Annotated in this window: 48 protein-coding genes, 2 pseudogenes and 1 other annotated feature (2 of these 51 only partly in view); of the genes and pseudogenes, 42 read left to right on the top strand and 8 right to left on the bottom strand. The window is 51.0% G+C overall.

Annotated features, from left to right (window positions below; all coding sequences use genetic code 11):
* Positions 1-5248, top strand: partial view of a S8 family serine peptidase gene (locus ACY1JZ_RS11380; RefSeq protein ID WP_462629241.1) — the 3' portion only. 3443 nt of this gene lie to the left of the window's left edge; only the last 5248 of its 8691 coding nucleotides appear in the window; the start codon falls outside the window, past its left edge; it ends in the stop codon at positions 5246-5248.
* Between the two features lie 30 nt (positions 5249-5278).
* Complete coding sequence (locus ACY1JZ_RS11375) at positions 5279-6136, top strand: hypothetical protein (protein WP_462629239.1); 858 nt, start codon at positions 5279-5281, stop codon at positions 6134-6136.
* A gap of 983 nt (positions 6137-7119) precedes the next feature.
* Here the strand turns inward: ACY1JZ_RS11375 and ACY1JZ_RS11370 are convergent.
* Positions 7120-7531: pseudogene (locus ACY1JZ_RS11370) on the bottom strand (IS30 family transposase); the annotation flags it as partial.
* 314 nt (positions 7532-7845) lie between these two features.
* Here ACY1JZ_RS11370 and ACY1JZ_RS11365 point away from each other — a divergent pair.
* The 6 genes and pseudogenes from ACY1JZ_RS11365 (at position 7846) to ACY1JZ_RS11340 (ending at position 11683) form a co-directional block, all read left to right on the top strand.
* Positions 7846-8019 (top strand): hypothetical protein, encoded by a 174-nt coding sequence (locus ACY1JZ_RS11365; protein ID WP_462629238.1) that lies wholly within the window; start codon positions 7846-7848, stop codon positions 8017-8019.
* A gap of 204 nt (positions 8020-8223) precedes the next feature.
* Positions 8224-8380, top strand: a pseudogene (locus tag ACY1JZ_RS11360) (transposase); the annotation flags it as partial.
* Between the two features lie 231 nt (positions 8381-8611).
* Positions 8612-8977, top strand: a complete 366-nt coding sequence (locus ACY1JZ_RS11355; RefSeq protein WP_462629236.1) for an Imm8 family immunity protein — start codon at positions 8612-8614, stop codon at positions 8975-8977.
* 430 nt (positions 8978-9407) lie between these two features.
* Positions 9408-10541 carry a peptidoglycan-binding domain-containing protein gene (locus tag ACY1JZ_RS11350; RefSeq protein ID WP_462629235.1) on the top strand — a complete coding sequence of 378 codons (1134 nt, stop codon included), beginning with the start codon at positions 9408-9410 and terminating at the stop codon, positions 10539-10541.
* A 135-nt stretch (positions 10542-10676) separates the two neighbouring features.
* Positions 10677-11114, top strand: a complete 438-nt coding sequence (locus tag ACY1JZ_RS11345) for a hypothetical protein (RefSeq protein ID WP_462629234.1) — start codon at positions 10677-10679, stop codon at positions 11112-11114.
* 212 nt (positions 11115-11326) lie between these two features.
* Positions 11327-11683 carry a PIM8 family immunity protein gene (locus ACY1JZ_RS11340; RefSeq protein ID WP_462629233.1) on the top strand — a complete coding sequence of 119 codons (357 nt, stop codon included), beginning with the start codon at positions 11327-11329 and terminating at the stop codon, positions 11681-11683.
* A 40-nt stretch (positions 11684-11723) separates the two neighbouring features.
* On the opposite strand, the gene ACY1JZ_RS11335 is transcribed toward ACY1JZ_RS11340, so the two are convergent.
* Complete coding sequence (locus tag ACY1JZ_RS11335; RefSeq protein ID WP_270164501.1) at positions 11724-11963, bottom strand: helix-turn-helix domain-containing protein; 240 nt, start codon at positions 11961-11963, stop codon at positions 11724-11726.
* Between the two features lie 162 nt (positions 11964-12125).
* Between ACY1JZ_RS11335 and ACY1JZ_RS11330 the strand changes: the two genes are divergently transcribed.
* From ACY1JZ_RS11330 to ACY1JZ_RS11320, 3 genes are all read left to right on the top strand, one after another.
* Positions 12126-12383 (top strand): hypothetical protein, encoded by a 258-nt coding sequence (locus ACY1JZ_RS11330; RefSeq protein ID WP_270164500.1) that lies wholly within the window; start codon positions 12126-12128, stop codon positions 12381-12383.
* A gap of 69 nt (positions 12384-12452) precedes the next feature.
* Positions 12453-12611, top strand: a complete 159-nt coding sequence (locus ACY1JZ_RS11325; protein ID WP_462629232.1) for a hypothetical protein — start codon at positions 12453-12455, stop codon at positions 12609-12611.
* Positions 12612-12840: 229 nt separating this feature from the next.
* Entirely contained in the window at positions 12841-13179 is a 339-nt protein-coding gene (locus tag ACY1JZ_RS11320; protein ID WP_462629231.1) for a hypothetical protein, read from the top strand.
* A 601-nt stretch (positions 13180-13780) separates the two neighbouring features.
* On the opposite strand, the gene ACY1JZ_RS11315 is transcribed toward ACY1JZ_RS11320, so the two are convergent.
* The gene (locus ACY1JZ_RS11315) at positions 13781-14587 is read right to left on the bottom strand and encodes a class I SAM-dependent methyltransferase (RefSeq protein WP_462629230.1); all 807 of its coding nucleotides are present in this window, start codon (positions 14585-14587) and stop codon (positions 13781-13783) included.
* A 65-nt stretch (positions 14588-14652) separates the two neighbouring features.
* Positions 14653-14878, bottom strand: a binding site (T-box leader).
* Positions 14879-15270: 392 nt separating this feature from the next.
* Here ACY1JZ_RS11315 and ACY1JZ_RS11310 point away from each other — a divergent pair.
* The 14 genes from ACY1JZ_RS11310 (at position 15271) to ACY1JZ_RS11245 (ending at position 30279) form a co-directional block, all read left to right on the top strand.
* Entirely contained in the window at positions 15271-15816 is a 546-nt protein-coding gene (locus ACY1JZ_RS11310; RefSeq protein WP_462629229.1) for a TetR/AcrR family transcriptional regulator, read from the top strand.
* 7 nt (positions 15817-15823) lie between these two features.
* Entirely contained in the window at positions 15824-16570 is a 747-nt protein-coding gene (gene map / locus ACY1JZ_RS11305) for a type I methionyl aminopeptidase (RefSeq protein ID WP_462629228.1), read from the top strand.
* Positions 16571-16899: 329 nt separating this feature from the next.
* Positions 16900-17799 (top strand): alpha/beta fold hydrolase, encoded by a 900-nt coding sequence (locus tag ACY1JZ_RS11300; protein WP_462629227.1) that lies wholly within the window; start codon positions 16900-16902, stop codon positions 17797-17799.
* 182 nt (positions 17800-17981) lie between these two features.
* Positions 17982-18845 carry a MurR/RpiR family transcriptional regulator gene (locus ACY1JZ_RS11295; RefSeq protein WP_270164486.1) on the top strand — a complete coding sequence of 288 codons (864 nt, stop codon included), beginning with the start codon at positions 17982-17984 and terminating at the stop codon, positions 18843-18845.
* 495 nt (positions 18846-19340) lie between these two features.
* Positions 19341-20246: an N-acetylmuramic acid 6-phosphate etherase gene (gene murQ / locus ACY1JZ_RS11290; protein ID WP_462629225.1), complete on the top strand. Its 906-nt coding sequence runs from the start codon at positions 19341-19343 to the stop codon at positions 20244-20246.
* Between the two features lie 36 nt (positions 20247-20282).
* A complete protein-coding gene (locus ACY1JZ_RS11285) occupies positions 20283-21737 on the top strand; it encodes an ABC transporter substrate-binding protein (protein ID WP_462629224.1) in 1455 nt (484 codons plus the stop codon).
* A 136-nt stretch (positions 21738-21873) separates the two neighbouring features.
* Complete coding sequence (locus ACY1JZ_RS11280) at positions 21874-22776, top strand: carbohydrate ABC transporter permease (protein ID WP_270164483.1); 903 nt, start codon at positions 21874-21876, stop codon at positions 22774-22776.
* 17 nt (positions 22777-22793) lie between these two features.
* Entirely contained in the window at positions 22794-23654 is an 861-nt protein-coding gene (locus ACY1JZ_RS11275) for a carbohydrate ABC transporter permease (protein WP_270164482.1), read from the top strand.
* The gene (locus ACY1JZ_RS11270; RefSeq protein ID WP_462629222.1) at positions 23651-24862 is read left to right on the top strand and encodes an anhydro-N-acetylmuramic acid kinase; all 1212 of its coding nucleotides are present in this window, start codon (positions 23651-23653) and stop codon (positions 24860-24862) included. Before ACY1JZ_RS11275 ends, ACY1JZ_RS11270 begins: the two co-directional genes overlap by 4 nt.
* Before the next feature lie 12 nt (positions 24863-24874).
* The gene (locus tag ACY1JZ_RS11265) at positions 24875-25843 is read left to right on the top strand and encodes a GNAT family N-acetyltransferase (RefSeq protein WP_462629221.1); all 969 of its coding nucleotides are present in this window, start codon (positions 24875-24877) and stop codon (positions 25841-25843) included.
* A gap of 2 nt (positions 25844-25845) precedes the next feature.
* Entirely contained in the window at positions 25846-26550 is a 705-nt protein-coding gene (locus tag ACY1JZ_RS11260; protein ID WP_270164479.1) for a PIG-L deacetylase family protein, read from the top strand.
* Positions 26551-26609: 59 nt separating this feature from the next.
* Positions 26610-27752, top strand: a complete 1143-nt coding sequence (locus ACY1JZ_RS11255; RefSeq protein ID WP_462629220.1) for an exo-beta-N-acetylmuramidase NamZ family protein — start codon at positions 26610-26612, stop codon at positions 27750-27752.
* 21 nt (positions 27753-27773) lie between these two features.
* Positions 27774-29336, top strand: coding sequence for a glycoside hydrolase family 3 protein (locus ACY1JZ_RS11250; protein ID WP_462629399.1), 1563 nt, complete (start codon positions 27774-27776; stop codon positions 29334-29336).
* Between the two features lie 13 nt (positions 29337-29349).
* Complete coding sequence (locus tag ACY1JZ_RS11245; RefSeq protein WP_462629218.1) at positions 29350-30279, top strand: N-acetylglucosamine kinase; 930 nt, start codon at positions 29350-29352, stop codon at positions 30277-30279.
* 219 nt (positions 30280-30498) lie between these two features.
* Here the strand turns inward: ACY1JZ_RS11245 and ACY1JZ_RS11240 are convergent, their stop codons facing one another.
* From ACY1JZ_RS11240 to ACY1JZ_RS11230, 3 genes are all read right to left on the bottom strand, one after another.
* Entirely contained in the window at positions 30499-31722 is a 1224-nt protein-coding gene (locus tag ACY1JZ_RS11240; RefSeq protein WP_462629217.1) for a GNAT family N-acetyltransferase, read from the bottom strand.
* A gap of 131 nt (positions 31723-31853) precedes the next feature.
* Complete coding sequence (locus ACY1JZ_RS11235; RefSeq protein ID WP_270164475.1) at positions 31854-33641, bottom strand: sensor histidine kinase; 1788 nt, start codon at positions 33639-33641, stop codon at positions 31854-31856.
* 13 nt (positions 33642-33654) lie between these two features.
* The gene (locus ACY1JZ_RS11230) at positions 33655-35220 is read right to left on the bottom strand and encodes a response regulator (RefSeq protein ID WP_462629216.1); all 1566 of its coding nucleotides are present in this window, start codon (positions 35218-35220) and stop codon (positions 33655-33657) included.
* 329 nt (positions 35221-35549) lie between these two features.
* On the opposite strand from ACY1JZ_RS11230, the gene ACY1JZ_RS11225 reads away from it, so the two are divergent.
* From ACY1JZ_RS11225 to ACY1JZ_RS11200, 6 genes are all read left to right on the top strand, one after another.
* Positions 35550-36851: an ABC transporter substrate-binding protein gene (locus ACY1JZ_RS11225; RefSeq protein ID WP_462629215.1), complete on the top strand. Its 1302-nt coding sequence runs from the start codon at positions 35550-35552 to the stop codon at positions 36849-36851.
* Positions 36852-36876: 25 nt separating this feature from the next.
* Positions 36877-37749 (top strand): carbohydrate ABC transporter permease, encoded by an 873-nt coding sequence (locus ACY1JZ_RS11220; protein ID WP_462629213.1) that lies wholly within the window; start codon positions 36877-36879, stop codon positions 37747-37749.
* A complete protein-coding gene (locus tag ACY1JZ_RS11215) occupies positions 37746-38552 on the top strand; it encodes a carbohydrate ABC transporter permease (RefSeq protein WP_270164470.1) in 807 nt (268 codons plus the stop codon). Before ACY1JZ_RS11220 ends, ACY1JZ_RS11215 begins: the two co-directional genes overlap by 4 nt.
* A 402-nt stretch (positions 38553-38954) precedes the next feature.
* Complete coding sequence (locus ACY1JZ_RS11210; RefSeq protein ID WP_462629212.1) at positions 38955-40166, top strand: MFS transporter; 1212 nt, start codon at positions 38955-38957, stop codon at positions 40164-40166.
* A gap of 29 nt (positions 40167-40195) precedes the next feature.
* Positions 40196-40576 carry a GIY-YIG nuclease family protein gene (locus ACY1JZ_RS11205; RefSeq protein WP_462629211.1) on the top strand — a complete coding sequence of 127 codons (381 nt, stop codon included), beginning with the start codon at positions 40196-40198 and terminating at the stop codon, positions 40574-40576.
* 114 nt (positions 40577-40690) lie between these two features.
* Positions 40691-41170: a DUF6530 family protein gene (locus tag ACY1JZ_RS11200; protein ID WP_270164467.1), complete on the top strand. Its 480-nt coding sequence runs from the start codon at positions 40691-40693 to the stop codon at positions 41168-41170.
* A 113-nt stretch (positions 41171-41283) separates the two neighbouring features.
* On the opposite strand, the gene ACY1JZ_RS11195 is transcribed toward ACY1JZ_RS11200, so the two are convergent.
* Positions 41284-42495: an MFS transporter gene (locus tag ACY1JZ_RS11195; protein WP_462629210.1), complete on the bottom strand. Its 1212-nt coding sequence runs from the start codon at positions 42493-42495 to the stop codon at positions 41284-41286.
* Positions 42496-42620: 125 nt separating this feature from the next.
* Complete coding sequence (locus tag ACY1JZ_RS11190) at positions 42621-43232, bottom strand: TetR/AcrR family transcriptional regulator (protein ID WP_270172552.1); 612 nt, start codon at positions 43230-43232, stop codon at positions 42621-42623.
* A 213-nt stretch (positions 43233-43445) separates the two neighbouring features.
* On the opposite strand from ACY1JZ_RS11190, the gene thpR reads away from it, so the two are divergent.
* The 11 genes from thpR to ACY1JZ_RS11135 all read left to right on the top strand — a co-directional run.
* A complete protein-coding gene (gene thpR, locus ACY1JZ_RS11185) occupies positions 43446-43982 on the top strand; it encodes an RNA 2',3'-cyclic phosphodiesterase (RefSeq protein WP_462629209.1) in 537 nt (178 codons plus the stop codon).
* Positions 43983-44705: 723 nt separating this feature from the next.
* Positions 44706-44903: a helix-turn-helix transcriptional regulator gene (locus ACY1JZ_RS11180; protein ID WP_270164464.1), complete on the top strand. Its 198-nt coding sequence runs from the start codon at positions 44706-44708 to the stop codon at positions 44901-44903.
* Between the two features lie 5 nt (positions 44904-44908).
* Positions 44909-45214, top strand: coding sequence for a DUF2178 domain-containing protein (locus tag ACY1JZ_RS11175; protein ID WP_462629207.1), 306 nt, complete (start codon positions 44909-44911; stop codon positions 45212-45214).
* A gap of 180 nt (positions 45215-45394) precedes the next feature.
* Positions 45395-46834, top strand: a complete 1440-nt coding sequence (locus tag ACY1JZ_RS11170; RefSeq protein ID WP_462629206.1) for a hypothetical protein — start codon at positions 45395-45397, stop codon at positions 46832-46834.
* A 148-nt stretch (positions 46835-46982) separates the two neighbouring features.
* Positions 46983-48743 carry a sensor histidine kinase gene (locus tag ACY1JZ_RS11165; RefSeq protein WP_462629205.1) on the top strand — a complete coding sequence of 587 codons (1761 nt, stop codon included), beginning with the start codon at positions 46983-46985 and terminating at the stop codon, positions 48741-48743.
* A gap of 177 nt (positions 48744-48920) precedes the next feature.
* Positions 48921-50480: a response regulator gene (locus ACY1JZ_RS11160; protein WP_462629204.1), complete on the top strand. Its 1560-nt coding sequence runs from the start codon at positions 48921-48923 to the stop codon at positions 50478-50480.
* A gap of 194 nt (positions 50481-50674) precedes the next feature.
* Complete coding sequence (locus tag ACY1JZ_RS11155) at positions 50675-51595, top strand: ABC transporter permease (RefSeq protein ID WP_270164459.1); 921 nt, start codon at positions 50675-50677, stop codon at positions 51593-51595.
* A gap of 21 nt (positions 51596-51616) precedes the next feature.
* The gene (locus ACY1JZ_RS11150; RefSeq protein ID WP_270164458.1) at positions 51617-52552 is read left to right on the top strand and encodes a carbohydrate ABC transporter permease; all 936 of its coding nucleotides are present in this window, start codon (positions 51617-51619) and stop codon (positions 52550-52552) included.
* 74 nt (positions 52553-52626) lie between these two features.
* Positions 52627-54165 carry an ABC transporter substrate-binding protein gene (locus ACY1JZ_RS11145; protein ID WP_462629202.1) on the top strand — a complete coding sequence of 513 codons (1539 nt, stop codon included), beginning with the start codon at positions 52627-52629 and terminating at the stop codon, positions 54163-54165.
* Between the two features lie 80 nt (positions 54166-54245).
* Entirely contained in the window at positions 54246-57047 is a 2802-nt protein-coding gene (gene galA / locus ACY1JZ_RS11140; RefSeq protein WP_462629200.1) for a beta-galactosidase GalA, read from the top strand.
* A 3-nt stretch (positions 57048-57050) separates the two neighbouring features.
* Positions 57051-57671 carry the 5' portion of a beta-galactosidase gene (locus tag ACY1JZ_RS11135; RefSeq protein WP_462629199.1) on the top strand. Its footprint extends 1713 nt past the window's final position, so only the first 621 of its 2334 coding nucleotides appear in the window; it begins with the start codon at positions 57051-57053; its stop codon lies off the right edge, out of view.

The following is a 57671-nucleotide window of genomic DNA, read 5'->3' as shown; positions in this document are numbered from 1 at the left end:
CAGCTATGATGGCCTCAATCGGCTCTCGGAGCAGTGGGCGCCGCTGGATGCGGGCAAATACAGCTACAAGCGCTTCGAATACGATCTGAACAACCGCAAGGTGAAGGAATGGGCAGGCATCGACCCGATCAAGCTGTTCGGCAGACCGTCCGAGGATCGGTTATCCAGCGTGACGTATGTATATAACACGATGGGGCAGGTTGAGCAACAGACCAGCCCAATCGGGGGCACAACCGTATTCCAGTATGATGGAGACGGGCGGATGATTCGGCAGGAGCAGCAGGTGAGTGCGAAGGAGTCGTATGCGACCTCCTATGCCTATAATCACAACAATCAGGTGATCTCGGAGATCCGCTATGTACAGGGAAGCGATCTGGCTGACTATAAAGCTGCGGGTGAATCGCTGGTCAAGCTGGAGACCGCCTATACCTATGATGCGAATGGGAACAAGACGAGTGCAACGACACCGGACGGAAATCAGACGACCTATACGTATGATCTGCTTAACCGACTGCTTTCGACGAAGACGAGCGGAGTGAATGAGCAGGGACAGCCGACCGCGGAGACTGTAAGCCAGACCTATGACTGGGCAGGTCAGGTGCTGACGGCTACCGATGCGCTCCAGAATGTGACGACCTACCGCTATGATGAGCGCAGCTTGCTGCTGCAGAAGCAGAATGCGGCAGGCGGCATTACGGCCTATGCGTATGACCGTGCCGGGCGGAAGATCGCGGAGGTTTCGCCTAACAACTACGATGCTTCCAAGCCGCTCTCGGAGCTGGTGCGAACCGAGTACGCCTATGATACGATGAACCGCGTACAGGCCGTTACCGAAATCTATGAAGAGAAGGTTGTATCCGGCAGCGGCAGTTGGACGACACGCTGGACAGAGGCGGTGTCGAAGGCCTATCAGTATGATGAGAACGGCAATGTCACGAAGGAGCTTGACGCCATGGGCTTCGCCGCAGGTGTCGGCAAGACGATGCAGGAGCGCATTCAATCCGGCTATGGCACCACCATCCGGTATAATGCGGCCAATCTGCCTGTGCTGATGCTGGACCCGGCTTCCAGGGAGCAAGGCCTGAAGCATACGAAGCTGTTCGGCTACGATGGCCTGGGGCGCAAGGTGGGAGAGACGGATGCGACAGGTGCGGTCACTCAAACCTACTATGATGCGGCGGGCAATATCGTGTCCACCTCGATACGCAAGACGGCAACCAGCCCGGAGCAGGTGCTGAGGACATTAACCTATAACAGCAGCGGGCAGCTATTGACCGAGACGGACCCTTACGGGCATCAGACAGTCAACACATATAATGCATGGGGACAGATTCGCAAGAAGACGGATTCCGGCTCCGAAGCAGTGGCGGCGTACTCGCTGGCGCGGCAGTATGATGTGATGGGGCGGCTCGTCCGGGAGACAGACAACCAGGGCAAGGTAACGCATTGGTCATATGATCTGGATGGACGGACAACCATGGTTGCGGTGGAGGACAGCAAGGGCAAGAACCGGGTCACGAAGCGCTCCGCTTACGATCTGAATGGCAATCTGCGGTACGAGACAGACGGCAATGGCAATGTGACCGAGATGCAATATAACACACTGAACCAGTTGGTACGCAAGACGGTGCAAGTCACAGACACCACGCTGGGCAAGCGCGCGTTGTCGACTACCTATGCGTATGACCGCAACGGCAATCTGCTGCTGGAGACCGATCCCTTCGGGCGTGAGCAGGGCTACCGTTATGACAGCCTGAATCGGCTGATCGAGAAGATCGACGGGACAGGCACCGTAATCTCCAAGCTGGAGTACAATGCGAGCAATGTGCAGATTCGGGCGTGGGATGCGCTGAACCGTCTGACACAATACCGCTATGACCGGAACAATCGTCAGGTGATGACGATCGATCCGCTTGGCTATCGGACAACGACGGCCTACCATGCGAATGGGGAAATCGAGAGCACGACAGATGGCAAAGGCAATGTGACCAGCTATGCCTACGACTATATGAAGCGGCTGACCGAAGTCACCAATGCGCTGGACGAGAGAACGACCTACACCTATGATCTGAACGGGAATAAGCTCTCACAGACAGATGGCAACGGACATTCCACGCTGTTCGAGTATACCGCCGGCAACCTGCTCACCCGCCGAATCGATCATGGGGGTAAGCTGGTGCAACTGACAGGTGTCACGTATGACCCGGCCAAGGTTGAGAGCTACACCTACTACCCGAATGGTCAGATGAAGAGCAAGCTCGATCGTAATGGCCATACGACCAGCTACACGTATGATGTCCATGGCCGATTGTTGGATGAGACGGTCGAAGGAGCAGCATTGCAGCAGACACCGCTGGCTGAGCGGCGGATCACCTATACCTATGATGCCAATGGCAATCAACTTACCATCACAGACAGCACGGGCACGACGAGCCGCAGCTACGATGAGCTGAACCGAACGGTGACCAAGACGGTGCCCCAGCTAGGCACCAGCGTGTTCCACTATGATATTGTAGGGGATATGCCAGGCGGCTATACGATGGAGATCAGTCAGGATGTAAAGGGCAATCAGACGAACAAGATGTATGATCAAGCCAAGCGTCTCATGGCTGTATGGAGCAATGACGACGAACCGACGATATATAGCTACTATGCGGATGGAAGCCGCCAGAGGGTGGAGTATCCTGGTGGTGTGAAGGAAGAATACAGCTATACCGCGAATAATCAACTGAGCGAGCTGAAGAACTGGAAAGGGACGACACTGCTGGATACGTATAGCTATACGTATGATGCAGCCGGCAACCAGACATCCAAGTATGAGATGGTGAATGGTACAAGCAAGGGCACCACACTGTACACTTACGATGAGTTAAATCGACTTAAGCAGGTGCAGGAGCCGTCCTCGAACGGCAAGACGATGAGCTACCGCTATGACGCGGCGGGGAATCGTACTGAGGAGAAGACGACACAGGGTTCAAGCGTTACGATAGTGACATACAGCTACAATGAGCAAAATCGACTGCAGTCTACGGTGAGTCAGACGGCGAGCGAGACACAGACTGATCGGTATCGCTATGACGGCAATGGGAATATGATTCATAAGAGCCGGGAAGTGACCAAGGCGCTGAATCTAGCCTCCCCGCCGATCACGACGTTCGGCATGTTCATCGAGGGCCAGACAAACGAAAATGCGCGGATCAGCGACATCGTGTCGGGTACAGAGAGCTACACGTATAATGTGTGGAACCAGATGGTGAAGAGTAGCTCGGGAAGCGGAACGGTCAACTACGCTTACAACGGGGAAGGGTATCGGACGAAGAAGATCACAGGCAACCAGACGACGCACTATCTGTATGAGTCGGACAAGGTCGTGCTGGAGACCGACGGCAGCGGGAAGGTGCTAGCGCGGAATGTATATGGCTTGAACCTGCTGGTGCGCGAGATGGGGACGGAGAAATATGCGTACCTGTACAACGGGCATGGCGATGTGACGGCGCTGGTGGATGCTTCGGGTACTGTGCAGGCGACCTACGCGTATGATGCCTTCGGAAATCTGACAGAGTCGACGGGCACGGTGAACAACCCGATTCGGTATGCTGGTTATCAGTATGATGAGGAGAGCAAGCTGTACTATCTGAACGCACGGTACTACGATCCGAAGATCGCGCGTTTCTTGAGCGAGGATACGTACCGCGGCTCAGCAATGGACCCGCTAAGCTTGAATTATTATACGTATGTGCATAATGAGCCGTTGATGTATGTGGACCCGAGCGGGCACGAGAAGGTGCAACTGCGGCAGTTGGCGGAGGCTTCGGGAGCCACCATATCCTATAACAATAAAACAAAAGTAGCGACCGTGACCTTAGTTGAGGGGTACTCTGTTGATTTTAAAGTGGACAATAACACCGTGACCCTCAAAGATGGTCGAATGATTATTGATAATGAGTTGTATGACAAAAAAATGAGTGGGAGTAGCGCGAATCGAGTAGTGTCCCAAAACTCATCCACCGTCACCCAAGAGAAGATAACAGCCATAGTGGATACGGCAGTAGCAGGCGCAAAAGTTGCAGTCGTTACGAATGCCAATCGTACATCAACGGTAACAAGTAAAACGACGGGACAACTCTTAGCGACCCAGACGAGCACATTGAGGAATAGTACGGTCGTATTTAACAAAAATACGGATGTGATATTAAATAGACTATCAGTAAGTGATTATCCTAAATTTATACACGGTTCCGATTATAGAGATTTTACGTTGGCTGAGAAGGCATTAATTTGGGAAGCTTTGACGAACAACAACAGTGAAGGGATAACAAACACAGAGGTTCAAGAGTTCGTTGATAGTAAAATTTTTGATAGTAAATCCGAGGCCCAGCTTGTTATAGATCTAACCACAATGCGCTATAATGCGTTTATGATTAATATTGATCCAAATGAATTATTTGGAATTCAATATTTAATGCAAGGTGAAAAAATTTCACAAGCCGAATTCTTACCCGTTCTTAAGGTCGGTACCAAGCTTCCAGGCGTCTCGGCACGTGCTTCCAGTGGTGGCTGCAATTGCTTCACCGCTGGGACGAAGGTATTGACAGACGAAGGGGAGAAGAATATTGAAGACATTGAGGTCGGAGATAGGGTTCTTTCTAAGAATGATGAGACTGGCGAGGTAGCATACAAAGAGGTAACGGCGACGTTCAACCATGAGACGGATGCGATTTATCAAATCCATGTAGGTGACCAAGTAATTGAATCGACATTTAACCATCCATTCTATGTGGAAGGTAAAGGTTGGACGTTCGTCAAAGACCTTAAAGTCGGTGATTTGCTTGTTCAGAGTGATGGGAATACACTCAAGATAGAGAACATCGAACTGTTGCACAAGCACATTACTGTATACAACATGACAGTTGATGAGTTCCATACGTACTTTGTTAGCGACCTTGGGATTTGGGTGCATAATACAGGAAAGTGTCCTGCTTTCATAATGGAAAATCGTGTGCCTATCGATAAGGAAACGGTTTTGGGTGATGGAACGTTCACCAAAACGAAGATTCCCCCAGTAAAGGGGGCACAAGTATATAAGAAAGGTGATTACTACTATCACAGAGATACTTTCCACAAGGGTGAAGGCTCACATATAGAAGTCTACGATAAACGAGGCAACCATGTTGGCGAGGCTGACCCTGTAACAGGAGAACTTATACCAGGAACTCGTGACTCAGATAAGAGCATAAATGTGAAGTGATGAATGTTTGTTGTACAGGATGTGAGAATCATGTTCTTGCGTCCAGTACATCCAACTTTTCTAAGGGGGATTAAATTGAGGATAAATAAATTATTTGAAAAATTTGTTGATAATAATGATATATATATTCTTGAGTACCATGAAGGAACGGTTATTGTTAATAACAACTATTCTGGAATCAAGTTATATAACGAAAAGTTAGAGTTGATGAAAACGATTCATATATTCGAGGGTATAATAATCCACACCATCTTTAAGAATCCTCTAAAAAATGAAATCATTTTGTATTGCCCCGATAATCAAGTGTTTGTGTACTTAAATTTGGATACATCTTTTCAAAAAATTATAAACTTCATTGGGGACATTGATGAGATTGGGTTATCTGACATTTACTACTGGTCTGGGCAAGAAGTTCTCTTTAAATGTGGCAACAAGAGATATTATAAAATTGAATCTGTACTATTGGTACTAAAAGAACTCAATTCAGCAGTAGTCGAAAAGGAATATCCAATATTTTACTCAATGCTGAATGAATCGAGCCGATATTTACTTCTTGAAGGTGGGGCTCAAAAACTGACTTTTAAGGACACAATTAATAAAGAAATATTGAATATCGATTATAAAAATAATATCAAAGTAGTATCAAGTATTCCAGATAAGTTAGGACACGAAGTGATTTTTATAGATGGAGTTTTTCTATCTGTACATGAGGAATTTATTCAAGTGATTAAAGAAGGAAAGGAAGCAGCGAAAATTGATACAGTAACACCGTACACATTTCTTAGAGCTAGAAAGCTGACCGAACAAAATGCGATCTTTATAGCTCTAAGAGGGAACAAATCCAACCCACAACAATGCGTTTTGTCATGTTATCACATAACCAAATAGCTATATAGCCTTGAAGTATAATATGGATAATATTCTCCTTCAAGGCTTTTTCTTTCACTCCCACCCAGTGTGCTACCCTACCATTGAAATGATTGCACGTGATGTCGAATGTAGTTCAGAGTAAGCAAGAGCATCTTACGTTTGGTAACAAAGTCAAGTGGTTTAGCTATAAGCTGGATCTGGCCGTCTATACGAAAAGTAAGCTTCCGATTGGCCTAAACCTTTGCTTGCCATGCCTGCAGGGGGTTCCTTTTCATTCCACGGATTAACGGAATAATCGTCGTCACTTTTTGAATACCCCAGACATGGAACTGGTCTGCGGTTAAGAGAGTTACAGCGCTCATCTCCGAAACTAAACGTCATCGCGATGTTCAATGCTTCCCCTCGAACAGCCAATTGCTGCATGAATTCCTTCGCCGTCATTTCGGGGTGTTCTTCCTTCATGATCTTGGTCGTGATGGAGACCGATGTTGCAATTTAACCTGCCAAGACCAGTCCCTGCGCTTGTTGGAAAAAGCAAGTTTACAGTTTACTCTTATCCTCCGTCAGCAAATGGAGGAAACTATATTCCAAAAAATTAAGAAAGGATGATTCGTTTGTAGAATTCACAGAGTATTCGGGGGGCACTGTCTACATTAGAAAGAATACTGATACTTCAATTGAGTATGAAATGATTACTTTTAACGCCAATAAAAAAGGATTTTATTGTAAGTTTTGTTTTAAAAGTCGTTGATTTGTTTTGTTAACCTTGATTGGCTGATGCCTTTCACCATTACCCGAAATGCCTCCTGCAACAAACATCAAAATAGTAGGTGAAAAGTAATGCTAGATAGTTTTCTAATTTGGATTGATGAAGTCAAGGGACAGTTACGAACGAAAGGAGTTGAGACGGAAGGAATAAATATGAGTCTGTAAAATAGTTTGTGTAAACTCCAAAACCGATTAAAATAGAAGCAACAGAAAGGTTGGGAAAACACATGGGACTATGGACGAAAGAGCAATTGAGAGCTTTTATTAAAGACGGATTGCCAAGCTAAGTGCGACAGCTCATCCATGAAGGCTCCGTAAGCTGATTTCCAATTCAGGCATTTACGGGGGCGGTGGTTGATGAGACTTACAGCCTCAGCTAGCTCCTCGTCTGTGAGCATAGCGAAACGTGTTTCCTGTAAGAGCCCACTTGTGTTCTCATTAGAACCGCGTTGCCAAGAAGAATAGGGATCAGCAAAGAAGACGCTGACGTTGTGAAAGTGCTCTAGCTCAGTGTAGCATGCAAACTCTTTGCCGCGGTCTGTCGTAGCGGTTCTAAAGGCACCTTGCGGGTACTGACTAGCGGCTACACCAAAGGCGATCTCCTTTGCGGTCAGGCATCATAACAGCGAAGTACAGGTCGATTTTGTGTTGCAGCGCAGAACGGGCAGACCCTACCTAGCTGAACGCGAAGGACGACGTACAGCTAGGCTAGGAAAGCTTGTACCACAGGCAGGCTCCCTGCATTTGAAAACCTTTGAGGGCTACCTACGTGGGCCTATTTCGTTTCACGCCGGTTGTTCGCTCGAATCGTTGCTCGATATGAGTTGGCTGACGCGGCGCGAGAATTTGCTGCTCATGGGGGTTGTTTGGTACAGGTGAAACGCATATGGCGATTGCGCTAGGCGTGGAGGAGAGGACATGCTGCTCAGTTCTTTCGGACTTCCGATTTAGTAGCCCTGTTGCAGGAAAAGTTTGCGGCAGGCTCGCTCAGTCGCTTTCGTGAGAAGTTGAAGAAAATGGATCTCCTTATATTGGATGAGGTGGCTATGTGCCGTTTAACCAAATGGGCTCCGAATTGTTGTTTAATGTCATTGCTGTTGTTACAAACAGCAAAGTGTGATCGTCACCTCTAATCTGTAATTTGGTCAATGGATCTCCATTTTCGGGGTTACGAAGCTGACGTCAGCCTAGGTGAATCGCCTTGTGCACCACGCGCATATTCTTTCCTTCACGGGCGAGAGTTTCTGACTCAAGCAAGCGATGGAACGTATTCCACAGTAAACGCACACTGGCAGGTGGCCTGGGCATTTTTCGCTTGCAAAAAACATTCGGAGACCATTTTTACGACAAACATCATCGATAGCTACCACCGCCAGCTTCGCAAAGTGACGAAGGGTAAGAGCGTTTTCCCTTCCGATGAGGCCTTAACTCAAAATGCTCTATCTCTCGACGATGGATGTTGTTCGCATGTGGACAGACCGGGTACAGAATTAGGGACAAATGCTCCTTCAGCTCTCCGTCTTCTTCCACGAACGGGTCGGTCAGCATTTAAGCTAAGGGGAACCCGCCACTTCAGGCACATTTTCATCCCTTCGTTTACACAAAACTCTTGACGTGAAACTTTTAATGATCCATTTAATTTTAGTCGTGACAATCAACGTACAAATTACCACGTGACTGTACAACCTTAACCAAATCAAATAGGATGAAGGATGTGTCAGGCTTTTGATCAAACCTGAATTGAAAGACATTATTATAACGGCTAATCCATATATTGTTGGGAAACTAGAGGTTGATGAGTTCATTGAGTTGGGTGATGAGTTTTTACTATCATGTACAGCTTGTATCGGTACGAAAGAGTCTAATGGATGTGACTATTTTGATTTTACAATCATCTCTCCAAAAGCTTTGGAAAAAGAATTGAGGGTAACAAATTTAATTCTAGGGAGAGCGTACTTTATTGTAGACCATCTTGATATGAGTTTATTGAAACAAAGAATAGAGGACATTCTTTCTAATTGCCAAGGTGAAACATGGGAGGACGTTGCACTGAAATTGAGTCCTTACTTTTACTGGGAGTATGAGAAATGAGTTTTAAAAGCTGTTGTCTTTAGACAGATGGCGATAATTGAAGGAGACTCGTAGATTTTTCCATAGCGTAGCCGAGTAAAACGGATTAACAGTCTCCCATGTGAAATGTACTTATTGGGAAACTTGAGAGAATACAAAAGCAAAAACCTTGATTGGCTCAAAGGCCTTTCAAGGTTTTTTGTTAGGATGAACATGAGGTTCTAAGCCTCTACAGAAACGATGAGTTGATCAACATTAATTTCCAGATCTTTGCAAACCTACTCGAGTGTACGGATGTAGACTCTATCAACCGAATTATAGATGGTTATTTGTGCCGGGCCTTACATTCATTTAGCGGTTCAATTTTCGTTGGGACATTCCGAGTTCTTCCAAAATGTCTGGAAGGCATAATAATTCGATGAGGTATGTAGACCCAAGCGGACATAACGTAATGAAGGTGGGAACCAAGGGGGATGAGGTCAAGCGAGTACAGGAGCATCTCAACAGATTAGGATACAATGTGGCGCAAGACGGGTCGTATGGTCCGAAAACAGCAGCGGCAGTGAAGGAATTCCAGAAGGATTATGGAATAAAGGTAGATGGAATAGTAGGGAATCAGACGTATACGTTGCTAAGTAATGTGAGCTCGACGCTGAATGCACCCGACGCGGCGAAGCAACAGGCACTAAACAGTGGTAAAAATGCTAAAGTGGGCGCCTTACCACCGGGTGTAATGATCGCTTCCGAGGACAAAGTCAATCAAACCGTGAATGAAGCGAAAAGACAGTTGAAAGAAGTAGGCCCCAATAAGCAAGTTGACATCAAGATCGTCAATAACCAGCCGCAAATCACGGGAACGTCACCCAGGAAGGATGCGGTAAACAGTACACCAGCGCCGAAGCCAAGCACGCCAGCGCCGATCCAACCGACGAAATCGACGAATACATTAGCACCTCCGATTGTAGCACCGTCGTCGAAGTCGAATAGTGGATTCGGTACCACGCTCTGGAATGCGGTACTGGGAGGCTGGGCAGGCATAGATAACAATTTGGCATTTGGCGCTTTTCAAAATACATTCTCAGCGCCGACTAAGGAACAACAAGCAACCAAGGCGTACCAGTTTGGCAAGCTGGCTGGTGATGTGGTCAGTATAGTCGTTGGTGGAATAGAACTGGTAGTAGGAGGAGCAGGCACAGCCACAGGAATACCTATGACGGGTTCAGTAGTACTCTCAGGGCCTGGGGTTTTAACAACAGCAGCTTCTTTAGCCGTAGCGGATCACGGCATGAATGGAATGATTAACGGAGCCAGAGGGATCGGGGATAGTGCGGCTCGATTGTTTTCTTCTGGGGGGACGGGGAAACTTAGTCCCAAGCTTTCTGAGCTTCATACGAAATTAGATGAACTTGCCGAAAAACATTTACTACCACAATTTAGAGAAATTGACCCTAACCTTAGGGCAGGTTACACTGGTTCATTCAAGACCGGCACTGTTGGGAATCCCAATAAGTCGACATTCGGCCAACCTATTGATTTGAATAAGTATGATATTGATTATTATATTGAGAGTGATATTTTATACTAGAAGTTTGGTAATAGTCTAAAAGCCAATCCTGAATTTAGAAAAATACTCTCAGAGACACCGGGATTTGAAGGACTTAAGCCGAATAAAGAGGGCTTCTCAATTAAATTTAAGCCATCAAGTAAATAGGAGGTTAACATGCAGATTGAAGACAAAGTACATGGTGCATATTCAAAGGTATTTATTCAATACGAAGGCTCTTTACAAGACTTAGGCTCTAAAATAGAAAATGGACTAAATGTACCTAAAATAAGATATGAAAATATGGAAGATGAACCTTATGATTTAGTGGGTTACTCTGAGGTTTTAGGCTTTGAGGTTGAATTAAGAAGCATACAGGATAGTGAAAAATGGCCTGATTATCAATATTTCCTTGGAGCAACTACTACTGATTCATTCCAAGAAGTATTTAATGACCGAATGTTCGACATTTCACTTTGGATGGCGCGGTACATTTCACTTATTTGTGAGGTAACCACCATGGCAGAAAATTTAGATAGACAAACAGGTCAATCATTCTATTTTAATAAAACTACATCAAAAAGAGAAAGTAGTATCATTGAAGCAAGGAAATAAATTGGAAAGCCATAAGGGGGTCTATTCTCTCTATGGCTTTTCTTTTTGGGAGGGTTACCCAGTGCCGAATGAATCCATTATTCAACCAATAACACATATAACCCTTAAAATACCCGTATGAAACCAGATACTCATTACCATTTGTATGAATGGGGACCTGGGAAAACGCCAAAGGAAATCGCAGGCCATATAGAAGGAGAGTATAGACCAAAGTGAGTACACCAAATGAGTTCATATCTGATTTTTACCTCAAACAAAAAGAATATGGATATTTAAAAGGAATGGATTTAAATAGGGTTTTTGATGGAGAAGATTACGAAGGATACAATTTAACAATTACTTTGTGCGACTACCCGTATTACGAGGGCAATAAAATGTTAATGTTAAACTTTCTTGGAGTAAGAGATTTTAAAATTGGAAATTTAGAGGGTCTGTTTCAACTTGAATTAAGAATAAATGATATTTCAGACAGTCAAATGGAAGGAATCAAATACAGAGTAATAGAGAATGAAAATTTATTATTCTCTTTTTACTGTAAAGAATTTGAATTCAAAATATTAGAATGCTGAATATTTGTTTGCGACAAAACCTTGATTGGCTTCGTGCCTTTCAAGGTTTTTTGTTAGGATGGTCATGAGGTTCTGAAGTCTCTACAGAAACGATGAGTTCATCAACGGTAATTCCCAGAGCTCTGCAAACCTGCTCAAGTGTACGGATGTAGACTCTATCAACCGAATCGGAGCATAGATGGTTAATCGTGCTAGGTCTTACATTCATTTGGCGGGCCAATTTTCGTTGGGACATTCCGCGTTCTTCTAAAATGTCTCGAAGCCGGATTTTGATTTTCATGTATATTCTCCTCCACATTGTGACCTTTAAGAGTAACTAAGCCTACTACTAAATATATCACGAAGTATTTAAAAAAACATTGAACGTCACTCTTAAACGTTATATAATTTAAATGTGGAACTTTTAAGAGTTACATTTTATGAAGTAGGGGATGATAAATATATGAAGAGAATGGAAACCTATGTTAGCTATGTGGAACAGGAGGAAGGGTATTACAAGCAACTAGAGACATTAGAGCAATGTCAACATGCTGTTATAGATTCAATCTATCGATATGGACATCTATTCGATGAACAAATGACAGAGGAAGTGCTGCTTAGTATTCACCGGCTGGAAGATTCCATTCGCCTGGATTTATTACATGTGAGACTGACCAAGGCATTTCAAGCCTATCATATGGATAAAACTACTGGGGAGTAAAGGAATTGCTGGTGACAAAAAAGGAACATAGCCAAGCGCCTAATCGCTGTAAGGAGTAATAACGCTTAGTTGATGCCGGTTAACTACACGTACAATAGGAAAGGGCATCGGACGAAGAAGATCACAGGCAAACAGGCGACACATTATCTATATGAGTCGGACAAGGTCGTGCTGGAGACCGACGGCAACGAGAAGGTGTTGGTGCTTTCGCGGGAACGGGCACAGTGAACAACCCGATCCGGTATGCGGGGTATCGGTATGATGAGGAGAGCAAGCTGAATAGTAGGGTAAAGGAGATAGACCCTGATGATGGTTCGGTTACTTGGAGATACCAAGATAAGAGAGGTAATACTGTAATTACTAATGAATGGGGCGACAAAGTGGTTACAGTTTACTCTTATCCTCCGTCAGCAAATGGAGGAAACTATATTCCAAAAAATTAAGAAAGGATGTATATATGGATAAATTAGTATTTAGTGATATGGTAAATGATATACAATACCAAATTGATGTGGAATTAAAGATTGAATTTAGGGATTGTCTTAAAGGAATCGACAATGTTTCAGATTTCTCCATTAGTACGGAGGAAGATGTGTATCGTATTATGGTTAGGCTCAGAAATTATAGCTTAGGGGAAGTAAAGAGAGTATTCCATTCGTTTGTAGAATTCACAGAGTATTCGGGGGGCACTGTCTACAATAGAAAGAATACTGATACTTCAATTGAGTATGAAATGATTACTTTTAACGCTAATAAAAAAGGATTTTATTGTAAGTTTTGTTTTAAAGGTCGTTGATTTGTTTTGTTAACCTTGATGGGCTTATGCCTTTCAAGGTTTTTTCTTTGAGGGGGAGAGTGACGAATGAACCCATCATTCAACTAATGAGAGCGGGCATAAGTAGACAATAAAACCGTGACCCTCAAAGATGGTCGAATGATTATAGATAATGAGTTCGACAGTATGATGGGCGGTAAAAAGCAAGTCCTTTCAACCGAATCGCCAAATTTCGTCGGGACATTCCGCGCTCTCCCAAAATGTCTCGAAGCCGGATTTTGATTATCATTTTCCGTAAGCTGACGCTGTTCATGCTTCCCGACGTGGACGACCGCGGCTGACAAATTGTCGAACCGAATACGCCGAGGAATGCCGCCCACAATTGCTTTACCGCTGGGACGAAGGTATTGACAGGCGAATTAGCTTTTAATTATAATCACCGTCATCCTGTACAAAGGAGAAATACTTCGCCGAAGCTGAAAACGATAGACTTCTAGGTATCGACTCGAAATATCCCTATTACGCACTCCACATGTGACGAGTAAACAGTGACAACAAAACTTGTATGTATCCGCAGGATTGGTGTTTGCGCAATGTTAAACTGATTCTATTTGGGGCTCGATTATTTCCTTCTGCCGATATACAACAAATGAGACGATATTCCCAAGACGGAGGGGTCCTTAGCGAGTTCAATAAGTAAGTTCATCAGACTCTGCGACTCACCTTTTTCTTCCCAAGACTGCCTTTGTTCATTACTTATCAATCCACCAATACTAGAAGAACCAATCAAATCAACTGTTTCAAATCCTTGGCTTTCCATAAAGGGCTTAATATCATTGATGTTGAAGTAATATGCTCCTGTAAATCGTCCCTTATCTACGTGATTAAAAATCCCAGTATCGCGGAACTCTTTTATTGAATCCATTGTGTCATTGGGCTTCCAGTGCTGTGGATATTGCAAGGAAGTTGTTGTCATTCTGATCCTACTTTGAAAAGCAACAAAAATGACGCCTCCCTTTTTTGTAACGCGGAATAACTCTCTTACAGCATTTATCCGTTCTTCTTCCCTTTGCAAATGGTAAAGGGGTCCTAACATCAAGGAAGCATCAAACACCTCATTGGGTAATCCGTCCAAATTTATAGCATTTAATACATGAAAGCCGTTGAAGTGTTCCGTTAAGCCCAATTCGCTTGCCTTCTCCTTAGCCAATTCAACGAGTCTAGGTGTTAAGTCAGAAAGAGTTACATTAAATCCTAGCTTCGCTAACTCCATTGAATATTTCCCGGGTCCTGCCCCATTGTCAAATACATTGCCATTGGGAGGTAAATATTCTTTAATGTAATGCCAGTTAATGATAAACTCTAGCGGTTCCCTGTCCAACCTGCCCCACTCGTCAAAACGGGAATAATAATCAATAACGTTTTCCATCTGATAACACCTGCCTTAATAAATATTGTTTTGTTCAAAAATAAAATAAAAAAACCTATTGCCTACAAAGAGGCGATAGGTTTTCCTTCGCGGTACCACTCTTTTTGATCCGTTTGCTTCCGTAAATAAACGAATCATCTTAAAACCTAATGACGGAGGTTAACCGTTAAGACCTACTGAATTCAGCCTTACCGCTCATGGGTGAGTTGGGGAAGCTATTGACTGTCTCGCACCGAAACGACAGCTCTCTGAACAATAGTAATCCTTAATACTCCCAATCCTTGCGTTTAACTTGTATTGAATTTAACTCAGTATACCTTTTCCAAATAATACCTGTCAATAGGGGCTTAATGTTCAATAAATCTCTGCACGTACAAAACAATGTAACTTTTCTTAATTTTGTTTTAGAAATGATTTCATTTGAACTTGGATTTGAGAAATATACTATTGTAGAACTGAATAACGGTATGTGAAAAATCTAAACCCTGATTGGCTTTGGGGACTGGACTGCCCCCAACTTGAGGCAAATCAAAACACCTTTAAGGCTAACGTACCCAACAAATCTTTTGCATTTCTCCGCCCCATGCGTTACTATCTTTATATCGACAAATTTGCAGGTCTATAATAAGGAGGTTTTAATGCCCATGTGCCCCCGCACCAAAGAACAAAATGAGCTCATACGTATGCAGCGCAGAGAACAGATCCTGGATGTTGCTGCTCGCTCCTACTTTCGCACGGGCGGCAGCTTTGATATTCGCGACGTCGCCCGCGAGGCAGGGCTTGGTTACGGCACAGTATACCATTATTACCCCAACCGGCATTTATTAATAGAAGATGTGTTAGGAAGCGGCTTCGAGCGATGCGAGCAAGTGATCGCAAAATGGACGAACAACAGCGGCAGCTCCCCAGATGACTGGCAGTTGTTGACGTATTGTAAAGAGCTGCTCCGGCTGTGGCAGTCGGACGCCCGCGCATATCTCGTCTACAAAATGGCGGCGGAACATTATGCAGGCTTGCCTGAGAGGGATCGACACCACGCCAAAAGAAAATTTATGGAACGGCTGTATGTTCCATTCCAATTGATCGCTCAGCGCGAAGACGACAGCGTCGACCATATGCTTGCCGTGCTGGTCGGTTGCTGTGGGCTGCACTACTATGCGGGCAATTCCGACCTGGACGTCGATCGCATCGCCCGACTCGCTATGCAAGCTATTACGAAGGAGTCCTGATACGAACATGGTCATCTTAAAAAGCAAGCATGATATTGAATCCATCCGCAAGGCATGCCAAGTGGTGGCTGAATGCCATCGTACAATTGCCCCGCTCATCCAACCGGGCATCACAACGAACGAGATTGAGCGCATATTCGAGGACATTATTTTGAAGCACGGCGCCAAGCCATACCAGAAGGGCTACAAGGGCTATCCTTATGCGACCTGTGCCTCCGTCAACGACGTGATCGCGCATGGCTTCCCTAGCAATAAGCCACTTGAGGAAGGCGATATCGTGACGATCGACACGGTCGCGGAGCTCGACGGCTGGCTCGGCGATTCGGCTTGGAGCTATGCAGTCGGGCAGATCTCGCCGACGGCCGAGAAGTTGATGCGCGTCACGAAGGAATGTCTTGACCTGGGCATCGAGCAGGCGCAGCCCGGCAATCGGCTCGGCGACGTGACGAGCGCGATTCAGCGGCATGCGGAATCACACGGCTTCGGCGTCGTGCGTGACCTTCTCGCCCATGGCATCGGCCGCGACCTGCACGAGGAGCCGACCTATGTGCATGTCGGCAAGCCCGGAAAAGGCCTCCGTATCAAGGAAGGTATGGTGTTCACGATTGAGCCCATGATCACCGAGGGCAGCTACTTCATGACAATCGATGCGGACGGCTGGACCGCAAGGACGATGGACAACAAGCTTGCCGCCCAATACGAGCATACGATCGCCATCACGGCTGAAGGTCCACAAATTCTGACCGCTCAATAGAATAAATAGAGGTCGATCAACGAAATGGTCGACTTCTATTTTGCATCTAGCCTCTTTCTTTAATTCATTACAGGTGATCGTGTAAACGAGATTCAATTCCCATCTTCAAATCGAAGCAGGTTCGGGAACAGCAAGCCCCAAGGTCTTTTATGTGCTTCCTATAACAGATCGCTGAGCGAACTGATATAATGATAGTAACTGGGAACCAGCAACTGGAAAATCATTTAATCCCAAATTAGCCAATTTCCTGAGTTGTGGCCGCGCCTTCTATGCCTCCTTTCACGAACAATATGCTGGCATATTATTATATAATGAACGGAGCTGTTCACATGCCTATCAGTCCTTATAAAAGCGAAGCTGGCAAAGACCTGATCGTTCAGTCCTATCAGAACTTACTGGGGCAATGGCAAGTGCCTGTGCAGGAGGTGGACATTCCATCCCGGTTCGGTGTCACGCATGTCGTGGTTGCCGGAGCAGCGGAGCGCCCGCCGCTCTTGCTATTTCACGGAGTCGGGGACAACTCGGCGTTGATGTGGGTCTATAACATTCAAGCGCTAGCCAGACATTTTTACGTGATTGCGATCGATACGATGGGAGGCCCCGGCAAGAGTGTGCCTAATGAGACGTATAAGAAGAGCTTTGATGCAGCCGTGTGGATTGATGAGATTATGGCATGGTTTAAGCTGGAGGCCGTTCACGTCGCAGGTGTCTCCAATGGCGCCTATCTGGCCTCGTATTATACGATAACGAATCCCGCTAGAGTGAGGAAGATGGTCGGTATGGCAGGAGGGATCAAAACGAATATGCTGCGCATGGCGATGGTGTTTCTGCCCGAAGCGCTGCTGCCCGCATCCGAGAAAACAACGAGAAAGCTGCTAAGAAAGCTCTGTGCGCCGAACACCTCCGCGGTATTTGAAGACAATCCCGAGATCATGACGCATTGGACGTACTTGCTCAAGTATTTTAATAACCGAACGATGATGTACCACAAGTATCGGAGATTTACGAAGGAGGAGCTGTCGATATTGAAGGAAAAAGCTGTATTCCTGATAGGCGAATACGACAAGCTAAGTTACTACCCTTCCGCCATCCAATCCTTGCAGCTTCACCAGATTCCGTATATGATTGTTCCTGATGCAGGTCATGGAATCAATCATGAGCAGTCTGACCGTGTGAATGAACTCATCACTGACTTTCTGGTTCGAGATGTAATCCATTCTGCCAAGTAATCCAAGGCCGCGATCGTGTCCTGGCCTCCATCGCACCCAAGGCTCCGTCGTGCCCAAGGCTCCGCCGCGCTGTGCATGGTTAATGCTGGCACGATGTAATTTGCTATTGAATTCGATATTCTAGATTGTATATGATAATATTGAAGATCCAAGGTGTTAATTAAATCTAGAGTAGGTAGATTATGAGCTTAAATGACAATGTATTTATTAAAATCCGTGAGATGAGAGATAGCTTTACGCCAGTGGAACGCTTGGTCGGGGATTACATCTTAGAAAACACGGAGGAAATTCCGCATCTATCGATTAAGGAGCTGGCTCAGGCAAGTAAGACTAGCGATGCATCGGTCCTTCGGTTCTGCAAGACGATGGGCTACAGCGGCTATCGCAATTTCATTGTGAGTATATCGGCTTCTCTCGGCTCGCGGGATGAGGATGCGAAGGCGCAGTATACGGATATTCAACCAGGCGATGACCTGTCAACCATCATTTCCAATATTTCTCTGAATAATTGCAAGTCTATCGAGGATACGCTCAGTGTCATTGATCGCAAGGAGATCGCACGGGCTGTAGAGCTGCTATGCCATAGCAAGCGAATTGTGTTCTTCGGCATCGGCGCCTCCGGCTTAATCTGTATGGATGGGCAGCAGAAGTTCTCGCGAATTAATAAGATGTGTCATGCCTATACGGATGGACATAGCCAGCTTACAGCAGCCACGTTACTTGCACAAGACGATGTCGCGATCTTCATCTCCAACTCGGGCGCAACGAGCGATATACTGGATGCGCTCGACATTGCCCAGAAGAACAAGGTGAAGTGTATCGCCATTACGAAGTATAACAAGAGCGAGCTTGCAGAGCGGGCAGACATCGTGCTGAGCATCTCCACGCCGGAGATTACCATTCGCAGTGGCGCCATGGGCTCGCGTATTGCAATGCTAACGATCATCGACATCTTGTTTGCCGGCGTTGCCAGCGCGGAATATGACCAAGTCAAAACATACCTCACCAAGACGCACAATATATTGAAGAGGAAGCTGCGCAATTAAGCTTATCACGACGCGCGTTACCCAGGGAGAGCTCTCTTGAGCCTCCCTTATTTTTATATATCCCGCCATTGCAGTGGAGCATTCATCGAGGATCAATGCTTTTTTTGCTGTGTCATCCGATCGAAAATTCGGTAAGGGGAGGCACCGAGCATCTAACCTATTGACTGGCTGGGCACCATAGCAGCATGTAAGCGATTGATGAAATTGCGGGTCATGTCTTGTAAGCGGTTTAAAAATGTGATATAACAGGATGTATAAGAAACTGAAATAAATAATCAGATTTTTAATTTTAATTGAAATTATATTTCAAAAAATATTGACGAATCATGATGGTTGTATTAGTATAAGATTATGAGTTTTGTTAAGTAATCTAACACATAAGATTAACTATGTGTCAGTTTATTACTCTCCACGATACAGCAGTGGAGGATGACCCTATCGCGAGTTAGCAGACACGCCTGGGGAAGAAGGAGGTTAACTAGAAGGAGGATGGCAATGAATGATTACCTGGCGGGATTAACAACAGAGGCTGTGAATCCGGATACGTTAATGATTGATGAATGCACAACGGAGCAGATGGTTCAGCTTATGAATCAACAGGATGCCCTCGTTCCCGCAGCGATCGCGAAGGAAATTCCACAGATTGCAAGGGCGGTGGATATTCTTCACCAGAGGTTGTCTAATGGTGGGAGAATGTTCTATGTAGGAGCGGGGACATCAGGCAGGCTAGGCGTGCTCGATGCGTCCGAGTGTCCTCCGACCTTCGGCACGGACCCCTCCCTGGTGCAAGGCTTCATCGCTGGCGGCGACATCGCGTTGCGCAATGCGGTGGAGGGCTGTGAAGACGATGCGGATGAAGGGATTGCATTAATCGAGAGCATCGGCGTGACGAACCAGGATGTCGTGATCGGAATTTCGGCAAGCGGCAGTGCCAGCTACGTGATTGCAGCTCTGGCGAAGGCCAAGGAGCGGGGGGCGGCTACGATCGGCGTCTGCAATAACAAGGGCTCGAAGTTCGAGCCAATTGTAGATGTATGTATTTCCCCCGTTGTCGGGGCAGAGGTCATCAGCGGCTCGACGCGCCTGAAGGCGGGAACCGCTCAGAAGCTGGTGCTGAATATGCTGACGACCTGCACGATGGTGAAGCTGGGCAAGACGTACAACAACTTGATGGTCGATCTGAAGGCAAGCAATGTGAAGCTGATCGATCGCTCCATCCGTATCATCATGAGCACGACCGATGTAGACGCATCGACCGCTGCGGCTACCCTGGAGAGAGCATCGATGAACTGCAAGTTGGCTATAATGATGCTAAAAACAGGACTGGATGCAAGGGAAGCTGAACAAGCGCTTCACGTAAATAGCGGGCGGTTGAAGCAGGCGATCGCGTCATTGGCTTAGGTAAGAACATACAGACCAAAGGGAGGCTATTATCTTATGAAGAACAAATTCCGTGCAGTCACACTGTTGGTATCCGTCATCATGCTGTTATCTGTATTAACGGCTTGTGGAGGAAATGGAAATGGCGGCTCGACCGATCCGAGTACAGGCGGCTCTGGCAGCAGCAATGGCGGCTCCGAGTTGCAATCGGATACGATCACCGCGCTATTGCCCCCGGTATCGGCCAATTATCAAGCGCGGTTTAAGGACATGGAGAAGGAATTCAATGAAAAGTATCCTCATCTGACGTTGAAGATCGAACCGGCGAGCTGGGAGGATATGACGCAGAAGCTGGATACGCAGGTCAATGCAGGCTCCCCTCCAGACATCGCTTGGGTAGGCTCGACAGCCATCTCCAAATATGCGGCTCTGGATGTGCTGCTGGATCTGAATAAGGTGCTTGCAGACGATGTGAAAGCTGATTATGATGAGGTTGCCATGAAATACTTCCAATTGGGCGACGCTCAATATGGGCTGCCGGCTTACCTGGCGATTCACTCGATCGGCGGCAACAAGCAGTTCCTGGAGGAAGCAGGGATTGACTGGAAGAACGTACAGCAAAATGGTTGGACCTATGATCAATTCCGTGAGGCCATCCAAAAAGGTGTGGTGAAGAACGATAAAGGCGAAACGACTCGTTATGGCTTCGTCTTCGCAACCTCTGGCGTGACATCGAAGGACTATCTTGGTATTATGGCCAAATCTGCCGGCCTGCCAGACTATTTTGACACGAACCTGAAGTTCTCTTACACGAGCAAAAACTTCCTGGGTCTGCTGGAAGCGATCCGTCAAATGATCGATGACGGCTCGATGCCGAAGGAGCTCAGCTCGATCGATGCAGGCAAGCGCTGGAACATGTTCCTGACAGGTCAGACGATGATTACAGGCAAAGGGCTGGCAAGCTTCGAGAACTCGGCGCGTCTGAACAATGAGAAGCTGAAGGCCAATGACGGCTCTGCTGTAGCAGATTCCATCGAAGCGGAGTATATCGCGCTTCCGGTTCCTAGCTTCAACGGCGCCGATTATATCCCGACCTCCGTTGTGGATGGGTATATCGCGCTGCGCGGCAAGAAGGCTCCGTCTGAAGAGCACATTAAAAATATCGGTCTGGCGATCCACTTCCTGTCTTCCGGTTCGATTGCGGCCAACTATAGCAATGAGCTGTTCTTGACGCCAATTACAGAATCCGCTCGTAACTCGGCCGTGCTGGAGCAATACCCGCGCAATGAAGACAATATTAAAGCGGATCAGCTCATGATGTCCAAGGCTGTGCCGGCTCGTACCGACATTCCGACCGATCTGGCGGCTGCTGCCCTGAAGATCGAGACCGAAGTCATCGTGCCGAAGCTGCAAGCGCTGCTTGCTAATGAAATTACGCCACAACAAATGTATGATGCAGTGAAGGCCGCTGCAATCAAGTCCTTTGGCGAGGATGGCATTGTCGTTGACTAGGGCGTAGTTAGAAGATACACCCTAGGCGGTTATAGACTGACAAGTGAAAGCTGTGCGTAGCCAGTACGTACAGCTTTCCTTCTAGTCTGGCCCGCCTTAGTGCAAGTTACTGCTTGAAGAAGAGAGGTGCGACCCAATGAGCCAGCATGTGGCGAAAAGAAAAAGGCTAAAACTTGAAAGTGACTCAGGTTGGGGATATGCGTTCATCGCAATAGCACTCATTGCGTTTTCGTTGTTCACCGCCTATCCGGTCATCAATGCGTTTATCATCAGCTTGCAGGAATATCGTCCATTAGGCTCCACATTTATCGGACTGGAGAACTTCACGAACTCCTTCACGGATGATCTGTTCTGGAAGGCGCTGAAAAATACGCTCGTCTACACGATATTGAGCGTTCCTGTTAACATCTTGCTATCCTTCGTCATCGCGATCTTGATTATTCCATTCAAGAAGCGGACGCAGACGATCTTTAAAGCGATCTACTACTTGCCGGCTGTGGCATCGGGCGTAGCGCTTGCTGTCGTATGGCTGTGGATCTTCGATCCGCTCAAATCAGGCATTGCCAACCAGGTCGTAGGCTTCTTTGGCATTTCCAATCAGAACTGGCTAGGCTCCAGTGCGACTGCCATGTTCTCGCTCGTGCTCATGTCCTGGCTATCCAGCCACGGTACGGCCATTATTATCTATCTGGCTGCATTGCTCGGGATTGATAACAGCTATTATGAGGCTGCTGAAATTGACGGTGCGACCTTCCTGCAGAAGCTGTGGTACATCGTCGTTCCATTCTTGAAGCCAACCACCCTATTCCTGCTTGTGACAGGCATCATCGGTTCCTTCCAGGTATTCCAGAACGCGTATCTGATGACGGGCGGTGGGCCGGATCATGCGACAACGATGGTAGGCTTGTTGATCTTCAACAATGCGTTTACCTATTTTGAATTTGGTCAGGCGGCAGCGCAATCGCTCATTTTGGCGACCATTATCGCATGTATTTCATTCCTCCAATTTAAGTTTTTGGGCAACGATGTAGAATACTAGGAAGGGGGCAGGATACGGTGGGCTTGTATAACAATAGCTTGAGAAGCAGAGGGTATCTGTTCGGCCGTAATGGTATTATCATTACGTGTCTGATCGTGTTTGCGATCGCAACGATATTCCCGATTTACTTTATGGTCATCTCCTCATTCGGCGATCCGGTGGAAGCCGGCGCGATGAGCTATTCGATTTTTCCGTCGAAGATTTCATTTGAATCCTACAAATTTTTCTTTAACTTTAGCCCGCATTCATGGGACTGGCTATTGAATTCCTTTATTGTAGCGGCGTGCATTACCGTATCGAATGTCATCTTCGCTACGCTCGCAGGCTATGCTTTCTCCAAGATGAAGTTCAAAGGGAGAAACGTTCTGTTCGCGATCCTGCTGGGCTCGATGATGATTCCTGGTCAAGTGACGCAGGTTCCGCTCTATATATTGATCGTGAATATTTTTGAATTGCAAAATACGTATACGGCACTTATTATGCCGAGCATCGTCACAGTGTACAACATTTTCCTGGTGAAGCAGTTCATGTCCTCGATTCCGGGCGAGATTATTGAAGCTGCCAAGATCGAAGGCTGCTCCCAGCCTAAGATCTTCTGGCATATCATTATGCCGCTCTCGAAGACGGTTATGGCTGTGCTGGCGATCCTGACGTTCATGGCGGCGTGGAATGATTTCTTCTGGCCGTTTCTGGTGACCAACACAATGGAGATGCAGACGATCCAGGTCGGTCTGAAAAACTTCCGCTTCGCCAATACCACGTACTTTGCGCCGATGATGGCAGGCGCCACCATCTCGGCTGTACCGATGTTCGTCCTGTTCTTCAGCTTGCAGAGATACTTCCTTGAAGGGGTAACTGTTGGAGCGGTGAAGGGATGATGGACAACCAACGAACATCCGATGCTGTCTATCTTATAGGCCTGATGTCGGGCACCTCGGTCGACGGCATCGATGCCGCGGTCATTCGGTATGCTCCAGCGCCGGAGCATGGGGAGGGGGCAGAGCTTGCCCTGGTGGCGTTCGAGAACACCCCCTTCCCGGCAGAGGTGCGCACGATGATCCTGGAGCTGTGTCATCCGGCGAATGCGACGATCGATAGAGTAGGGGCCATGAATATGTGGCTTGGCGAGCTGTATGCCCAAGCGACATTATCCGTACTGGCGCAATCCGGGCTGGAGCCATCCCAGATCTATGCGATCGGGTCGCATGGTCAGACGATCTATCATGCCCCGGAAGAGAAGCGGATGGGAGATTACAACCTCCATTGTACCGTCCAGATTGGCGAGGGTGCCGTGATCGCGAATCGCACCGGAATCCCGTGTGTATCTGACTTCCGCGTCGCAGATATGGCGATGGGCGGGCAGGGAGCGCCGCTGGTGCCGTTTACGGAATATGTACTGTATGCCAGTCAGGAGAAGACGCTGCTGATGCAAAATATCGGCGGCATCGGCAATGTGACCGTCCTGCCTGCTGGCGGCTCGTTAGATCAAGTATTTGCCTTGGATACGGGGCCCGGAAATATGATCATCGATGAGCTCGTCTCGCAGCTCTATCCGCCGATGACGATGGATATCGGCGGCGAGATCGCCGCGACCGGCCAAGTGATCGACGAGCTGTTGAATTGGATGCAGCAAGATGACTATTATTCGCTGCCTCTGCCCAAGTCGACAGGCAGGGAGCGGTTCGGACAGCACTATGTGGCCCAGATGATCAAGGCCATGGAAGAGCATCACTGGAAGCCAGAGGACGTGATTGCAACAGCGACACGCTTAACGGCATGGAGCATCGTCGATAGCTATGAACGGTATATCGCGCCGCATCATCCAGCCCAGCAACTCGTTGTCGGGGGTGGCGGCAGCTATAACCACACCTTATTGCGTGAGCTGCGGAGGCTGTTTGCCCCGCATCAGGTTGAGGTGCTGACGCAGGAGGATATTGGCGGTCATAGCGATGCCAAGGAAGCGATAGCGTTTGCTATGTTAGCGTATTATGCGATGGAGCGGCAGCCGAACAATGTTCCGCGAGTGACCGGAGCATCACAGCCCGTCGTCATGGGGAAAATCTCATGGCCCTATCCGAGGCGTTAGGAGGCTTCACGAATGGAGATACGACCGTTCTCGATGGAGGATGTACCTGCTGTCGTCGCGCTCTGGAACCGGGAGGCGACCCGCTATGACTATCGGCCGCTGACAGAGCAGGAATTCGTAGCGACGTTCATCCAGCATCGTTACTTCGATGAGCGTTGCCTATGGGTAGGCTGCACGGAGCATGGCTTGGTCGGGTTTGCGGCGGGCGTCACCGGCGATGAACTTCCGCTTGGAGAGGTCGCAGGCTATATAACGACCGTCATCATCGATGCAGATGCCGCCTCTCCTGCACGCTACGATGCGTTCCTGACAAGCCTGGAGCAACGGTTCCGCGAGCTTGGAAAGACACAGGCGGAGGTGCTGTTCTTCAACCCGGTCAAGCTCAGATGGCGCATTCCAGGCGCGCCGCAGCATGAGCATAATAACGCTCCGGGCATCTGCAAGGAGCTGCCGCTGTATGATGCGTTGCTCGCCAGAGGCTACGTGGATCGGGCCACGCAATGCGGCATGTACCTCAGACTCGGAAGCTTTATTATTCCTGAGGCTTTATTAAGCAAGGAAGCTCGCGCGCATCAACAAGGCTACGCCGTGACGACCTATGCTCCTGAACGGCACACTGGGCTGGAAGCTACACTGGCTGCACTGCATAATCCGCAGTGGGAGCGGGAGGTTGCCGTCCACGTGAAGGCGGGCGCACCGCTAGTCGTTGCGGTATATGGCAATGAGGTGGTCGGGTTTGCAGGGCCGATCATCGTCGAAGCAGACGGCCGAGCGTTTTTTTGCGGTATCGGCGTGCACCCGGAGCATGAGGGGCAGGGGCTGGGCAGCGTATTATTTTTTCGCATGGTCGAGGCCTTTCAAGCGGCGGACGCTCACTATATCACCCTGTTTACGGGCAGTACTAATCCGGCGCTGCGCATCTATCAGCAGGCGGGCTTTACGATCGAGAAGCAATTTTCTATCTTGCGGAGGGAGCTGTAGAGATGGACAGAGCATTAACGATATTGGCCATTGGCGCACATGTGGGTGATGTGGAGCTGGCATCCGGCGGCGTATTGGCCAGCCATAGCTTGAAGGGTGATCGCATAGCGACATTGGCCTTGACCGCAGGGGAGCGAGGCGTGCCGGCGGGACAGGATATGCAGCAGTACCGTCAGCAGAAGGTGCAGGAGGCGGAGCTGTTTGCCCGGATGCTGGGCGGCGAAGCTATCGTATTGGACTATTGCGACGGGGAGCTGCCTGATGATGACCAGGTTCGCTTGCAGGTATGTGATGTCATACGTCGCGTGAAGCCTGATGTGATCATTACCCATTGGAAGAACAGTATGCATAAGGATCATGCGCTCACGCATCATATCGTGAATGATGCCCGTTATTACGCAGCGCTGCCCTCCTTCGAGCGGGAGCTGCCGGCACATTTTGCAGCGAGGCTGTATTACTCCGAGAATTGGGAGGACGCCGTTGATTATGTGCCGTATGTGTACATCGATTTCGATCAGGCGGCGTATGATCTATGGATCGAGGCGTTAAGCAAACATTGGTTCGTTACACATAGCACATCGTTCAACTATATGGATTACTATAAAGCCTTGGCGGTTGTCCGTGGCTGCGAAGCCAGAAAAACGTATGCGGAAGCCTTCATGGTGCCTGCCGAAGCGATGAAGGTCAGACAATCCAGCCTGTGGTAATAGCAAGATAGGCAGAGCAAAATAGTCAGAGCAAGAGAGTCAGCAAGGAGGCAGCTCTTATGGTGCTGAATGGAATCGATTCGATTACGAAGTATCGTCATTTGTTTGCAGGCAAGCGACTGGGACTCATTACCGCGCCGACAGGACTGACCCGAGATTTTGAATCCACCATCACGGTCTTGCATGAGTACTTCCATCTGACGGCGCTGTTCTCGCCGGAGCATGGTGTTCGCGGAGATCTGGATGCAGGCGCCCTAGTGGACACCTATACCGACCCGTATACGAATGTTCCGGTCTACAGTCTATACCGTAAGGACTCCAAACGTCTCACACCGGAGATGCTGGAGGAAGTCGACCTGGTCGTATACGACATTCAGGATGTAGGCGTGCGGTATTACACCTTTATCTATACAATGCTGTATGCGCTGGAGGATTGTGCGAGGGCGGGCGTTGAGTTTGTGGTGCTCGATCGCGTCAATCCGCTCAATGGGGTAACGGTGGAGGGGAATGTGCTGAAGCCGGGCTTCAAGTCATTTGTCGGCAACTACGAGCTGGCTGTTCGCTACGGCATGACTGCGGGTGAAGTGGCTACGATGGCTAATGATCAGATGCAGTGGAAGGCAGCGCTGCATATCATCCCTCTGGAGGGCTGGGAGAGGCGGATGTCCTTCCCGGATACAGGCTTGACCTGGGTACATCCATCGCTTGGCATGCCGCGTTATGAAACCGCGTTGCTCTATACCGGGACCTGCCTGTTCGAGGGAACCAACTGCTCCGAAGGTCGGGGCACGACGTTCCCGTTCGAGATGATTGGCGCGCCGTTCATTTCGGCGCAGCAGTTGGCGGACGAGATGAATGCGAAGGGACTGCCGGGCATCCGCTTTCGTCCGGTGCACTTCAAGCCAACCTCCTCCAAGCATGCTGGGGAGCTATGCGGCGGCGTGCAGCTATATATAACCGACCTCCAGGCGTTGAAGCCGCTGGATGTCGGCGTGACCTTGCTATTTACAATCAGAGATTTATATGCGTCCTTTGCCTTCCTGCCTCCCTTGAAGGAGGGCTCGCGGCCATTTATCGACCTGCTGGGCGGTGACAGCCTATACCGTGATGCAACGGTGCAAGCAGATCAACTGCTGGAGCAGTTTGCCGAGGAGAGCAGGCAATTTGCACAAGAGAAGCAGCGCTATCATATATATCGTTAGGCGAAGGAGGATGAGCCAGTGATGAAAACCATCGAACAGATGAGCTTGCGCGAGAAGATCGGGCAAATGTTCGTGACGGGCTTCCCGTCCACCTCCATCTCTCCTGAGATGAAGGAGGTCATCGCCGATTACAAGGTCGGCAATATGATCTTGTTTTCCCATAATATCGTCAGCAAGGTTCAATTAGGCGAGCTGGTGGCCGAGCTGCAGCAATGGTTCGTGGAGCATACAGGCATTCCGGGCTTTATTACGATCGACCAGGAGGGCGGCCGGGTTACCCGTATGCCCAAGGACGCGACGAATGTGGCTGGCGCGATGGCGATTGCTTCGTCGGGACGCCCGGAGAATGCATACGCCGCGGGCCGCATAACAGCCAGAGAATTGAAGGCATTAGGCATTAATTTTAACCTTGCGCCGGTGATGGACATCAACAATAATGCATTGAACCCTGTCATTAATGTGCGTTCCTACGGGGATACGGCCGAGAAGGTGGCGGAGTATGGCATTCCGATGATGAAGGGGCTGCTGGATGGCGGCGTCCTGTCCTCGCTGAAGCATTTTCCAGGTCATGGCGACACGAATGTCGATTCCCATATCGGCTTGCCTACGATTGACAAGACGCTGGAGGAGCTGGAGGCGCTAGAGCTGGTGCCGTTCAAGGCCGCGATCGAGCAAGGGGCTCCGGCGATTATGAGCGCGCACATCTTATTCCCGCAGCTTGAAAGCTCCGGTGTGCCGGGCACGATGTCGCATACGATCATTACAGAGCTATTGAAGAAGAAGCTCGGATACACGGGGCTCGTTATTTCCGATTGCCTGGAGATGGATGCCATCAAGCGATATTATGGAACGGCGAAGGGAGCGCTGGCAGCGGTGAAGGCGGGCATTGACCTGGTCTTCATCAGCCATACGCCGCAGACGGTGAAGGAAGCGATCCACCTCATCGAGGAAGCCGTAGCCGTGGGTGAACTGGAGGAAGCGGTCATCGATACAGCCGTTGCCAAAATTTTAGCCTACAAAGCCCAGTATGCCGGAACCAAGGCGGCAGATTACGAGATCGTGGGCTGTGACGTGCATCGCCGGGCCAATGAGCTGATGCGTACCGAGACGATCTGCTGTGTCAAGGGCGAGCTTCAGCCGATAGCAGCAGGTGACGAGCGGGTATTATTTATCGGCTCCCATGCCTACCGTACCGATCTGGCCTCCAGCAGTGTGAACCAGGAGTTGAGCTTCGCGCGCTATATGGGCGAGCAGTTCCATGCAGCATACGAGATCATCGACATTGATCCTGATGAGGAGCAGATTCATGCGGCACTGCAACGGGCTCAAGCCTGCAGGCAGGTGGTCATCGGCTTATTCAATGCTCGGGAGAATCAAGGCCAGTTGGAGCTTGCGCGGAGACTGCTGGCAGCGGGCTGTCATGTAACCGCGATTGCTCTCGGCAGACCGTATGATCTCGCCTTGATCGAGGGTGAGTTCTGCGGATTGGCGGCCTTTGAATATTCGCCAGATGCCTTCCGTTCTCTCGTTCCGATTCTGAATGGGGAGCTTGCGCCTACCGCCAACCTTACAATTCAGCTATAGGGGGACAAAGGTTATGACCTATATTGTTGGCATTGACGGCGGTGGCACCAAGACGGCGGTCACCATTGCCCATGAGAGGGAGCAGGAGGGAACGCTATGCTCCTTTACTGTCGGGCCGATGAACTATAACGGCGGCGATGCTCAGGCTATCGCGGCCGCCTTCGGGGACATGTTTCACCAGTTGAAGCATCACTGCGGCGATCTGGGCGAAGTGGCGCATCTATGCATCGGAGCGGCGGGAGTGAGTAATCCCGTGGTCGGGCAGTTATTGGAGGAGCAGGTGAGAGGTCAGGGGTACAGGGGACCCCTGACGATTACCGGCGACCAGGAAACAGCGTTGTATGGCGCGCAGAATGCGCTGCAAGGCATCATCCTGATTGCCGGTACCGGCTCGATCTGCTTCGGGGTGAATGAACAAGGGAGGCAGCATCGTACCGGCGGGTTCGGCCATCTGATCGATGACGAAGGCAGCGGCTACTACATCGGTCGTGAGCTGCTGTCGATATTAGTTCAGGCAGAGGACGGAAGACTCACCGATACGATCCTTCCTGCATTAGTCTATGAGCAACTGGGGCTGAGCAGCGTACAAGAGGTGATCGGCTTCGTCTACGATCCCCGTACAACGAAGAAGGACATTGCGAAGCTGGCACCGATCATGACCGCCGCCTGCCAGAGCGGAGATGTGCAGGCGCTGGCGCTGGCGGAGCGCTGTGCAGCCAGCCTGTTCAAGCTGGTCGTGCCTGTGATGGAGCGGCTGGAGCTTTACAATCATCCGATTGCAATTGCTGGCAGCGTGCTGCAGCAATCGAGTGTTGTACAGGCTGCTCTGGAGCGGATGCTTGCGAATATCTATCCGCAGAGCAAGCTCATCCTGCCGATCAAGGATGCCGCCTATGGAGCGGTTCTGCTGGGCCGCTCCAAGCTGAATAACGCTTCATCATGAAGTAGGCTGGGGAAGAAATGGGGCGGTCTGTAACGGCAAGCCTCTCCGCATAGCTAACTATACAAGCAACCCCAAGAATGCAGTAGAGCTGCCATTCTTGGGGTTTTGCTGTGCTTACATTTACGTTGAATCGGGCTTCCTTCCTGGGCGTCTCTCCCCGCCTATTCGCCCCATGCTGCGTTGCCTTGTCTTGACGTACCCCCGGTACGCAGACACGCCCTAGAATTTGTCCGTCAAATAAAACACCGCTTGCTGCCTCGGGAATAGTGCCCGCAACAGATCGGCATGCTCCACACCTTCCTCTGTCGCGTCTGCTGCGTCATAACCGAAGATCAGATACGTGATCAGGCTGCGTTCATCGACAGTGATCGGCATATATCTCGAAGCATCGGAAGCCGGAGAAGGCGTGCGGGATACAGTGAGCTGCCGCTGCTTATAATCCAGATAGATGTGCTCTGCTTCGCACCGAAGCGCAAGGTGCAGCTCTTGCTCTGCCAGCAGGTCGTGGCTGTGCAGACGATGCTCCAGCTCAGGCTGAAGCTTGCAGAAGGTCGAGTAGAGGTTGATCATCTTCCACATTGCCATATGGATGGCTAGAGTCTGCCCCTGATGCTGGGTATAATAGGCGCGCAATCGATGATCCTCCGGCAGCATCGCTGCGATCTGCTTGGCGTGCGGGCGCAGCTTGCATAAGGCGTGGAATAACGGGATGACATCATCCTCGGCATCCTTGACATACAGAAGCTCGTTAATGAATACCTGCTCGGTATCCTTGTTCTCGATGAGGCCATACGCGACAATGGCATCCCCGCGGCGAAGCAGCAGGCAATCCGCCTTCTTCCACTCGGGCCAGCTCATGAGGTCTTGCCAATACGTCTCATCACGGACGACCGTATAGGTGCGATGCTGATTATATTGCTCATAGATGAGACGAATCGCATCCAGGTAACGAGGCTCGAAGGGAATGATGTCATAATCGTCATGCTGCTCACAGGTGGTGATGGGCTTGTCTACAACATATGCCGTCTCGGGGATGAGTCTCCAGCCCGCCTTCTCATAGAAGGCATGCTTGCTCGCCAGCAGGATGCTCATATCATAATCGGCCTCGTTCATGTAGGCGGTCTGTGCATGTAGGATGCGGTGCGCCAGACCCATGCCGCGATAATTCGGATCGGTGCCGACGCTGCCGATGGCGCCGCTCTTCAGCACCGCTTGACCGACCCGGATGGAGAGCGGGAAGATCTGCACGGTGGAAGCGATCGCATCATCCACCATCGCAAACCAGGTGGTAGCCGGATCATAGGCGCGGTCTTGATCCAATCGTTCCTGGAAGAAGGCTCGGCCTACGGCAAAGCATCGATCCAGCAAATTATAGATTTGTTCGAGCTGTTCGGCAGTGGGCCGGTTCGTTACGAGGATACGGGGTTCTGCTGACGTCGTCATCTCTGTATGTCCTCCTGCGTCACAATGCAAGGGCATTGCTCCTGAAATTTATTTTCTTAATACTATATTAGTATTGAAATAAAAAATCGTCAATGAAGGAGCAGCCGCTTGCAGCATCGCAGAGGTGGAGGTTAGCTGGATTGAGCGGGTAATGTGATTCGAATCGATGTGCCATAACCGGGTTCGCTGTCGGTCGTTACGCCATAGCGTTGCCCGAATAACAGTTGTATACGTCCATGAACGTTGCTGATGCCGATGCCGGAGGGGCTATTCCGCTTGCGTTCTCGCCGCGGCTCTTGCTGGACGATAGGCGCTGCTAGGTCGGTTCTGCGTCCTGGCTCAGCAGGCATGCCGATGCCATCATCCATAATTTCAATCACGAGCTCTTCATCACGTCTTCGAGCGTAAATATAGATGTTGCCGCTGCGGTTGCCAGGGAACGCATGAAAGAAGGCATTCTCTACAAAGGGCTGCAGCGTCAGCTTCGGCACGAGCAATGGCAGACAGTCCTCCGCAATTTCATAATGCACTTGAATCTGATCTCCATAGCGAATCTGGTTAATGAATACATAATGCTTCAAGGTTTCGATCTCGGATGCCATGGTCACCATATCCTCCGTGCGGCCTAGCGTGCTCTGAAGCATCGAGATCAAGCTATGGATCGTCCGATCAACATCATCGGTGCGATGCATCTTCGCCAAATATTTAATCGAACTGAGCGTGTTATATAGAAAGTGCGGATGAATCTGCATCTGCAGCGCGTTCAGATCGGCCTTGCGCCGTTCCTGCTGCTCGTACAGCACCTTATCATTATATTGATCGATTTCCTTGATCATCCGGTTATATGCCTTGGTCAGCACATTCGTCTCGTAGCTGCCGCCCTCCTGAAGCGGATGCAGCAGCAGATTATCCCCCTTGGATGTCTGCATCGTCTGAACGAGCTTGTTAAGCGGACGTGTGATGCGGCGGCTGATGAAATAGACGAACAGCATGCTGACGATGAGCATGAGGATGACGGCCTTCGCAATCTGCCAGGAGATCGAATAAAGCGGGGCGAACGCTGCCCGCTGATCGATTTCCTCCAGAAGATAGGCATTGAATTCCGGGAGCCAGTAGGAAATATAGGTCATTTTATCCTCTGTGAACGAGACGCCGCCTTGCAGCGGCGCGGCCTGGGAGGCGATGGACAGCAGCTCCGGCCTGCTCGTGCTGATGGAGGCTTTGTCGCTGCTGGATAAGATCGTACCGTCCGCTGCGATGAAGGAGATATGAATGCCCTCCGACACATACGGACTGTATTTCCCGGCAATATTGAGCTCATCCATAACGACGGCGGCATAGCCGTACATCCAGCCTGTGCCGCTCTCCACGAGCGGCTTGGTGGCGAATATATAATTGTCGTAAGGAACCGTCTCGGCAAATAGGTTAGGACTGCTGTAATAACGAATCCGATTCGGAATTTCTCCATTTTCGGTCATGTAGTCCGTGACGATGTCCTGCGGAATTTTGTCCCATTTGAGCGCGTTGCTCGAATAGTGGCGTCCACCCTCGCCAGGCATGCCAGAGACGATGATATGGGAGTTCTCCGGGCTGAAATACTCCTTATACGTGTCGATGTAACGGCCAAGCGACATTACCAGATTCAAGTGCTGGAGCGTCGTATGGGTCGGCTTGGTAATATAGTTTTTGAAGTCGGTGCTGCTGTTGATCTTGAGCATCGTATTGACGACCTGATCATTGTATTGCAGCAGGTCGTCCTTGGCGAGCCTCATATTCGCTGATGCATTCTGCACGACCTGGTCGAGCAGGATACGCTCGGCAATCGAGGAGGCCGCAACGATCAGCAGCAGGGAGATGGCCAGCAGCCCCGACAAGGTTAAGAACAGGATTTTAATGAAGATACTATTTTTGCGAAGCATGCAGTAGCCGTCCTTATTGGAGAATTTGGTTGCGGTACTCCAGTGGAGTCATGCCGGTAAACTTCTTGAACACTTTGGAAAAGTAATTATGATCGGAAAAGCCGGTCTGACGGCTGATCTCCGAGATCGAGCTTTCATTATGATGGATGAGCAGCTTTGCCTTATCGACGCGGACACGGTTAATATAGGATGTCAGATTTTCCTGTGTGCGCTGCTTGAAATAGGAGGACAGGTAGCTGTAATTCAGATGAAGCGCAGCCGCCATCTCCGCAAGCGAAATATCGCTTTCGTAATTTGCTTCTACATAATCGTAAATTTGCTGTAGCAGAGGAGCGGGCTGCTGCTCCGTCCGGCGCACGAGTCGGCGTACATCCTCCATGAAAGCAGACATGATGTCCTCCAGCTCGCGGATATCAAAAGCCAGGTCGATGTTCTTGAACAGCTTCAGTCGGGAGGAATGCAGCTCCGATAGCGGCAGCTTCAGCGGCTCCAGCGTGCTGAGCACCGTATAAATGATATTTTGACACAGTCGCTTCAGACTGTATTCGTCGTAGGAGTGAGCCTGGGCGACGTCGGCTAGCAGCGCCTTGAGCTGAGCCGCTGCCTCATCCATGTGCAGTGTGCGCAGCGCAGCAGCGAACCGGCTCTGATCCAGCTCCGCTCTTCGCCCTCCAGCTTCGATTCGCTCCTTGGGAACCACAGACCACCCTGGGAAATAAAGAAGCTGTCCGAGCATGACCGCTATCCGTGCATGCTCGTCACGCAGCTCCTCAAGCGAATGAAACCGCTCTGATTGAAGAAAGGCGATATACGTCCATTTCTCCCGGGCTTCCATCGCGTATCGTCCCAGATCCGCAAGCACCTCCTCGGCCTGGCTATCGTCGTAATTCACAATCAACACCGCTTCCTGCTTGAGAAATGCAAAGGAAACAGTATAGGCGGCCAAGTGCTCGGCGGCCAGCTCGGACATTCCTTGCTCCAGTCCGTTCTGCGTCCATTCTGTCCGCGACAGCAGCAGGCTCGTGCTTGCGGCGAGCAGGCGATAGTGCGGCGCATGAAAATGCGCAGCAGCAGCGGCCAGCGCCTCCGCCTTCATCTGCTCATTGTCCTCTATGCTGCTCAGCCACTGACTGAGGTGCAACGATACGTCCATGGCCGCCGGCGCGTCCTCGGCGATCTGAGGCCGAACATCGCCGCATAGCGATTGTATCAGCTCGACGAGCTCGGGGGCCGTTACCTTTGGCTTCAATAGATAGTCGGTTACCCCGAACTTGAACACCTCCCGCACATAATCAAATTCGCTGTAGCTGCTGAGGACGACGACTTTAATATCAGGATAACGACTTCTTACGATGCGCGTCAGCTCCACACCGTCTTGCACAGGCATGACGATGTCGGTAATGATGACATGGGGGCGTGCCGTCTCGATGGCCTCCAGCGCCTCTTGCCCGTTGGACGCCTGGGCGACGATCTCGATCCCGTAGTCGCTCCACTGACATAGATGGGTGATGCCGGCACGCTGAATGGGCTCGTCATCGACGATCATCACCCGGTAGCGAGCCTGCTGCTTGTCCTCCATTTATAATTCCACCTCGTTTATTTTCCTCTATCTATGCTGCAAGATGATGGCTTCCTATAGGGTAAGGAATAATTATGGTCACCTATCCCTCTACTATCATAGCTCAAACTATAGGATGACGGTATTATGGAAACCATCGGCATGAAATATGCAATAATTAATGCTAATGGCTATAATTTTTACTACACCTGCCCAATCGTCGGGCGCGAACATTAATAATTACTGCTAACAGACAGCAAATTATGATTATACTTGCTAAGGCGATTTTCTTACAATAAGAAAGTAACGCTTGAAGCGTTTTCAACCATGAACAAAAGGGGATGTACCAATTGAAGAAATGGCTTTCCGTATTACTTATGCTCACCATGATTGGTTCCATATTGGCAGCTTGCGGCTCCTCCGAACCCTCTACCTCTAAGAGTGAAGGAGAGGCGAGCGGCTCCGGCAAGAAGGTGGTTGCGTGGGCGTGGGACCCGAGCTTCAACGGCGCAGCGCTCAAAATTGCAGAGGAGATCTATAAGAAGGATCATCCTGACTTTCAGCTCGAGGTCGTCGATATGGCCAAGGCCGATCTGGAGCAGAAGCTGAATACGAATCTTGCTGCAGGCGTCAAGGACGGTCTTCCTGACATTATCCTGGTCAATGATCCGAACGTTCAAAAGTATGTAACAGCTTATCCGAACACCTTCGCCGACTTTACAGGCAAGATCGATTACAGCCAGTTCTCGCCTTACAAGGCGGATGCGGTCAAGGTAGACGGCAAAATGTACGGCGTTCCATTCGATATTGGCGTGACGGGCATGTTCTACCGTACCGATTACCTGGAGCAAGCGGGCTACTCGGCAGCCGATCTGCAGAATATCACCTGGGATAAATACATTGAGATTGGCAAGGCCGTCAAGGAGAAAACGGGCAAATATATGTCCACGATCAACCCGAATGACGAAGCACTGACCTCGATTCTGCTTCAATCGGGCGGCTCCTGGTACATTACACCGGATAACAAAGGCAATTTCGTCGATAACCCGGTTATGGCAGAGACGCTTCGTGTCTACAAAGCGATTGCCGATTCCGGTATTGCCAAGCCGGTAACCGGCTGGAGCGAATTTGTCGGCAGCTTCAACGCTGGCGATGTGGCGACGGTCGTATCTGGCGTATGGCAGATCGCTTCGATCATGGACGCGAAGGATCAGAGCGGCAAGTGGGCCGTGGCGCCGATTCCTCGTCTGAACATCAATGGCGGAGTCAACGCTTCGAATGAGGGCGGATCGAGCTGGTTCGTGCTGGACGGCTCGGCGAATAAGGATACAGCAATTGACTTCCTGGCGAAAACGATCGGCAGCAGCAGTGAATTCTACGAGCGCTTCCTGAACGAGAATGGCGGCGTAGGCTCCTACATTCCTTCCTTCTCCAGCGAAGCTTACAAGCAAACCTCCGCTTTCTTCAGTGGGCAAGCGATCTATAGCGACTTCACGAAATGGTCGACCGAGGTGCCGGCCATTACGCTTGGCATGTACACGCAGGAAGCGAAGGACGCTCTCAAGAACGAGCTCCCGAACATTCTGAACGGAGCGGATCTGACCAAGAGCCTGGCTAACATTCAGCAGTTGTATAATCAGCAGGTGCAATAAAACTACACGTAGTAGGTGGTAAGCAGTGGGCAGTAAATTAAAGTTTAACCGAATCGGATGGCAGTTCGTATTGCTGCCTTCCGCTTTCATTCTCTTATTCAGCTTCTATCCGATGTTTCAGTCTCTTATGCTCAGCTTCCAATCCGGCAAAGGGAATGTGACCTCCTTCGCCGGGCTGGACAATTACGTTCGGCTGTTCTCTGATCCGATGTTCAAGCAGGCTGTGCTCAATACGCTGCTGTATCTGATCATTCAAGTGCCGATTATGCTCTTCCTTGGACTCATCGTGGCTTATTTTCTCAACATGCCGAACCTGCGCTTCAAGGGCTTCTACCGTACAGCGATTTTCTTGCCTTGCGTTACATCGCTTGTATCGTATGCGGTGCTGTTCAAAAGCATCTTTGCAGTGGACGGGATATTGAACCAAATGCTGATGGGCATTCATCTTATTGACGGGCCGATCGCTTGGCTGATGGACCCGGTGTGGGCGCGCATCGTCATCATTGCGGCAATCACCTGGCGCTGGACGGGCTACAATATGATTTTCTATTTATCGGCGATGCAGAACATTGATCCGAGTGTATATGAGGCCGCTTCGATCGACGGGGCTTCGAAGACACGCCAATTTTTCAGCATTACGGTGCCATTGCTGAAGCCGATCATTTTGTTTACAGCCATTATCTCAACCAACGGTACGCTGCAATTGTTCGACGAGGTCGTCAACATTACGAACGGCGGCCCGGGCAATTCGACGATGACGATTTCGCAATATATTTACAATCTGTCGTTCGTGTACACGCCTAACTTTGGTTATGCGGCTACAGTATCGTATGCGATCGTTATTATTGTGGCTGTGCTGGCCTTCATCCAATTCAAGATCGGAGGGGAGAAGAAATGAAGAAGCTAGGGACGATGGGCATTCATCTGTTTTTGATCGGCGCCTCCGTCATTTCACTATTCCCCTTCGTCTGGATGCTGATAGGCATGACGAACAGCTCGTCGGACATCGTGAAGGGCAAGTTCAGCTTCGGCTCCTCGCTCGGCGACAACTGGTCGAAGCTGCTCGATACGACGGCGCTGGGCACAGCGTTCACGAATTCGGTCGTCATTGCCTTGATCGGTACGATATTTACGCTCATCCTCAGCTCGATGGCGGGATACGGCTTTGAGATCTACCGTTCCAGGGGCAAGGATAGACTATTCGGCCTGCTGATGCTGTCGATGATGATGCCGTTCGCAGCGGTCATGATTCCGCTCTTCAAGCTGTTCAGTCAACTGAGCATGCTGAACACCCCGGCGGCTGTTATTCTGCCGACGATTACGACGGCGTTTATGATCTTCTTTTTTGTGCAAAATACGAAGTCATTCCCGCGGGAGCTGCTGCAGGCGGGTCGTATCGACGGGCTGGGAGAATGGCAATTATTCATGCGTGTCTACATGCCGACGATGAAGCCGACCTACGCGGCTGCGGCGATCATTACGTTCATGAACTACTGGAACAACTTCCTGTGGCCGCTGATTGCGCTGCAGACGCCGGACAAGAAGACGCTGCCGCTAGTCGTCTCCTCGCTGGCCTCCTCATACAACCCGGACTACGGCATCATCATGGTGTCGATCGTGGTCACGACACTTCCGACGCTGGTCATTTTCTTCCTGCTGCAAAAGCAATTTGTACAGGGGATGCTCGGCTCGGTGAAATAAGCACGAAAAACCTTGATTGGCTGCGGCCTTTCAAGGTTTTTTTGATGCTCCTCATCCCCAGATCAGCAAAGGTCGGCGTTGTCTCTTTTCATGTGAAGACCACTAGAGAAACTTATCCCCTGCGCAAATACTACATTCAAACGATTGGGGCAACGCCTATTAATCAGAGCCTATCTGTTGTATTCGAGGATGTCGCTGAACGGCTAATAATGTTATACTCATCCAATACTCACATGGAGCTGCTTAGAATGTCTGCTACAGACGTTCTGAGCAGCTCCTTTTATTTTCCAGATAGCTCTCAGCTCAAAAAAGCTTGACGGTTGCGGCGATTCAAGGTAAGATTCTAATCATTAATTTAGTAATTTAGTAAATTAGTAATTTAGTAAATGAGGAGAATGAAGCATGTTGTCTAATCGTTATGTTCGTACCGTCATCCTCTCCAGAGTGCTGCTGCACCTGGGCATATGGATTCGGAACTATGCTGTCCTGTTGTATGTTACCCAGATTACGCATCACAATCCGGTGTATGTGTCTTGGGTATCGGTGGCAGAATTTGCTCCAATCTTTCTCTTCGGCCTCATCGGCGGTGCCTTCGCTGACCGGTGGCAGCCGAAGCGAACGATGGTTTGGAGCGATGTGCTGTCCGGGTTGTCCGCAGGGGCAGTGCTGCTCGCCGTCACGGATGGCGGCTGGATGGCGCTGCTCATCGGCACCTTCATATCGGCATGTCTGTCGCAGTTTTCTCAGCCTTCGGCGATGAAGCTGTTCAAGCAGCAGGTGCCGACGGAACAGCTTCAGCGCGTCATGGCGCTGACTCAGACGCTGGTCGCCGTATTCACGGTGCTCGGCCCGGCGATCGGTACCTTTATTTTCTTACAGTTCGGCATTCAAGTGTCGTTGATACTGACCGCCATGTTGTTCCTGGGATCGGCGCTCATTCTATCCTCGCTTCCCCGCGATGTGAAGGAGGAGCAGCCTGCGAAGGCTGGAGGCTTGCTGCGGGAGATAACCGATGGCTTGCGCTATATTGGATCGAACCCGTCGCTGCGCACCCTGTGCTTGACCTTCTCGGCAGTTGGTCTGGCAACGGGGATCATCCAGCCATTGCAGATCTTCCTCGTCATCGAGAATCTCGGGCAAGACCCATCCGTGCTGCAGTGGCTGGTGATGGCCAGCGGAGCCGCCATGCTGGTAGGTGGCGCTGTCATCGTCGCGGTGGCCAGTACGGCGAAGCCGCAACATTTGCTCATGCTGGGCTTGCTCGTCACGGCCGTCTGTACAGGTGTGATCGGCATGTCTACACACATGGGACTGACGATTGCCCTGCTGATCATCAGCGGACTGGTCTATCCTTGTATCCAAGGCGGCATTCAGACCCTGCTCGTCCGCAACACCGAAGGAGCCTATATGGGGCGTGTATCGGGAACGATCATGCCGATCTTCATGGGCATGATGGTAAGCGGCATGTTTCTGTCCGCTTATCTCAAGCAGAGCTTAACCTTGCCGGGTGTGTATATAGCGAGCGGTATCTTAGTGGTTATCGGCGCGCTTATGCTGCTCCCGATTGTGATTAAGAAGAGGAGTAATACAGAAAAGACGAATACGGCAGCATAACCGCTTGCCGGGGAGGAGGACAATAAAACATGGATAAAAATAAACGCAAGCAGTTGATTGAGGAATACAAAGAGCTCAAGACCTATATGGGCGTCATCCAGATTCGCAACCAGACCAATGGCAAAATCTATATCAACTGCTACCCCAATCTGAAGAATAAATGGCTGACGATCCGCATGCAGCTCGATCTGGGCACCTTCGCGAGCGCCCAACTGCAACAGGATTGGAAGATGTTCGGGGAGCAGGCGTTCACGTATGAGGTGCTGGAGCAGAAGGCGACGGACAAAATAACCGACATACGCTGGGAGCAAAAGCAAATGTTGAAGCCCTGGCTTCAGAAGCTGCAGCCCTACGGAGAGCGTGGCTATAACAAGCCGCCGCAGGATGACCCTTCTGTGCAGACCGATTAAAGCTCATAGCCGCCCATGGCCTTAGATTGACTGACGCAGCATTTCAAGATAAGATGAATCCAATGTTTAGTAGACGAGTGCATGTTAGCAAGAACAAGAAATGAGGGAATGTCGATGAAAATACCTACAACCTTAAAGCATAAGCCGGTCGTCGTATCGGAGGATTATGAGAAGATTGATGGCCGCACAGCCGGCAACTCGGACGCCAAAGGACTCTCGCTTGGCTTGGCCCAATGGAATGATCGGGGCAAGGTCGATATTTCAGCGAAGGTTTGGCGGTACACGGGGGAGAAATGGTCACGGCAATCGGAGGAGCTGCCTCTGCATCGCGTGCTGGACTTATCGATTCTCATCTGCCGCTCGCTGGAGCATTTCCGCGAAGCATACCGGTACGAGCAATTATATGACCCGGAGCAGCCGTTAATTGACCGGGTAGGGCTGCAAGGCGATGCGATGAACGTTGCCGTATGCACCGATAACGAGAGAATCAAGGAGGATATTAAGCTGTTCAGTCAGGCGTTGAGCGACGATGATGAGATGATCGGCGAGCGTCTGCGCACCTTGTCCAAGATATTGAAGGATATGGGGTATTAAACGGTAGTGATATCGAGGGCTATATAAGTACAGGGCTGTTCAGAGGCAGATTTCACTGACCTTCTGTTCAGCCCTGTTCTCTATACAGGCTGTTGATGTTTAGATATTGCAACTCATTCCTGCACGGCCGAACGGCTGGGCGCCTTCTTCGATCGGAGCGACAGCAGGAAGCCCAGCCCCAGAACGAGGCCTGCCAGCATATACGGATAATTGATATTCTGGTCAAACATCGTACCTGCGATGATCGGGCCGATAATGTTGCCAAGGCTCATGAAGGCGGAGTTCAGGCCAGCCACATAGCCCTGCTGCTCGTCTGCGAACTTGGACATCTGGGTGCCCAGAGCAGGCCGCAAAATATCGACCGCCAAAAACAGAGCAAACGTGACGATCACAATGAGCCAGAAGCTGTGTACGAACAACCCCATGACGACAAACACCGCAGCAGCAATCAAGCTGAGCGAGATCATGATTCTCTCTCCGAAGCGATTGATCATCCAACCGAAGATCGTCAACTGCACGACGGCGCCAGCGATCGAGCCGAAGGTAATGACGAAGGCGATGTCCTTGGGCGTGAAGCTGAACTTGTGATCCACGAACAGCGCGAAGACGGTCTCGAAGCTCGCCAGGCCGAAGGAAGAGATGAAGATGACGACAAGGCTAATAAAATAAGGGGCGCGATACGTCTCCGCAAGCTGCCGCAGCAAGCCAGGGGTAGCCGAGCGCTCGGCAGCCTTCTCAGCAGGGACATCGTCCCGCTTCATTGCTGGCGTCTCCGGCAGCAGCACCGCTGTGACCAGCATGGCGACTAAGCCTGCAGCCGCTGCCGCATAGAATGGAGCGCGGATGCCGAATTCTGCCACATAACCGCCAATTCCGGGCCCGATGATAAAGCCGGTCGTAATCGCCGCATTAATAAGCCCCATCCCTTTGCCACGTTCCTCGTCCGTCGTTACGTCTGCGGTGTAGGCCATGACAGCGGGCATGACGAGCGCTGCGCTGACCCCACCCAGCATACGGGAGATGAACAGCAACGGCAGGGAGCTTACCACGCCAAACATCAGCTCGGACACTGCAAAGAGCAGCATGCCAGCCACGATAACCCTCTTGCGGCCGATCGAGTCCGACAGCCTGCCTGCGAGCGGAGAGAAGATCAGTTGTGTAATCGAGAAGGTGGCGACCAGCAGCCCCAGCGTGCTGCCTGTAATATGCAGCAGGTTCATGTAGCTGGGCATAATAGGTATGATGAGGCCGATACCGGTAAAGATAATGAAATTATTCAACATAAGCAGTGCTATAGCACCGCGATTGCGGAAGAGCAATGACATGTGGTCGTTCTCCTTAAGATGGCTTGAATGATGATACTGAACGTTCGTTCTACGTGAAGTTAAAAGCGAGTCATAGCGAGTTCAAAGCCAGTTCAGAGCCAGCAATGCCTAGCCGTCAACCATATCTAGGAGCGGGGTGCGGAGCCGTCTGCGACGATCCCGTGAAGAAAGATGTGCACTGCGTCCCGGAACACCTGCATCAACTGCTCTCGCTCAAGGCTGCGGGACATCTGGCTGACGCCAAATAGCAACGCCTCCAGTACATAGGCGGTCTGCTTTGCATCCCCCTCGGCGAACTCGCCGCGTTCCATACCCTCCTGCAGCAATTTGCGATTAAAATCCAGATGCCTGGCGATCATCTCCGCGATCTTGGCTTCCGCATCCGAGGTTTTCTCCTGCTGCCGGAAGAACTCGTCGGCGACCTTCGTCATCGGGTGGTTCAGCTCATCGGCGGCGAGCTGCTCTGCCAAGCCGTACAGCTTGCCGACACTGGTCGGATACGTATGGGCGTTGCTTTCCCAGTTCTGCTCCCACTCACGATCCCACTCCTCCATGAGATACAGGAACAGACCCTCCTTATTTTTGAAGTGATAATAAATATTTCCTTTGCTGCTCCCGGTCGCAGAGACAATATCCTCAATTGAAGTGGCCTTGTAGCCCTTCTGAATGAACAGCGTCCGCGCCGCCTCTACGATACGTTTGCGTGTCTGTTCGCTTTGTAGCTGCTTTTGATTCAATCGGTTCATTAGATTCCCCCAGACGGATCATTATATACTGAACGTCCGGTCAGTATTATATCATAGGGGAGCGAGGGCGAGCAATAACAAGATGGCGAGGAAAGCCGAGCCTCGCTGCAGGCTTCATAGGTCAGCTATAATCATACCAGAGCTTGGAGATTATATAGGTTGATCAGAGCTAATCATCCGACGCATGGAAGGAGACGAAACGATATGAGGATGTTTGTTGCCATACCCGTGCAGGGTCAGCCTGCACAGCAGTTGCAGCGATGGACAGGACAACTGCAAGGGAGAATCGCGATGCGCAAATGGGTTCATCCACAGGATTACCATATTACATTGCAGTTTCTGGGCGAGCTTCGGCCTGAGCTGCTGCCGAAGCTGCGGCAGGTGCTGCGCGACGTGCGCATGCCGCGCTTGGAACTCGCGCTGGACGGGGCAGATACCTTCGGGCTGCCGCATGCGCCCCGTGTTCTCTGGTCGCGAATCACCGGAGACGTTGCAGGACTATCCACACTGCAAGCGTCCATCGTAGAGGTTACGCGACCACTTGGCTTTATGCCGGAAGAACGTCCCTACAGGCCACATATCACATTGGCGCGAGGCTGGAGGGGCGAGGTGGCCTTTGATCGGGAGCTCCTGGCATCGGCGCCGACCTTGGAGGTATGGGAAGCGAGCAGCTTCTCGCTAATGTGCACCCATATGAACGCCTCTCCGATGTATGAGTGCATCGAGCGGTATGGCGGGTGACGCTAAGATTTGCGTTGGTGCACCAATAGAAAATAAGTCATAACAATATAAACAATAAATAAACATCCCGTATCAAAATGTGCAGTCTGATACCACTTGGGTGGTTCGATGTATACATACCTACTGTAGATATTGACCGTACAGAACCATAATAGAAATGTGATGAAGACGAAGGTCGTAAATCTAAGCATATTCCACACCCTCTGATTGGAGTAAATTAAACCTACTATAGCTTTAGGCTCAACCTAATAATCAGTGCTTGACAGAAAACAGAGCTTAGTCGGAGGGGCGGAGGGATTCTGGAGAAACGTCAGTGTTCGCCTTTAAAGACCGATTCCCACCATAGTCCTCATATAAATAAAAGGAATCGGGCTTTAACAGCGATCGGAAGAACCCTCTGTCCCGTAGCTTCTCATCTCGGCCCATGTCAAGCACTGATTTCTGGTTTGAGCCTAGTTTTATTGATGATCCTTAACTCTATGAATTTATAGATAAAATATAGCATGTATATTAATGGAAATCGAGCAAGCTCGTTGCTTTTTATGATGGGGTTATTATGCAATTGATTGAAGCCAGCTTCAATCCGCCAGAGGACATATCTGCTCAAACGTTGGCGGGACAAGAACTCTTAGGTTAAGTATTTTATGTAAATAAAGCTTTACATCACAGAAATTGTAAACTATCATAAATGTAAAGCATTAGTTACATTATGGTGGTGAGACAATGGTCATTAACATTATTCGGGAATTGCGTAAGGAGAGGAACATTACGCAAGAAGAGCTTGCAATCGCCCTGCAGGTAACGAGGCAAACCATCATTGCCATTGAAGGCTATAAGTACAATCCAAGTTTGGAGCTGGGATTGAAGATTGCCACTTTTTTTGGAAAGCCTGTTGAGCACATATTTTCTATTCAGGAGTGATGCGAATGTTTAATGGAGAGATGCCGTTTTGGTTAGCCCCGTTGTTAACGATTGTTGTTCTAGCCTTTTTTGCTTATCGAGATAAGAGCCGTCAGAAACAAGGAAGGGTTCAATACGATGAACGAACAAAAATTAATAGCTATCGTGCTTCTCATCTCACCTTGATGATTTACTTTGCGGGTTTAGCGGTTGCAGTCATTTATAGTACCGTCAATCAGATACAGGAAATAAAAATAAGTGTGCTTTCATTAGCTGCACTACCGCTGGCGGCTGTCTGGCTAATTATTTTTGCTGTTTTGCAGCGTAAATAGAATAGTAGCTCCCATACATCCCAGTCCTACACGAATTGCACCCGAGACAGGTATGCGAATCCATCACAATATGCCGCCATATGTGTACGATAATCCACAACATTATACTGCCATATGTGATATATTGGATTGCGATACGATACATATCTGATTAGTCAGACAGAAGGGAGCTTGAACAAGATGTTCATCAAGAGATGGCTGGGGGGCTTGTTGGCAGCAGCGATGCTGCTCACAGGGGCATTTCCGGCAGCAGCCGCGGGAGGATCGGAGACGGCGAATCGAGCCGCTATGCAAGCGTATGATAAGGTGGTGACCTCGCTCATTGAGCGTATTGGGGTCGTAATGAGCGAGGAGCTGGATGAAGAAGGCGTGGCCTATGCCGAGCTGGTTGATTTCAATAAGGACGGCTTGCAGGAATTGTTCCTATTCTATTTTGAGAACGGACAGCATGTGGAGGAGGTGTGGAGCTACATCGACAGCAAAGCACGCAAGATTCACTCTTACAAGGCTTCTCTTCAGGGAGGTCTAGTGGGTGACTTGGGCGTAGCCCTCGCTACAACGAACTCAGGCGCTTCTATAATCCACACCTCAAATTATAGCAGGGGAGTAAGTGCGCCGGAAGGCGAAGTTTATGAGATGTCCTCCTCCTATACGTTCTATACGATGGAGAACCGGACGATGAAGGAGAAGGAGACGCTGTTCCAGATTGCCCGGGAATACGAGGATGGCAAGGAAACAACCTCCTACTCTCAGGAGGTCAAGGGCAGCTCCAAGAAACTGTCCGCCAAGGCCTTCGACAATAAATTAGGCGCTTATAATTACGGCAAGAGAAAGAATATTCTGACTAGCGATGCCGGCTACAAGATGCTGTACCTCCATCCCTCAGGTAATGCCAAGAGATTGTATGATCTCGTACTGAAGCTGAGAGCGGGCGCGCATGCCGCTTCGTTCAAGAATGTATACAGTGCCCTGCCGGCGGCAGACAAGAGCGCGTTGACAGCCTTCCTGTACCAATTTAATGCGTCCAACCCGATCACGTATAACAAGAGCTACACCAATGCCCAGATTGCCAAGTTTCTGGTCATGAGTCGCTTCAACCATTACATCGAGTTTGAACCCGCAAGCAAGGTAGAGCCGATTACAGATTCCAATGGGTTCATGTACTATCCGTATGCCAAGAGCACGGTGGATCAATGGACACAGAAGCTGCTAGGCACCACGATCCCGGCCAAGGATTATGAATGGTTGAAATATAAGGATGGCTATTACTACATGCTGGACTTCGAGATGGGCGGTGACCCGCTCACCTATTCGCCTCAGGTTACCGCCCTCTACGAGCTGGGCAAGGGCATCTATTATGCTGAATTTGTCAGCTTCGGTTTCGATTGGGACTATCATGATGATTTCCTGGACCACAAGAAATATCTGAAAGCGATGGGCACCTGGAGCGAGGCCGATCGGAATTATGGCTATAGCAACCTTCAATACAACATTAAGGGAGGCTATGCGATCCTGAAGCAGGTCGGGTCAGGGAAGAACCAATCGTGGCAGTTGCTGCAATTCGACCAGAGCGGCAAGCTGCTCACCGATAGCGAAATCTTAAAATTCAAGCTGAAATAAGCAGGCCACTGCTTCATTTGTATCGCGCTTGCCACCCTCCCAAGCGGCCATTGGCCGTTTGGGCTATTTCTTTTTCCCTCAAGTTCGTATATCATACCTTCATACTCGAATGTGCGCTGCTGCGTGATGAAAGCGAGGACAGGGAACGATGAACAGCAGGCGGTTTATTCCGTTTACGTATAAAATGATGGTTCCATATCTATTGCTCGTGCTGCTGACGGATGTCACGATTGGCTATATCTCCTACACGATGCTTGTCTCCTCGCGTACCGAGATGGCCGAGACCAACATTCGCACGGCAATGGAGCAGACGCGCAACAATCTGAAATACCAGCTCGACGAGATTCACCGCATGTCGGATTCATTTTTTGGCAGTACGACCTTCCAGCGGGCGCTGCAAAAGCAGGGAGACTTGTTCGCCAATTATTTGACGATGATCGATGAGATCATGCCGCTCATGCAGGCCCCGCTCAAGCTGTATGGCAACAGCATCCGGCTGGTCGTCTATGCCACGAACACCCAGATCAACTATATTACGGGCGATGATATGGGCAAGGAGATCAAGGACAGCGATTATTATGTGCTGCCGTTTGCCGAGATTGAGACACAGCCCTGGTACAGACAACTGCTGCAATCCGGCCTTGACCGTGTCTGGCTGCAGGTGGAGACGGATCAGAGCCTGGACAACATCTCCTATATTCGCAAGCTGGTTTCCTACAATGACTATACGACCCCAATCGGGTATTTGCGCATTACGACCCGTCTTGACGATCTGCTGGGGGATTTCAATACCTTCCCGGTGGAGCATGGCGTGGCGCTGCGTCTGCTGCGGAGCGCGACGGACGAAGTATTCTACGAGATTGGCGAGGATGTGCCGGACAACCCGGAACAAGCGGGTTATCTGGTGCTGCAAGAGGAGGTTCCGGGCACCGAATTTACGATTGAAGGTCTGGTGCCTCATGCTTACCTGTCGAAGGATGCGGAGCGGCTGCGCGGCTCGATCTTTGCGGTGTGCGCCGTCAGCTTTCTGGTCATGACCGCAATCGGGCTGCTCGTTGCACGCCTGTCAGGCCGCAAGATGCGCCGTATCGTTACCTTCCTCCGCTCGTTCCAGGAGGACAACTTTCAGAAACGGCTGCGCTTTGGCGGAAGTGATGAATTTGTGCAGATTGCGGAAGCCTATAACACGATGGCGGCCAATATTCAGGAGCTGATCAGCAGCGTCTATGTACAGGGGATTCAGCGCAAGCAGGCCGAGCTGGAGGCGCTGCAGGCGCAGATTAATCCGCATTTCCTATACAACACGTTATCGACGATCAGCAGCCTCGCCAATCTCGGAGAGGCGGACAAGGTGACGGGCATGGTGAGCGGGCTGGCGAAGTTCTACCGCCTTTCGCTCAATAACGGGCAAGTATTCATCCCGTTTGCCAAGGAGATGGAGCAGGTCGAGGCTTACCTGGACATTCAGCGGATCAAGTATGCCGACTCCTTCTCAGTGTACATGAATATTGATCCACGGCTCAATGAGTTCAAGGTGATGAAGCTGATTGTGCAGCCCTTTGTCGAGAATATATTCAAGCACGCCTGGTACGGCGATCATATCGCCATCTCGCTGTCCGCGGCGATTCGGGATGGCGCCATTGAGGTGAAGGTCATCGACACCGGTGTCGGCATGAAGCGCGGGTTAGCCGAGCGACTGCTCGCGGGGCCGAGTCAGACCGCCAGCTATGGCATCAAAAATGTCGACGAGCGCATCAAGCTGCGTTACGGCGACAGCTACGGCATTCGGATCGGGAGCGTGTATGGCGGCGGAACGACCGTGGTTATCCGCCTTCCGGCGGCAGATGACCCTGTCGATGAGGCGGAGCACGAGCAAGCCGCAGCCTGGTATCCGGCCCGGCTGCGCTAGGGTGTGTCTTCAAACTCCGACGGGAGCAGATTTCGTCGAATTTTCGTTCCGGGCAAGGCACGTTCTCGCAGGCGTACCGGGGGTACGTCAAGAGAACGTAACGCAGCACGGGGCGAAAAGGCGGTGAACGATGCCCTTGAGCGGGTTTGAAGACACACCCTAGGGAGGGAAGATGAGATGAGGGTATTGCTGGTAGATGATGAAGCGATCGATCTGGAGTGGCTGCGGCGGCGTGTCGCGGGCAGCGGCTTGCCGCTCTCCTATGTGGGAACAGCAAATAGCGGATTTCGCGCGCTGGAGATGATGCAGGAGCAGCAGATTGATATTATATTATCTGATATTCGTATGCCGATTATGAGCGGCATCGAGTTCGTGCGCAAGGCCAAGGAAGGGAATCCGAAGGTGCATGTGGCGTTTATTAGCGGGCATGAGGACTTTCACTATGCGAAGGAAGCGCTCCAGCTTGGCGCATCGGGTTATCTGCTCAAGCCTGTAGACAATGCGGAGCTATATGCGATGCTGCAATCGCTATGCGACAAGGTAAGGCAGGAGCAGGAGCAGAACCGGACGATGGAGGAGGCGCTGTCGCTTGTACAGCAGGAGCTGCTGCTGCGCTGGTTCCAGCATTCGCTCCAGGCGGAGACACTGGAGCAGCATATTCGTGAATATTTGACGCCGCTTCTGCAGCAGGGGAGCGCGGCGGTCATCGTAGAGATGGACGATGTGGACTGGAAGCTCGCGGAGGAGCAGCGCCGCCCGGTCATGACCCGGCTGTCGGAGACGATCTCGCAGCTTGCCGAGAGCAGCGGCGCCTGGCTGCTGGCGGCAGAGCAAGGGGCGCGATTCGTGCTGCTGTCTGCTTCGCCACAGGACAAGCTGGAGGAGCAGCTAGGCCGCCTGATCGCCAAGGTGCAGGAGGAATTGCCTGTCACGATTACGGTTGGCGTAGGCCAACTGGCGAATGATATGGCTGAACTGCAAGAATCCTACCATCAGGCGGACGCCGCGCTCGGCGCGAAGTGGCTGCTAGGCAAGAGCCGACTGCTGCGCAACGGCAGCAGCGCAGAGACGCAGGAGACGCTGCCGCCCAATCTGGAGGCTGTAGTCAGCAAGATGCTCACGGCGATCCTTGACTATGATCTGGTCACCGTCGACGATTGTCTTGTCGCTTTATTTAGCCGCAACGGGGCAATTACGAGCAAGAATGAGCTGTATGACCTCATCATTCGGATTACCTCCAAGCTGCATGCGGACTTGCTCCAGCATAACGAGAATCTGTACGAGCTGCTGCGCTGGGAGTCTCGCCAGCCAGCGATGCTGTTCCAGTACGAGACGATGGATGACATCTTGTCGTGGCTAAGGAGGCGATTCTTCGAGCTATCCGAGCTGATCTATACGAAGCGGGCCAAGCAGAAGCGGAGGCTGGTGGAGGAGATCGGCAGCTATATCGACAGCAACCTGGAGCATAAGATCACGCTCAAGGAGGTTGCCGCTCATTTCGACTTTACGCCCAATTACCTTGGCACCTTGTTCAAGGAGGAGACCGGCACGCTGTTCAGCGACTATCTGACCGAGAAGCGGATGCAGCGCGTCTGCCAGCTGCTCGCTGATCCGACGCTCAAGGTGTATGAGATTGCCGAGCGTGTCGGGTACAAGAACATCCTGTATTTCAACCGCCAGTTCAAGCAATCGATCGGCATGACCCCAGGAGAATACCGCAAGAAACATAAAATCTAGCACCCAAGATCAGGCTCATTTCCGTTCAAGGAATGGGCCTTTTCTATTAAGGGGCTGCTGCTATAGCTAATCACAAATCAACGATCGTAGTTTTTGTATTAGTTTTAGTTGATTGCCTTCATTTTGGATACAAGGAGGGCTCGATATAATAAGAGTACATTCGATAGAGAGAGCTTTCGGAAGGAGAATCCCTTATGAATCGACACGGGTTTTGGAACGATGTGAAAAAATACCGTACCCTGTTGCTGATGCTGGCGCCCGCAGTTCTGTTCTTCCTGCTGTTCGCCTATGTACCGATGGCAGGCATCGTGCTGGCATTCAAAAACTATAATTACTCCGGCGGCATCTTCGGAAGTCCGTGGAACGGGCTCGACAACTTCAAGTTCTTCTTCGACTCCGGCAATGCCTGGATGGTGACACGCAATACGGCGCTGTATAATATTGCCTTCATCGTGGTGAATAATGTGCTTCAAGTTGCTGCGGCGATCCTGCTGTTCGAAGCGGTAGGCAAATGGTTTCGCAAGTTCGCCCAGTCCGTCATGTTTCTGCCCTACTTCATCTCCTGGGTTGTCGTCGGCGCGATTGCCTACAACCTGCTGAACTATGATGTAGGCACACTCAACGTGATGCTGACCGCTATCGGCCTTGAGCGTATCGATATTTATAACACCCCAGCTTACTGGCCGTTCATCCTGGTGCTCGTATCGGCCTGGAAGGCGCTAGGCTACGGCTCCATTATGTATCTGGCCGCAATCACGGGCATCGACAACGAGATGTACGAGGCGGCGGAGATCGATGGCGCGAATGTCTTCCAGCGCATCTGGCATATTACATTGCCTAACCTGATGCCGACGATGATTATTCTGGTGCTGCTGGCCGTCGGCAATATCTTCAGAGGCGACTTCGGAATGTTCTACAACATGGTTGGAAATAACGGGCTGCTGTTCTCGTACACAGATGTCATCGACACCTTCGTCTTCCGCTCCTTGACGACCAGCAGAGAGATCGGCTTGCCGGCGGCTGCAGGATTGTACCAATCCCTGCTCGGATTTGCGACCATCATGCTCGCCAACTATGCTGTACGCAAATACGACAAGGATCGTGCACTATTCTAATTCATTGAGGGAGGGACAACGATGAGCGCTATCGCAACCTCCGGCGGCAAGCCGGGACAACCGTCAGCGGGCACAGGCATCAAGCATTCGGATCGTCTGGCGCTGAACATCATTGGCTATGTATTCATAAGTGTGCTGGCTATTCTGTGCATCATACCATTTCTGCTGATCGTATCATCCTCGATGACCGAGGAATCCAAAATTATCGAGGACGGCTTCCAACTGATTCCGAGCGAGATTTCATTTCATGCCTATGAGATGCTGTTCAAATATCCGGCGCAGATGCTCAAGGCCTACGGCGTCACCATTGCCGTTACGGCGCTCGGCACACTGCTGGGACTGTTCCTGACAGCGATGACCGCCTATGTGCTCCAGCGCAAGGATTTCAAGTGGCGCAACCACTTTTCATTCTACTTTTTCTTCACCACGCTGTTCAACGGCGGCCTGGTGCCCTGGTACTTGCTCATTAACTCGCTCAAAATGAATGATACCCTGTTCGCGCTGATCGTGCCGATGCTGCTGAATGTATTCTATATTATCGTCATGAAATCGTTCATGAGTAGCATTCCCGAGGCGATCACCGAATCAGCCAAGATTGACGGAGCGGGCGACTTCCGCATCTTCTTGCAGTTGATGCTGCCGCTGTCCAAGCCGGCGCTGGCGACGATCGGATTGTTCATTACGCTCGCCTACTGGAATGACTGGTATCATGCGCTCCTGTTCATCAGCAAGGATCAACTGATGCCGCTGCAATACTATCTGTACAAGATGCTGGGCAATATGGACGGCATGCGCCGGGCCATGATCAGCTCGGGTGCCGTGGTGACGATGAACATCCCGACCGAGAGCTTGAAGATGGCGATGACGATCGTTGCAACAGGGCCGATCCTGCTGGCGTACCCGTTCGTGCAGCGCTACTTCGTACAAGGCTTGACGATTGGCGCGGTGAAAGGGTAAGCGAAGCTTGAGGATGACCACAGGGGATACCTGGTTATCATATAAACAATTATATTTATAGGGGGATTCGAGCGATGAAATCATTCAAACCGCTTCTTTTGATGACAGCTGTCGTCCTGACACTATCAACCCTACTGAGCGCTTGCGGCGGCAACACGGACAATGGCGGCGCAGCTACAGAAGGGAACACAGGCAATGGCGGCGCTGCACAGACCGCGACGAAGGTGAAGACCGTATTAATCGGGGGCAAGCCGGCTGATTTTGATATGGTGCTGGAGCAGCTTAACGGCAAGCTCAAGGAGAAGGCCAACGCGACGATGGAGGTGGAATTCCTCGACTGGGCGGACTGGATTCAGAAATACCCGTTGAAATTTGCAGCGAGCGAGGACTTTGACATCGTCTATACCGCGAACTGGGCCTTCTACAATGATCAGGCGCTCAAGGGCGGCTTCATGGAAATTACAGAGGATATGATCAAAGCGAACATGCCGCTGACACAAGAAGCGATGCCGCAGGTGGCATGGGATCAGGCGAAGGTGAACGGCAAGCTGTACATGATTCCGAACAACCGTCCTGAGGTGATTGACAAGGTCGTGCTGATTCGCGAGGATCTGCGCAAGAAATATAACCTGGAGCCGGTGAACAGCCCCGAGACCTATGCGACGTACCTGAAGACGATCGGCACCAACGAGAAGGGCATCAACGCCTTCAACGCCAGAGCAGCGGACGGCTGGAAGGTGCATGAGCTGGATTCCATCATGCTGGAGCAGAACAACGAATGGAAGCTGATCGACCCGAATATTCCGCTTGCCTACAAGCTGGATGATGCATCAGGGAAAATTTTCAATGTTTACGACACGCAGGAGTACAAGGATCTGCTGGTTTATTACAAAGACATTGCAGACAACAATGGCTGGTCCAAGAACATCGTCAGCAACAAAAATGACGTATGGCAGGACATGAAGGCAGGCAAGACCGCTTCCTACGCGCAAAATATCGGTACGGTAGCGATGAACCTGGCGGAGCTGAAGCGCGAGCAGCCCGAGGTGGAGCTGAAGATTGCCGACCTGAACCCGGACAAGAAGAAGAAAGCAGCGATCTCGACACAGAACGGCTTTGCTCTTCATGCGCCATCCAAGAAAGCAGACAGCTCGCTGAAAGTGATCGACCTGCTGCAGAATGACCGCGAAATCCATGATCTGTTCATGTATGGCATCTCCGGCGTCCACTATGAGCCGGTAGGCGACGACAAATTCAGTGCAACACCAGCTACACCGAACTATACCGGCTTCTCCAACTGGGCAGCCAACTCGCCGCTGAACCGCGTAGATGCGGAATACCCGGCGGAGGCGCAAGCGATCAGCGACGGATGGGAGAGCAAAATCTACCACTTCCCGCTGGAAACCTTCGTGTTCAACGATGAGAAGGTGAAGAACGAGATGGCGAACGTAGGCAACGTCATGCTGCGCTATGCCATTCCATTGGAATACGGGCTGGTGAAGGATATTGAGAAGGGGCATGCCGAGCTGCTCACGCAGTTGAAGGCCGCTGGTGTGGACAAGCTGCAAGCCGAGCTGCAATCCCAGATTGATGCCTTCCTGAGCAATAAATAAGATCACATACAAAGCACAGATCCTGGCGGAAGCCCGCCGGAGCCTGTGCTTTGTGCTTACAGAGCCGAGGAGGAAGCGATATGCGTGAACGATTAAGTATGGATTCGGATTGGTTGTTTCATCTTGGCGAACCGGCGCGGCCGAAGGTGCGGACACATGAGAGTGTATACGGGTACGCCAAGGCGGGAGGCGCCCAGGGGCCGGCAGGCTGGCAGTGGAACGATAACGACTGGGAGACGGTTCACCTGCCGCATGACTGGTCGCACCGCCAGCCGTTCGACCGGGAGCAGGGCTACCCGAACTTCGGGTACAAGCCAAGAGGCACCGGCTGGTACCGAAAGAAGTTCCGGCTGGGGGACGGCTACCGCAACAAGCGGCTGCTGCTTGAATTGGACGGCATCGCGACCCATGCCACCATCTACGTCAATGGCAGCGTGCTGGAGCGCAATCTGAGCGGCTATACCAGCTTCATGGTCGATATTACAGACCGGGCGCTGTTTGGCGACCAGCCGAATCTGATTGCCGTCCATGTGGACGCCACAGAAGCCGAGGGCTGGTGGTATGAGGGAGCAGGCATCTACCGTCATGTATGGCTCACCGTCATGGAGCCGCTCCATATCGATTATCGCGGCATCTTCGTGCGGCCGGAGAAGCAGCAGGATGGTAGCTGGCTCGCGCATGTGGAGACGACGATTGCCAGCGAACAGGAGCATCCTGCGGCATATACGCTGACAAGCCGCATCGCGGATGCGGACGGCTGTACTGTCGCCGAGATACAGACTGCGGGCGTCTGTCCGCCGGGAGAGCAGCAGACGCTCGCCACGGCATTGGAGTTGCCATCCGTGCGGCTATGGGATGTCGATGACCCGTATCTCTACACGCTGCACTCCGAGCTGTCGCTTGTGGATGGAACAGAGAGCAGGCTGTCCGACCGGGTGGAGACATCGTTTGGCTGCCGCACAATCCGGGTCTGCCCGGACGAGGGCTTCTTTCTCAATGAGCGACCGCTCAAGCTCAAGGGCACCTGCAACCATCAGGATCATGCGGGAGTCGGCGTCGCACTGCCGGACAGTCTGCAGGAGTACCGGATTCGGCGATTGAAGGAGATGGGCAGCAATGCCTACCGCTGCGCCCACCATAACCCGACGCCGGAGCTGCTGGAGGTGTGCGACCGGCTCGGGATGCTGGTGATGGACGAGAACCGCCGCTTCGAGTCGTCGCGGGAGGGACTGCTCCAACTGGAGAGCATGGTGAAGCGCGATCGCAACCATCCATCGGTCATCATGTACAGCCTGTTCAATGAGGAGCCGCTGCAAGGGACGCCGACCGGGCGGCGCATGATGAAGCGGATGATGCGCACCGTGCGGCGGCTCGACCCGACACGACCGCTGCTCGGCGCGATGCATGGCGGCGTGCTGGAGGATGGCGGCACAGCGGATGTGATGGATGTGACCGGCTTCAACTACATGCACGGCACCTATGACCAGTTCCGCGCCAAGCACCCGCGCCAGCCTGTTATTGGCTCGGAGACGGTGAGCGCCTTCTCGACACGGAGCCAATACGAGGACGATCCCGCTCGTCAGATGTTCGCCAGCTATGATGAGGCGTGCGCGCCCTGGGGAGCGACGGCGCGCGAGGCGTGGAAGGCGGTCGCGGAGCGGGATTACGTCATGGGCACCTTCGTCTGGACGGGCTTCGACTACCGCGGCGAGCCGACACCGTATGAATGGCCGAGCGTCAGCACGCACTTCGGCATTATGGATACATGCGGCTTCGCCAAGGATGTCTACTATCTGTATCAGGCCTTCTGGCTGGATGAGCCGGTGCTGCATCTGCTGCCGCATTGGAGCTGGCCAGGACGTGAGGGCGAGCCGATCCGTGTCATGACGCATACCAACTGCGAGGAGGCAGAGCTGTTCGTGAATGGCCGCTCCCAAGGGCGGCGGCGCATTAACCGGTATGAGCAGACCGAATGGCTCGTTCCGTATGAGCCGGGCGAGCTGCGGCTGGAGGGCTACATTGACGGGCAGCGGGTGAAGACGGCCGTCACGGAGACTGTGGGAGAGGCGGTGCGGCTGGAGGCGCTGCCGCATAAGCCGCTGCTGCTCGGCGATGGCCGGGATGCGGTGGCGATCGAGCTGCGCGCTGTGGATGCCGCGGGATGCTTGGTGCCGACAGATAACCGGCGGCTTGCCTTCACGGTGGAGGGCGAGGCGCACCTGCTAGGCACTGGCAACGGCGATCCGAACAGCCATGAGCCGGATACGGAGCCGTGGCGCAGCTTGTTCCATGGGCGATGCCAGCTCATCGTACAGAGCGCCCCGAGCGCTGCCTCTGGCCTCGTAACGATCCGCGCCGAGGGCGAGGGGCTGGAGCCGCTGGCACTGGAGCTTCCGGTGAAGGCTATGGCGCAGCTCCCGTCTGTGCCTGGGCTGCGCGAGCGTTATATTAACGAGTGGCTCGTCACGCACCAAGCCTACGACGAGCGTCCCGACCCGCATATGCAGGTGCTGGCCTCCGACATGAACACATGGGAGAAGGTGGATGTCGGCCATGGGCTGCTCGATCGGCTCAAGGGGCTGGAGGGCTTCATCCTGTACCGTACCCTGATTCCGCTGGCAGAGTCGGAGCGGACAGAGGAGAGGAGCCTGCTGTTTCATTCGATCGGCGGGGGGATCGAAATCTATGCCGACGGGCAACTGCTCCATCAGGAGGAGCGTGTGTGGCCTTATCTAATGGAGGTGCCGCTGGGCAAGGCCGCGGCGCAAGCGGGCGACGCGCTTCAGGTGACTGTGTTGATCGAGCTGCGGCCAGACCTGTACAACAGTGGAATTGGCGGATCGGTCGTACTGCAGCAAGCTGCTGCAAGAGAGGAAGGCTAGGCGATGAAGGAAGCAAGCGTGTATCATCTGAACGGCAACCGCCCGGACAAGGACATCTATCCATCCACACTGCGGCTGGGAGGGACAGATCCTGCGGGCAACACGATAAGCTTCACCAACTACTACATGGAATGGAACGGCGAGCCATATTTCGGCATATGCGGCGAATTTTATTACTCTCGCTACCCCCACCGCGCGTGGCGGACGGAGCTGGCGAAGATGAAGGCTACGGGCGTAAATATCGTAGCGACCTATATTTTCTGGAATCATCATGAGGAGCTGGAGGGCGTCTATTGCTGGGAGGGGGATCGGGATCTTCGCCGCTTCGTCGAGCTGTGCGCGGAGCAGGGGCTGCATGTCATCCTGCGGATCGGCCCGTTCTGTCATGGCGAGGTGCGCAACGGCGGCATGCCGGACTGGCTGTTCGGCCGTACCTTCGAGGTGTGCTCTAACGATCCTGCTTACCTGCGGTATGTAGACAAGCTCTACCGGGAGATCGGGCGTCAGGCTCGGGGGCTGATGTTCAAGGATGGCGGCCCGGTCATCGGCATTCAACTGGAGAATGAATTCCGCGCCTCTGCCGCGCTCTGGGAGGTGACCGCCAAGCAGGGGGATGAATATATG

The sequence above is a fragment of the Paenibacillus sp. J5 genome, from assembly GCF_054955055.1.
Note: the sequence above shows the minus strand (reverse complement) of the source record. Positions and strands in the feature narration are given on the sequence as shown.

Coding starts and splice junctions, on each gene's coding strand:
- ACY1JZ_RS11375 (WP_462629239.1), top strand. CDS start 5,279: ATGTTCTTGCGTCCAGTACATCCAACTTTTCTAAGGGGGATTAAATTG.
- ACY1JZ_RS11350 (WP_462629235.1), top strand. CDS start 9,408: ATGAAGGTGGGAACCAAGGGGGATGAGGTCAAGCGAGTACAGGAGCAT.
- ACY1JZ_RS11345 (WP_462629234.1), top strand. CDS start 10,677: ATGCAGATTGAAGACAAAGTACATGGTGCATATTCAAAGGTATTTATT.
- ACY1JZ_RS11335 (WP_270164501.1), bottom strand. CDS start 11,963: ATGAAAATCAAAATCCGGCTTCGAGACATTTTAGAAGAACGCGGAATG.
- ACY1JZ_RS11330 (WP_270164500.1), top strand. CDS start 12,126: ATGAAGAGAATGGAAACCTATGTTAGCTATGTGGAACAGGAGGAAGGG.
- ACY1JZ_RS11320 (WP_462629231.1), top strand. CDS start 12,841: ATGGATAAATTAGTATTTAGTGATATGGTAAATGATATACAATACCAA.
- ACY1JZ_RS11315 (WP_462629230.1), bottom strand. CDS start 14,587: ATGGAAAACGTTATTGATTATTATTCCCGTTTTGACGAGTGGGGCAGG.
- ACY1JZ_RS11310 (WP_462629229.1), top strand. CDS start 15,271: ATGCAGCGCAGAGAACAGATCCTGGATGTTGCTGCTCGCTCCTACTTT.
- map (WP_462629228.1), top strand. CDS start 15,824: ATGGTCATCTTAAAAAGCAAGCATGATATTGAATCCATCCGCAAGGCA.
- ACY1JZ_RS11300 (WP_462629227.1), top strand. CDS start 16,900: ATGCCTATCAGTCCTTATAAAAGCGAAGCTGGCAAAGACCTGATCGTT.
- ACY1JZ_RS11295 (WP_270164486.1), top strand. CDS start 17,982: ATGAGCTTAAATGACAATGTATTTATTAAAATCCGTGAGATGAGAGAT.
- murQ (WP_462629225.1), top strand. CDS start 19,341: ATGAATGATTACCTGGCGGGATTAACAACAGAGGCTGTGAATCCGGAT.
- ACY1JZ_RS11285 (WP_462629224.1), top strand. CDS start 20,283: ATGAAGAACAAATTCCGTGCAGTCACACTGTTGGTATCCGTCATCATG.
- ACY1JZ_RS11280 (WP_270164483.1), top strand. CDS start 21,874: ATGAGCCAGCATGTGGCGAAAAGAAAAAGGCTAAAACTTGAAAGTGAC.
- ACY1JZ_RS11270 (WP_462629222.1), top strand. CDS start 23,651: ATGATGGACAACCAACGAACATCCGATGCTGTCTATCTTATAGGCCTG.
- ACY1JZ_RS11265 (WP_462629221.1), top strand. CDS start 24,875: ATGGAGATACGACCGTTCTCGATGGAGGATGTACCTGCTGTCGTCGCG.
- ACY1JZ_RS11260 (WP_270164479.1), top strand. CDS start 25,846: ATGGACAGAGCATTAACGATATTGGCCATTGGCGCACATGTGGGTGAT.
- ACY1JZ_RS11255 (WP_462629220.1), top strand. CDS start 26,610: ATGGTGCTGAATGGAATCGATTCGATTACGAAGTATCGTCATTTGTTT.
- ACY1JZ_RS11250 (WP_462629399.1), top strand. CDS start 27,774: ATGAAAACCATCGAACAGATGAGCTTGCGCGAGAAGATCGGGCAAATG.
- ACY1JZ_RS11245 (WP_462629218.1), top strand. CDS start 29,350: ATGACCTATATTGTTGGCATTGACGGCGGTGGCACCAAGACGGCGGTC.
- ACY1JZ_RS11240 (WP_462629217.1), bottom strand. CDS start 31,722: ATGACGACGTCAGCAGAACCCCGTATCCTCGTAACGAACCGGCCCACT.
- ACY1JZ_RS11235 (WP_270164475.1), bottom strand. CDS start 33,641: ATGCTTCGCAAAAATAGTATCTTCATTAAAATCCTGTTCTTAACCTTG.
- ACY1JZ_RS11230 (WP_462629216.1), bottom strand. CDS start 35,220: ATGGAGGACAAGCAGCAGGCTCGCTACCGGGTGATGATCGTCGATGAC.
- ACY1JZ_RS11215 (WP_270164470.1), top strand. CDS start 37,746: ATGAAGAAGCTAGGGACGATGGGCATTCATCTGTTTTTGATCGGCGCC.
- ACY1JZ_RS11210 (WP_462629212.1), top strand. CDS start 38,955: ATGTTGTCTAATCGTTATGTTCGTACCGTCATCCTCTCCAGAGTGCTG.
- ACY1JZ_RS11205 (WP_462629211.1), top strand. CDS start 40,196: ATGGATAAAAATAAACGCAAGCAGTTGATTGAGGAATACAAAGAGCTC.
- ACY1JZ_RS11200 (WP_270164467.1), top strand. CDS start 40,691: ATGAAAATACCTACAACCTTAAAGCATAAGCCGGTCGTCGTATCGGAG.
- ACY1JZ_RS11195 (WP_462629210.1), bottom strand. CDS start 42,495: ATGTCATTGCTCTTCCGCAATCGCGGTGCTATAGCACTGCTTATGTTG.
- thpR (WP_462629209.1), top strand. CDS start 43,446: ATGAGGATGTTTGTTGCCATACCCGTGCAGGGTCAGCCTGCACAGCAG.
- ACY1JZ_RS11180 (WP_270164464.1), top strand. CDS start 44,706: ATGGTCATTAACATTATTCGGGAATTGCGTAAGGAGAGGAACATTACG.
- ACY1JZ_RS11175 (WP_462629207.1), top strand. CDS start 44,909: ATGTTTAATGGAGAGATGCCGTTTTGGTTAGCCCCGTTGTTAACGATT.
- ACY1JZ_RS11170 (WP_462629206.1), top strand. CDS start 45,395: ATGTTCATCAAGAGATGGCTGGGGGGCTTGTTGGCAGCAGCGATGCTG.
- ACY1JZ_RS11165 (WP_462629205.1), top strand. CDS start 46,983: ATGAACAGCAGGCGGTTTATTCCGTTTACGTATAAAATGATGGTTCCA.
- ACY1JZ_RS11160 (WP_462629204.1), top strand. CDS start 48,921: ATGAGGGTATTGCTGGTAGATGATGAAGCGATCGATCTGGAGTGGCTG.
- ACY1JZ_RS11155 (WP_270164459.1), top strand. CDS start 50,675: ATGAATCGACACGGGTTTTGGAACGATGTGAAAAAATACCGTACCCTG.
- ACY1JZ_RS11150 (WP_270164458.1), top strand. CDS start 51,617: ATGAGCGCTATCGCAACCTCCGGCGGCAAGCCGGGACAACCGTCAGCG.
- ACY1JZ_RS11145 (WP_462629202.1), top strand. CDS start 52,627: ATGAAATCATTCAAACCGCTTCTTTTGATGACAGCTGTCGTCCTGACA.
- galA (WP_462629200.1), top strand. CDS start 54,246: ATGCGTGAACGATTAAGTATGGATTCGGATTGGTTGTTTCATCTTGGC.